This window comes from Nostoc sp., from assembly GCF_036917155.1.
GTDB lineage: Bacteria > Cyanobacteriota > Cyanobacteriia > Cyanobacteriales > Nostocaceae > Nostoc.
The window spans coordinates 1-43,739 of record NZ_JBALDZ010000248.1; the positions used below are offsets into that span (position 1 = coordinate 1).

The 43,739-nt window shown below is 42.9% G+C and carries 40 protein-coding genes and 1 pseudogene; 17 read left to right on the forward strand and 24 right to left on the reverse strand.

What is annotated here, in order from left to right; translation table 11 throughout:
- Positions 1–261: 261 nt before the first annotated feature.
- Positions 262–1,629, reverse strand: coding sequence for a hypothetical protein (locus V7K67_RS33505; protein WP_334732489.1), 1,368 nt, complete (start codon positions 1,627–1,629; stop codon positions 262–264).
- Between the two features lie 654 nt (positions 1,630–2,283).
- Here V7K67_RS33505 and V7K67_RS33510 point away from each other — a divergent pair.
- Both V7K67_RS33510 and V7K67_RS33515 read left to right on the forward strand, forming a co-directional pair.
- A complete protein-coding gene (locus V7K67_RS33510) occupies positions 2,284–2,583 on the forward strand; it encodes a hypothetical protein (protein ID WP_334709717.1) in 300 nt (99 codons plus the stop codon).
- A 218-nt stretch (positions 2,584–2,801) separates the two neighbouring features.
- Entirely contained in the window at positions 2,802–3,017 is a 216-nt protein-coding gene (locus V7K67_RS33515; RefSeq protein ID WP_335170259.1) for a DUF4351 domain-containing protein, read from the forward strand.
- A gap of 138 nt (positions 3,018–3,155) precedes the next feature.
- Here V7K67_RS33515 and V7K67_RS33520 read toward each other — a convergent pair whose 3' ends face one another.
- The 5 genes from V7K67_RS33520 to xylB all read right to left on the reverse strand — a co-directional run bounded on the left by V7K67_RS33520 (position 3,156) and on the right by xylB (position 8,132).
- Entirely contained in the window at positions 3,156–3,566 is a 411-nt protein-coding gene (locus V7K67_RS33520) for a hypothetical protein (RefSeq protein ID WP_334732487.1), read from the reverse strand.
- Positions 3,567–3,721: 155 nt separating this feature from the next.
- Positions 3,722–4,495 (reverse strand): AIM24 family protein, encoded by a 774-nt coding sequence (locus V7K67_RS33525; RefSeq protein WP_179065857.1) that lies wholly within the window; start codon positions 4,493–4,495, stop codon positions 3,722–3,724.
- 545 nt (positions 4,496–5,040) lie between these two features.
- Positions 5,041–5,451: a hypothetical protein gene (locus V7K67_RS33530; RefSeq protein ID WP_334707741.1), complete on the reverse strand. Its 411-nt coding sequence runs from the start codon at positions 5,449–5,451 to the stop codon at positions 5,041–5,043.
- Between the two features lie 340 nt (positions 5,452–5,791).
- A complete protein-coding gene (locus V7K67_RS33535; protein ID WP_334732486.1) occupies positions 5,792–6,442 on the reverse strand; it encodes a hypothetical protein in 651 nt (216 codons plus the stop codon).
- A 298-nt stretch (positions 6,443–6,740) separates the two neighbouring features.
- Positions 6,741–8,132, reverse strand: coding sequence for a xylulokinase (gene xylB, locus V7K67_RS33540; RefSeq protein WP_334732485.1), 1,392 nt, complete (start codon positions 8,130–8,132; stop codon positions 6,741–6,743).
- Between xylB and V7K67_RS33545 the strand changes: the two genes are divergently transcribed.
- The 4 genes from V7K67_RS33545 (at position 8,117) to V7K67_RS33560 (ending at position 10,933) form a co-directional block, all read left to right on the forward strand.
- Complete coding sequence (locus V7K67_RS33545) at positions 8,117–8,920, forward strand: SDR family NAD(P)-dependent oxidoreductase (protein WP_334732484.1); 804 nt, start codon at positions 8,117–8,119, stop codon at positions 8,918–8,920. The genes xylB and V7K67_RS33545 overlap by 16 nt on opposite strands.
- 283 nt (positions 8,921–9,203) lie before the next feature.
- The gene (locus V7K67_RS33550) at positions 9,204–9,479 is read left to right on the forward strand and encodes a helix-turn-helix domain-containing protein (RefSeq protein ID WP_335170262.1); all 276 of its coding nucleotides are present in this window, start codon (positions 9,204–9,206) and stop codon (positions 9,477–9,479) included.
- On the forward strand, positions 9,421–9,852 hold the full coding sequence (locus V7K67_RS33555) for a transposase (protein WP_334732482.1): 432 nt from the start codon (positions 9,421–9,423) through the stop codon (positions 9,850–9,852). The genes V7K67_RS33550 and V7K67_RS33555 overlap by 59 nt, the downstream gene beginning before the upstream one ends.
- Before the next feature lie 133 nt (positions 9,853–9,985).
- Entirely contained in the window at positions 9,986–10,933 is a 948-nt protein-coding gene (locus V7K67_RS33560; RefSeq protein ID WP_334732481.1) for a sugar-binding transcriptional regulator, read from the forward strand.
- An 11-nt stretch (positions 10,934–10,944) separates the two neighbouring features.
- Here V7K67_RS33560 and V7K67_RS33565 read toward each other — a convergent pair whose 3' ends face one another.
- Together V7K67_RS33565 and V7K67_RS33570 are read right to left on the reverse strand one after the other, a co-directional pair.
- On the reverse strand, positions 10,945–12,162 hold the full coding sequence (locus V7K67_RS33565; RefSeq protein ID WP_334707727.1) for an ABC transporter permease: 1,218 nt from the start codon (positions 12,160–12,162) through the stop codon (positions 10,945–10,947).
- Between the two features lie 69 nt (positions 12,163–12,231).
- Entirely contained in the window at positions 12,232–13,701 is a 1,470-nt protein-coding gene (locus V7K67_RS33570) for an efflux RND transporter periplasmic adaptor subunit (RefSeq protein ID WP_334732480.1), read from the reverse strand.
- Positions 13,702–14,168: 467 nt separating this feature from the next.
- Between V7K67_RS33570 and V7K67_RS33575 the strand changes: the two genes are divergently transcribed.
- A complete protein-coding gene (locus tag V7K67_RS33575; RefSeq protein WP_334707725.1) occupies positions 14,169–14,639 on the forward strand; it encodes an NADAR family protein in 471 nt (156 codons plus the stop codon).
- A 288-nt stretch (positions 14,640–14,927) separates the two neighbouring features.
- Positions 14,928–15,956: a tetratricopeptide repeat protein gene (locus tag V7K67_RS33580; protein ID WP_334707724.1), complete on the forward strand. Its 1,029-nt coding sequence runs from the start codon at positions 14,928–14,930 to the stop codon at positions 15,954–15,956.
- A 42-nt stretch (positions 15,957–15,998) separates the two neighbouring features.
- On the opposite strand, the gene V7K67_RS33585 is transcribed toward V7K67_RS33580, so the two are convergent.
- On the reverse strand, positions 15,999–16,685 hold the full coding sequence (locus V7K67_RS33585) for a phosphoribosyltransferase (protein ID WP_334732479.1): 687 nt from the start codon (positions 16,683–16,685) through the stop codon (positions 15,999–16,001).
- A gap of 192 nt (positions 16,686–16,877) precedes the next feature.
- Between V7K67_RS33585 and V7K67_RS33590 the strand changes: the two genes are divergently transcribed.
- Entirely contained in the window at positions 16,878–17,558 is a 681-nt protein-coding gene (locus V7K67_RS33590; protein WP_334732478.1) for a uracil-DNA glycosylase, read from the forward strand.
- A 346-nt stretch (positions 17,559–17,904) separates the two neighbouring features.
- Here the strand turns inward: V7K67_RS33590 and V7K67_RS33595 are convergent, their stop codons facing one another.
- Positions 17,905–20,220: a transglutaminase TgpA family protein gene (locus V7K67_RS33595; protein ID WP_334732477.1), complete on the reverse strand. Its 2,316-nt coding sequence runs from the start codon at positions 20,218–20,220 to the stop codon at positions 17,905–17,907.
- Positions 20,221–20,265: 45 nt separating this feature from the next.
- On the opposite strand from V7K67_RS33595, the gene V7K67_RS33600 reads away from it, so the two are divergent.
- A complete protein-coding gene (locus V7K67_RS33600; protein WP_334732476.1) occupies positions 20,266–20,391 on the forward strand; it encodes a hypothetical protein in 126 nt (41 codons plus the stop codon).
- 282 nt (positions 20,392–20,673) lie between these two features.
- Here the strand turns inward: V7K67_RS33600 and V7K67_RS33605 are convergent, their stop codons facing one another.
- Complete coding sequence (locus V7K67_RS33605; RefSeq protein ID WP_334732475.1) at positions 20,674–21,651, reverse strand: PatU; 978 nt, start codon at positions 21,649–21,651, stop codon at positions 20,674–20,676.
- Positions 21,644–22,849: a heterocyst differentiation protein HetZ gene (hetZ, locus tag V7K67_RS33610; RefSeq protein WP_179065873.1), complete on the reverse strand. Its 1,206-nt coding sequence runs from the start codon at positions 22,847–22,849 to the stop codon at positions 21,644–21,646. The genes V7K67_RS33605 and hetZ overlap by 8 nt, the downstream gene beginning before the upstream one ends.
- A gap of 205 nt (positions 22,850–23,054) precedes the next feature.
- Between hetZ and V7K67_RS33615 the strand changes: the two genes are divergently transcribed.
- Positions 23,055–23,528 (forward strand): hypothetical protein, encoded by a 474-nt coding sequence (locus V7K67_RS33615; protein ID WP_179065874.1) that lies wholly within the window; start codon positions 23,055–23,057, stop codon positions 23,526–23,528.
- Between the two features lie 379 nt (positions 23,529–23,907).
- Here V7K67_RS33615 and V7K67_RS33620 read toward each other — a convergent pair whose 3' ends face one another.
- The gene (locus V7K67_RS33620) at positions 23,908–24,135 is read right to left on the reverse strand and encodes a hypothetical protein (protein WP_334732474.1); all 228 of its coding nucleotides are present in this window, start codon (positions 24,133–24,135) and stop codon (positions 23,908–23,910) included.
- Between the two features lie 139 nt (positions 24,136–24,274).
- Positions 24,275–25,249: a solanesyl diphosphate synthase gene (gene sds / locus V7K67_RS33625; RefSeq protein ID WP_334707655.1), complete on the reverse strand. Its 975-nt coding sequence runs from the start codon at positions 25,247–25,249 to the stop codon at positions 24,275–24,277.
- Between the two features lie 970 nt (positions 25,250–26,219).
- Here sds and V7K67_RS33630 point away from each other — a divergent pair.
- Entirely contained in the window at positions 26,220–26,372 is a 153-nt protein-coding gene (locus tag V7K67_RS33630) for a hypothetical protein (RefSeq protein WP_334707660.1), read from the forward strand.
- Between the two features lie 264 nt (positions 26,373–26,636).
- Here the strand turns inward: V7K67_RS33630 and murI are convergent, their stop codons facing one another.
- The 7 genes and pseudogenes from murI to V7K67_RS33665 form a co-directional block, all read right to left on the reverse strand.
- Entirely contained in the window at positions 26,637–27,503 is an 867-nt protein-coding gene (gene murI, locus V7K67_RS33635; protein ID WP_334732473.1) for a glutamate racemase, read from the reverse strand.
- A 129-nt stretch (positions 27,504–27,632) separates the two neighbouring features.
- The gene (locus V7K67_RS33640; RefSeq protein WP_334732472.1) at positions 27,633–29,540 is read right to left on the reverse strand and encodes an N-acetylmuramoyl-L-alanine amidase; all 1,908 of its coding nucleotides are present in this window, start codon (positions 29,538–29,540) and stop codon (positions 27,633–27,635) included.
- 543 nt (positions 29,541–30,083) lie between these two features.
- On the reverse strand, positions 30,084–31,964 hold the full coding sequence (locus tag V7K67_RS33645; protein ID WP_334732471.1) for an N-acetylmuramoyl-L-alanine amidase: 1,881 nt from the start codon (positions 31,962–31,964) through the stop codon (positions 30,084–30,086).
- Between the two features lie 387 nt (positions 31,965–32,351).
- Positions 32,352–33,275 (reverse strand): annotated as a pseudogene (locus tag V7K67_RS33650) (RNA-guided endonuclease InsQ/TnpB family protein); the annotation flags it as partial.
- A 267-nt stretch (positions 33,276–33,542) separates the two neighbouring features.
- Entirely contained in the window at positions 33,543–33,707 is a 165-nt protein-coding gene (locus V7K67_RS33655) for a hypothetical protein (RefSeq protein ID WP_335170269.1), read from the reverse strand.
- A gap of 9 nt (positions 33,708–33,716) precedes the next feature.
- Positions 33,717–35,195, reverse strand: a complete 1,479-nt coding sequence (locus V7K67_RS33660; RefSeq protein WP_334707651.1) for a cation:proton antiporter — start codon at positions 35,193–35,195, stop codon at positions 33,717–33,719.
- 113 nt (positions 35,196–35,308) lie between these two features.
- Positions 35,309–35,494, reverse strand: coding sequence for a hypothetical protein (locus V7K67_RS33665; RefSeq protein ID WP_334732469.1), 186 nt, complete (start codon positions 35,492–35,494; stop codon positions 35,309–35,311).
- A gap of 62 nt (positions 35,495–35,556) precedes the next feature.
- Here V7K67_RS33665 and V7K67_RS33670 point away from each other — a divergent pair, with 62 nt between their 5' ends.
- Positions 35,557–36,297 (forward strand): SIMPL domain-containing protein, encoded by a 741-nt coding sequence (locus V7K67_RS33670; RefSeq protein WP_334707649.1) that lies wholly within the window; start codon positions 35,557–35,559, stop codon positions 36,295–36,297.
- A gap of 194 nt (positions 36,298–36,491) precedes the next feature.
- Here the strand turns inward: V7K67_RS33670 and V7K67_RS33675 are convergent, their stop codons facing one another.
- Positions 36,492–36,854 carry a single-stranded DNA-binding protein gene (locus V7K67_RS33675; RefSeq protein ID WP_179065879.1) on the reverse strand — a complete coding sequence of 121 codons (363 nt, stop codon included), beginning with the start codon at positions 36,852–36,854 and terminating at the stop codon, positions 36,492–36,494.
- A 374-nt stretch (positions 36,855–37,228) separates the two neighbouring features.
- Here V7K67_RS33675 and V7K67_RS33680 point away from each other — a divergent pair, with 374 nt between their 5' ends.
- The 4 genes from V7K67_RS33680 to V7K67_RS33695 all read left to right on the forward strand — a co-directional run bounded on the left by V7K67_RS33680 (position 37,229) and on the right by V7K67_RS33695 (position 39,908).
- On the forward strand, positions 37,229–38,236 hold the full coding sequence (locus tag V7K67_RS33680) for a rod shape-determining protein (RefSeq protein ID WP_179069148.1): 1,008 nt from the start codon (positions 37,229–37,231) through the stop codon (positions 38,234–38,236).
- 102 nt (positions 38,237–38,338) lie between these two features.
- Positions 38,339–39,133, forward strand: a complete 795-nt coding sequence (mreC, locus tag V7K67_RS33685; RefSeq protein WP_334707648.1) for a rod shape-determining protein MreC — start codon at positions 38,339–38,341, stop codon at positions 39,131–39,133.
- Positions 39,134–39,159: 26 nt separating this feature from the next.
- Positions 39,160–39,777, forward strand: coding sequence for a rod shape-determining protein MreD (gene mreD, locus V7K67_RS33690; protein WP_334707647.1), 618 nt, complete (start codon positions 39,160–39,162; stop codon positions 39,775–39,777).
- Positions 39,747–39,908: a hypothetical protein gene (locus tag V7K67_RS33695; protein ID WP_334707646.1), complete on the forward strand. Its 162-nt coding sequence runs from the start codon at positions 39,747–39,749 to the stop codon at positions 39,906–39,908. Before mreD ends, V7K67_RS33695 begins: the two co-directional genes overlap by 31 nt.
- Before the next feature lie 23 nt (positions 39,909–39,931).
- Here V7K67_RS33695 and V7K67_RS33700 read toward each other — a convergent pair whose 3' ends face one another.
- On the reverse strand, positions 39,932–42,286 hold the full coding sequence (locus tag V7K67_RS33700) for a ComEC/Rec2 family competence protein (RefSeq protein ID WP_334732468.1): 2,355 nt from the start codon (positions 42,284–42,286) through the stop codon (positions 39,932–39,934).
- A 346-nt stretch (positions 42,287–42,632) separates the two neighbouring features.
- Entirely contained in the window at positions 42,633–43,556 is a 924-nt protein-coding gene (glyQ, locus tag V7K67_RS33705) for a glycine--tRNA ligase subunit alpha (RefSeq protein WP_334707644.1), read from the reverse strand.
- Positions 43,557–43,739: the final 183 nt, after the last annotated feature.

The following is a 43,739-nucleotide window of genomic DNA, read 5'->3' on the forward strand; positions in this document are numbered from 1 at the left end:
TTTTTTGATCTTTTTCTTCTGGACTCATGCTTGAACACTACCATCTTTCTTCCCTCATGGGAATATTCCTGACATTCCTACCTGGGCAGTTACGAGATATCTAGAATTAGGGCGATCGCACCTTTGTCTAAACCATGTTGCAGGGCGATCGCACTTTGTTTGAGCTAATGAATGTTGGGTTGACGTAAGGAAACTCAACCTAGAGCTACTGATGAAGTACGAAAGCGAATTGTTTAGAGAATAGGTAATCGCGCTAATGCATTATCTTAAGCCATCTTTCCAGAGTTTATTCGCTAGATCCCTTCTACGTTTTTTACCTTCATCATTCTCCAAAGCATAATAAAAATGTCCCCAACTATTCTTCATATCTTTTACTAATTTGATGAGACCTATATGGTCTAACTCAGTGAATGACATTCCCGCATGAATTTCATCACTATACTGCGTGAGATCTACAATAATTATTCCTTCAATATTGGGATTGGATTTTAGTTCGTCTAGAAAGTTTTTTGCAATAGGAGAACCTATCAATACAAGCTTACCGACCTTCCTCCCATGTGTTGCGTAATAGATGGCACATTGCGCTGCAACAAGTGATCCATAGGAATAGCCAATAAAGTTAAGAGGGGTTTCCCCATTATCTTTGATGCCTAGTAAATCAAGTGTAAATGGCTGATTACTAGAATTCACGTAGTTATGTAAACGCTTTATATAAAGACTATCAATAGCATCTAAAGGCGCTCCCCATGTATATTTGCCTTCTACGACATTTTGAACACCTGCGTCTTTTAATGCCTCGATCTGATCAGGAATGTATGAACCATTCATTCCCGCCCCGCCAAGATATACAGTTATAGATACTTGAGTGAGTCTTTTCCAAGTGAAAGTTCCTTGGGCGGTAGCCGATCCCCTAGCAGTTTTACAATAGACTTGACCCGTAATACTATCACCTGTATCATTTACAATCCCTATAATTTTAGATATAAATGAAGGTGAATTGGCAAGGAATATGATGCGATTCCCGGAAATCTTGCCTTGATAATTCTGTCCATAACTACCCGATGAACTACCCGTATTATAACTAATTGTTTCATCAGGACGGCTCAATTGATTATGATTTTGGGTCAGGGTAAATTTATGTTTTGGCGGTTCTTTACCATCAACGGTTAGCGTACCTATAATGCCTGCTGTGCAACCTCGCTGGTCAATATGGAAACCCGCTCCTGAACTACGAATCCAGGTTCCCGTTAAATCGGGGATAGGCGGCTGCTGAGGGAAATTGTCAAAATCCTTTTGATATTCATCACTATATTGAGATGAAGCAGTTGGTCTCGGCTGGTTTCCTGTGGGAATCTTTGGAATGTTTATACAAATCCCCAGAAAACAGTCTGCAACTTTCTGTTTCTGCTCCTCTTCCTGCACAGTATGGACATTATCCAAGGCAGCAACCCTACTTGAAGGACTAGCAGCCTCTGCCTTGCCGTAATTGTGAAGTAAATAATAACTGCTGACCGGGTTAAAGCCCATCACTCCGCAGAGCAGGACAGATACAATCCTTCGCAGAAAAACAATATTTGTAACAAATAGAAAAGTAATGATACCAATAAAAATAAAACGGAGCGATCGCATCTTGAAGCTTTAATAGACTGAATAATATCCAAAGTGACAATACAATGCTCCTTTAGATTTAATCCAGTGATTTTACATATCTTATTAAGTGTGCTTTATTTACTTGATATTAACCGTATCATTGCTGAGTGCATAGTAGCTTTCGTAGGGTGCGTTAACGAAGTAACGAATCATCTAAAAACAAAATTGCTCCAATTTGAGTGGCGATCGCCACTTTCCTAGCTACTGTCTTGAAAGCGATCGCCGAAATAGTGCGATCGCACTCGGATGCTTCATTCTGACGGTAGAATGAGAAGACACTTTAAGTACTACTTGTAGAGGAAGCTTAACGTGTCTCGATATATTCTCGATACCGACCATGTTTCACTAATTCTTTGCAATCATCCCCAAGTTACCGCCAATGCTTCTCTACATCGCGTCTCTTTGTTCGTATTCTTAACATAACTGCCCGTATATTTTATCTAGTGCCGACATTTTTGAAAATCCCTCCAACAGTTCAAGTTAGAAGGGTTAATTTGTTGTAAACATTTTTATATTAGTAGTTGACTTGTATAAAATTATACTATAATATCAAAAGCATAAGAAAGGCGATCGCCCTCCAGGAAGAGTCCGCGATCGCCTTTCTTTAAACCCCTACTCTAGGAGTCAATTACAATAATGACACAAGTACAAAAGTTCGTAGAAAATCAAAAGTTCGCTGATGCACAGTTGCAACAGTATTTGAGTAGCGAAGGCTTCGATGCACTCATCTTCAAACAATCTGCTCAAATGCGATTGCCCAACAGAGAACCAATTAAACATTTATTGATTGGTTCTCCGAAAGCCGTCACCAGTACAATTCACTATTTGCAGGTTATTGGCTATGCAAGTGTTGGAGACTGGAGTCAATTACTACCAACTGCTAACCCTGGCGAAGTAATGAGTATTTTAAGCCGTCAGATTTTAGTTTCATAGAAAGCGGCGAAAAACTCCATTCCCCTATGGGTGGAGTTTTTCATTATTAGACATCTCCAGAAATTAAATATGCGTTATCCAGAGTCCTTGTAGAGACGTAGCACTGCTACGTCTCTACATTCTTTTTCACCAGATGTCTATTGCATACCCAAATATGCAATTAGACCACAACATATCAAAATATACGCCCTTGAGTTACGATAATACCTGCAAATACCTTGCCGAAAAATACCCTGGTGACTTTGCCAGATGGTTACTTGCATCTGACACGTCGGTTTAGTGCAATTGAGCCGGAGATAGAACAGCAGATTCGCACATTATCCATCGCTCAACTAGAAGACTTAGCTGAGGCGCTGTTAGATTTCTCCAGTCAAAGCGATCTAGTAAATTACTTAGGAAATATCTCTTTAGCTCAACCCAATCAGGAAGATTAAATAATTTGTAATACTCGCCATTGGCGTAGCGTCTTGTAGAGAAGGTGAGAAGCAAGCTACGTAATTCGTAATTATTTGATCGGATAGTTAAGCTACAGCGATCGCACTTTTTGGAAATACGTATAAGTTGTGCTTCTCTCAATTGCGATCGTTGTGGTTAGATGCCGACAGTGAAATAATCTCAGAGAAACGTGAATACTTAACCGCATCGGTAGTAGGATAATCCATCGACACTGCAAGTAACCCAACTTTTATATCCTCGAAATAAATCACACCCCCAATACGTCCTTCAACTTGGAAAGGGCCATGAAATAAACGATACTGTGCAATGTAGATCAGGAAAAAGCCAGTAATCTTTATTGCCCTGTCAAACATTTGCTGACAAGTTTTGTGGAGGACATTATCTAGGTATTCATTATAGGCAGGCTCACCCAGTTCAGTAAATTCTGAATGATCCGCAAAATGATCCATATAAAATAACCAGATATGGGACAAGTCTGCTTCATTCGTCAGTTTTTGCTTAAGTTCCTGCAATCGGTCGATATTCATAGTATGGATAGATATTGAGGAGATGGAGCGAGCAGATAGCACTGTTAAAAATCTACCACAGCGATCGCTCCAACACCTCACTTAGGAACATAGATTAAATAAGATGCAAAACTTCATCCTGTCTCTAGCTTCCCTCTCCTTTATAGAAGAAAGTTTTAACCGAGATTAGCACTACCACCGACTTGAACTGCACCCTCAGATACAGGAGGATGATAAGTCATAGACTGCAATCCTAGCCGACCAGGGCCAGTAAAACGGTTAAGAGTGAACGAAATGCCACCAAGCATCACCCCAATGGCTCCCAAGATGCCGCCACTAGATTGCAGCGCCGTTACTGTCTCCATCTTCACTGATGAGTCTTTCCACAACCATGCTCCAGGTTCTACATCTAACATCTCTCCAGGAGCGAGGTACTTTTCAAAAACATTGCCGTAACCGTGAATTAGAAGTAGCCCCCCTTCTTGCTGACCAATAAAGCGATCGATGAATAACCCGCCACTGCGGCTGAAAAAGAGGTTAGCCAGCCCTCGCTGGAAAAAGAAACTGTACTCAATATTACTAGTAGCTAGCAAAAACTGATGTTCGCGCACATCCACTGTCTGTCCACGCTTTAATTGCAGCACCACAATCTGTCCTGGAGCCTCACGAGAGAAAGCAATATTCCCTGGCCCATGTGCTTCACTGATAAAAATTTGCAGTCCGGCAAAGAAACGCTTGGCTGCCCCTTTTAAACCTTTGACACCAAGGCGAACATTGGGATGTTTCCACAGCAAAATATGATGTTCAAAGTAAATTGATTGCTGTTGTCCCAGATGGACATCTACTACAGGTACTACTTCTCCTTCGATTCTTAAATTTAAGTCACCCGAATGAAAAGTTTGTTGGGGATTTCTCTTTTCTGGTATCGGTTCACCGTTGAAGTCAGACATAGTATGGTCTCACGGATGGTTTAAAGAAAAATTACTTAGCTTAACTATAGGACTCGTATTTGATTTTTGAAAAAACTCAGTACACGTCTATTCCCTTCTTCCCTGTTCCCTCCCTACGCGGGTAAATTCATTAAGAAGTAAAAAGTAAAAAGATAATCCCCATAAATAAATTCAGAGGATTTGATAAGGAATTTTAATGTAGGGTGTGTTGTCGCTAAGCGCCGCACCGTCAACAATCTCAGGTGCGTTGCTATAAGGCATAACACACCCTACAGCTAATTTATATTTCTTCATATACATTGAATTTTTCTCACCGACTTACTTGTAGCGATCTGACTAACTGCAATTTTTGGGACAGACTCGTGAGAAGATTAATTAGTAAAAGGCAGGTAGACCCTGCCTTCATTCTGTAGATTACTAAACTCAATATTGCACCTCAAATTGACAAAACCATTGCAATGTTATGTCAAGTGTGTGTTTGTATTACTGACTTGGACAGAGAACAGCAGTAGAAGTCAAAGATTACTTGCCAAGTCTAGCAAGTATTAATTTTTGCCATTGGTGAGAAGATGAATAGCTGCTCCTGCAACTGCACCATCGACTGCATCCCCAAGAGTATCTTTGCCACCATGAGTCACTGCACCTGTAACTGTACTGGCTGCTGCGCCGACTCCAACATCTTGACCGAGATTTCGATGCTTTCTATGATACCTTGACCTGGTACCATTGACACCATTAACAGCCGCACCAGCCGCCGCTCCTTTGATCGCATTATTTAGCAACGAACCACGTCTTCTGACGACTGTCCCAGATAATACTCCAGCACCTGCTCCGATACCAATATCTCGCAGTATGTGTTCATCCGCAGATGCTTCTTGAGCCGGAACTAAGCTCACACTTGCTAAACTTACAGCCATCAGGCTGGAAATAAATACACCCTTCCAGGTTCGCTTCATCCTGCTACCTTTGCCTTTTTCAAACTGAAAACTAATCAAATTATTATACTCCACGCCACTTGCGGGATGGAGTTTTAGGGTATGGGGAATGGGGCATGGGGCATGGGTAAGATTTTCCAATGCCCAATGCCCCAATTCGGCGGGCGGCTATCCCTCTCCACGCCACTTGCGGGATGGAGTTTCCCGCCGACTTCCAATAAATGCAGGTTGGGTGGAACGAATGCGAACAGCGTCCCGTAGGGAAGTGAAACCCAAAAATACCAAACTCTTTGGATGTTGATGTTGGGTTTCGTGCCTCAAACGCCACTTGTGTCTCCTAAAGGGAGACACTGCGCGTGGTTTATTGAGTAGTACCAATAGCAGATTTTAGTTGAAGTTTAATATTTGTACCTTTTTTAAGGACAACTTCTCCACCAGGGCTAGACAAAACGAAAGCCGCCGCAGCTGCACCACCTGCTAGCCCACCATGCTTGAACTTGGCTTTATCACCAAGAAAACGACCTGCAATTGTACCACCTAAAATAATCCCTGCATTTTGAATGAACTTACCTTTGGTTTTTGTTTCTAACTTGGTGTTGACTAAAGTTGCATCAATGGGATAAGATGAGCTATTTTTAAGCGAAATATCATCAAAAACTAAATGTAAACTTGCTTTTTTTCCTTTAGCAGCTTTGACTACATCTTCTAGATGTCCCTGTATTTGACCATCTTGAAGAACTTTATTGACCCCGACTGAAGAATTCTTTATTTCTAAAACAAAACGGTCATTATTTTGGCTTTTAACTGTAGATATCTCTTGTTTAAGAACAGTCTCAAAACTTGCTCCAGCAGGTACGGATATTTGTTGATTATTTGGCTGAGTCGATGTTCTTTCTGCGCTCAGAGTTTTGTTGTTACTAGAAGTATTGTCGGTCTGGCTATTAGTTTTATTACAACCTGCTGTGCTACTTAATAAAATAGCACTCAATAATAATGGCAACAGATTTTTCATGGTGACGATGCTGATACAATAAATAATAAGAATACAATCTTTTCAGAAAGATAAAAACTACAGAGCGGAAACTTAACGTTCATATACAAATGCTGATTGAGCTAGAGCTAATGTTACACTTTCTCCATCCATAAGAGGTTAAGATAAAGGGCTACTTGGTTATTTTATGCTGTCTGAGTTGATTTAGTGATAAGTTCGATTTCATGCTCAGAATTTGTAAGTTCCTTCAAGACTTTGGCGATCGCCTCTTCAATTTGTCAGCCAGAAAAGTTCTTAACCTTTTGTCCAAAGTTCAATCTCAACGAACAGCTTTCAAAGTATCATAAAGTAGTTTGTAGCGCTTAAACCCTGCTTCATAAAAAAGATTTGCCTGGGGCTGCACTACATTACTATCCTGCGGTAAAATCTTGAGTGCAGTTTCTAAATTGGGGTAAACACCAATTCCCACCATTGCCAAAATAGCTGCTCCGTAAGCAGCTCCTTCTTCGGCTTTGGGAGCTATGAGTTTTGTTTGCAAAACATCTGCCAAAATTCGTAACCAGAGGTGAGAACGTGCGCCTCCACCGGTTGCTAAGAGTTGCTCAACAGGAGCGATCGCACTAATTACCTCCAACGCCTGCCGCAAGCTAAATGCAACACCCTCCAGCACAGCACGAGTTATATCTGCTTGGGTATGAGCTAATGACAAATTCACCAAAGCACCGCGAGTATCTGGATCGAGGTGGGGACTGCGTTCTCCTGCGAGGTGGGGTAGAAATAGAACACCACGCGCACCAGGTTGCGATCGCTCTGCCATATCCATCAAATCGGTGTAGGATATATGCGGTGCAAATGTATCTCGATACCAACGCAGAGAACCACCAGCCGCCAGCGTCACTCCCAGCAGATGATAGCCACCATCAACATGACAGAACAAATGCACCCGACCTTCGGGATCGGGAATTGGGCGAACGCACGGTGCAAAGATCACTCCCGATGTGCCAATACTCAAACTACCCCGATTCAGGTTGCTGGATGAGATACCCAAACCAATTGCTGCTGCGGCATTGTCACCTCCACCTGCGATTACAGGTAATCCCATAGGTAATCCCACACGGGCAGCTATTTCTGATTTTAAGCGTCCAGCGATCGCAGTAGATTCGATTACCGGAGGGAACAACGCTGGATTAATATCGAGAGCATGGAGAATATCTGTATCCCATTGCCGATTAACCAGATTCAGACAGCCGACACCAGAGGCATCAGATGGTTCTGTTACTGGTTCGCCAGTTAGCACATATCCCAGATAATCTTTGGGTAAAAGAATCTGCCACAACCGAGTGTATGCTTGTGGTTCTTCAGTCCGCAACCATAGAAGCTTCGGCAGTTGAAACCCTGTAATTGCTGGATTTCCAGTGCGCTGGATCAACTTCTGACTGGGAATAGCGGCTTCAATCTCAGCAACAGCTTTACCTGTGCGCTGATCGTTCCATAAAATCGCTGGTCTAATCGCTTTGCCCTGCGCGTCGAGAGGAACCATACCATGCATTTGTCCAGACAAACCGAGGGCGATTGCCCGATGTCCGTTTAGCTGTTGAGTAACATCGAAGAGAGCATCCAAACTGGCTTCGACCCAATCTGATGAGTTCTGTTCCGTCCAACCGGGTTGTGGAGTTAACAGGGGATAGCTTCTGGTTGACAGCGAAAGCAACTTATCAGTTTGCAGGTAAGACGATCCTAATTACTGGCGGTGCAGGAGATATTGGCAAGGCAACTGCACACCGTTTTGCTGCTAATGGGGCAGGAATAGCCCTGCTAGATTTGAATGAACCGAAGATGGCAGATGTGGCTGGGGAACTAAAAGGTTACAACGTTCCAGTTAGCACCTTTCGCTGTGATGTTACAGCTAGTGATGATGTTGCCAAAGCTTTTACTGGCGCTGTAAAGCAGTTTGGGCGGATCGACTATGTATTCAATAATGCGGGTTATCAAGGAGTGTTTGCTAAGACCGACGAATATCCTGAAGATGACTTTCAAAAGGTGATCAACATTAACGTTGTCGGCGTTTTCCACGTTCTCAAGGCGGCTGCACAGCAACTACGCGATGCAGGTGGAGGTGCGATCGTCAATATGGCGAGTTATGCAGGGGTAGTTGGGCCGCCAAATATGTTGGCTTATGCCGCTTCTAAGTTTGCTGTCATTGGAATTACTCAGACAGCAGCAAAAGACTTGGCTCCTTATGGCATTCGGGTAAATGCACTCTCCCCTGCGTTGATCGGCCCTGGTTTTATGTGGACGCGGCAAACAGAATTGCAGGCAGCAGTGGGGTCACAATACTTTGATGCCGATCCCAAGGTGGTTGAGCAACAGATGATTAATTCAGTGCCAATGCGGCGTTTGGGAAGCTTGGAAGAGGTGGCGAATGGAGTAGCTTTTCTAATGAGTGAAGAGGCAAGCTACATTACTGGGTTTAACTTAGAGGTTACTGGGGGAGAATAGAAATTTACAGCTATTTTCAGGTAAAGTAAACGTTTGCATGATTATTCGCGCGTTCCCAAAACAGGCAATGTCTACGACGAGGTATGCCTATGCAAACCTCAATAAACCGCAATTTTGATCTCACACAGAAGCACAGAAGAGAAAACAAAACTTGTTTTCCAAAAGTTTGATTTCTACAAGCCGCACACTCGTGACTTATAGTCATGAGTTAGGCGCTCCATATTGACCGTGACCTTGTGTTACAATACCAGTGTATTTAACACAATTTTTGAAGTTGCCCTCCGTGCAGAAAGCATTCAAGATTACACTAATTCCTACACACAATCAACAAGTCTTAATTAACAAGACTATTGGCTGTGCAAGGTTTGTGTACAACCGCTTTTTAGCACTGAGAAAAGAGTTATATAGTACTGAGAAAAAAGCGTTAAACTATAACGCTTGTAGTCGGCAGTTAACTTTACTTAAAAAAGAGATTGCATGGCTCAAAGAAGTAGATAAATTTGCTCTTGCATTACTCGCTCAAGAATCTAGAAACAGCGTACAAAAACTTCTTTTATGATTTAAAAAAAGCTAAAAGTAAAGGTGTAGGCTTCCCTAAATTCAAAAAGAAAAATGTCTCCAAGCAGTCCTACAAAACCAACCTGACCAACGGCAATATTCAGGTAATAGAGAATCATTTAAAGCTTCCAAAGCTAGGATGGGTGAAATTTTACAAGTCTCAGGAAATTACTGGTCATGTTGTAAACGTTACTGTAACTCGCACTTCATCAGGTAAATATATTGCTAGTATTTTATGCGAAACAGAGATAGAAAAACACCTCCAGGTCACTCAAAATATTGGGCTAGACTTAGGCATAAAATATTATCTCGTTACTAGCGATGGAGAAGTTGTAGATAATCCGAAATATTACAGAACTCAAACTCGTAAGTGAAAGTATTCAGGCACAGATCGTTGAAGCAGGAATCACGCCACTTTTAGTGGTATGAGGTTCAAAGATACATAGTTTTTGCAGGTAGTATATAGGACAACCTTTTTTGGAGGGGCGCGATGCCAGCAAAGCTGGCTTGCCCCTTCGATCTCGCAAATTAGACCTGGCTGCTCATGCTGCTTGGCTCTATTACATTGCTGGCAATACGCAAGAAGAAATTGCTGCCAAGCTCAATGTGTCCCGGCAAGCTGCACAACGCTTAGTGGCACTGGCGGTCAGTGAAAAATTGATTAAATTTCGACTCGATCATCCCTTGAGTGAATGCATTGCTCTAGCTGAGTCGTTACGCAATCAGTTTGCTCTGTCACTTTGTGAAGTAGTACCAACTGACGCAGGCAGTGACGATACATCATACGGAATTGGCGTATGTGCTGCCACCTACTTAGAGGCTTACCTGATGGCTAAAACCCCGACCATACTGGCGTTGTCATCAGATCGCACATTGCGAACAATGGTAGAGCAGATACCCTCAATGAACCAACCCCAGCATAAAATTGTTTCAATTATTGGCAACATGTCCCATTCTGGGCGTGCAGGTCGCCACGAAGTGGTCATGCATTTATCCGATCGCGTCGGTTCCCAAGCTTACCCAGTACCGACTCCCGTTGTCGCAACTAGCATTGAAGAACGAGAACTTTTGCAGACTCAGCGATCGTTTATTGCCGTCAAGACTCTTGCAGAGCAAGCCAAAGCAACCTTTGTTGGAATTAGTCATATTGCCTGGAATGCTCCGCTACATCAAGACGGCTTTATCAATGACGACGAGGTAGCTGAATTGATTGAACTGGGAGCAGTCGGAGAAATTGCAGGTTGGGCTTACAGCGATCGTGGAATATTATTGCAACAGGGGACAAACAGTCGAGTTGCCAGTGTCGCACTTGAACAACCGGCTCATCGACTAATTATTGGTGTGGCAGGCAGTGTGAGAAAGGCAGAGGCGATTTTAGCTGCTCTGCATGGCAAGTTAATTACAGGACTGATTACCGATGAAGTTGCTGCCCAAGCGATTCTTTCTAAGATTTAGCAAGAGGTCTATTAAGCACTTCTTAACGCCACAATGGGGTCGAGTTTAGCAGCGCGACGTGCAGGAACAACGCCAAAGAATAAACCAATACCCCCAGAGACACCAACTGCCATAGTAATCGCTACAGGAGAAAGACTTGCTTCTAAAGGAGTCAAAGCACTCACTAAGAGGATGCCACTAACACCAACCGCAGTCCCAACTAAACCACCGACGGCGGAAACTATCACTGCCTCAATGATGAACTGTAGTAAAATATCTTGCTCTGTTGCCCCGATCGCTTTTCGCAATCCGATTTCTTGAGTGCGTTCAGTGACGGAGACAAGCATAATATTCATAATGCCAATGCCGCCGACAAACAACGATATACCTGCGATCGCTGCTAGCATAATTGTCAATGCACCTGTAATTTGACCGACAGTTTGCAAGGCATCCTTTTGAGAGCGAAGAGTAAAGTCATCTTCACCATTAATTTTGTGCCGTAGACGCAGCAAATTAGTAATTTGAAACTCTGCTGCATCCACGCTATCTGAATCACGAGCGGCAGCAACGAGGTAATCTAAGGCGATACCATAGGGAGAATTCTTGCCCACAAGTCGGTTTGCTGAAGTGGTGATTGGGATTAAAGCGGCATTATCATAATCTGCTCCCACGCTGGAACCTTTGGCTATTAACGTCCCAATCACTTGAAAGCTGGTATTTCCAACTCGTAATTGCTGGCCGATGGCGTTACTATTACCAAATAGTTTTTCTGCCAAGTCTGCACCAAGTACTACCACTTGGTTGCTTCGCTTGATGTCTACCTCAGAGAAAAATCTGCCTTTAGCAGTTTCAAAATCCCGCACCGATAGAAAACTGGGAGTTGTGCCAATGATATTGACATCAGTGTTTCTGTTGCGGTATATAACCACCTGTCTTCTGTTTAACTCTGGCGCAACTCCTACTACTGTTGGTACTTGAGAAGCGATCGCTTCCGCATCTTGCAACACCAGAGTTTTTGGTACTTCAAAGGAGATCCGCTGAGTTTCTTGATTACCTGGCAGTACAAATAGCACATTTGGTCCTAATGACTCCAGCTGTTTATTAACGAATTTTTGCCCCCCTTCGCCAATACCAATCATGGCAATCACTGAGGCATTACCAATAACTATACCCAGCATGGTGAGGGCACTACGGAGTTTATTTGACAGCAGGGTTTTCCCTGCCATATTCATGCTTTCGAGGAGGTTCATGCCTATTTTGGATTTTGGATTTGAGATTTTGGATTAAAAGTCTGTATTAAAAGGCTGTTCGGTTTGGGTTTATTTATTCTGTTTTTCTTTGGCCTTTTCGATTTTGTAGTCTTTGGGTGGGTTCACAAATATGCGATCGCCTTCTTGAACTCCGTCTAAAATCTGAGTTTGGTCTTGGATTTGTGCCCCGACTGTAATTTCGCGGAACTGGGGTTTATTCTTGGCATCTGGGATGAGTACACCCGTTTTACCCTTTTCGGTGACGATTGACACCGTTGGTAATACCAAAGCATTATTAACGCGATCGCCTAAAAAAGTCAGATCCACATTTAAGCCAGAACGTAGTTTATCTGTGCCAGTATCAAGAGCAATCCGCACCTGGAAGGATGTTACACCTTGTTCCACCACTGCTTCTGGAGCAATCAGGCGGACATGACCTTTAAAAACTTGATCGGGATAAGCATCAGCGACAATTTCCACCTGCTGTCCCGCTTTAATTCTGCCAATATCAGCTTCGGGAACTTGAGCTAATATTTCTAAACCCCTAGCTACGGCAACAATTGAACTGGAAGTTGCCGATGCACTAGTAGAAGCAGAAGTTGTGGGAGTCACAAACGCGCCTGGATCTGCATACTTTTGAGTAACAATTCCTGACAGAGGAGCGCGAATAATAGTATCTTCCAACTGCACTTGTACACCCTTTAACTGAGCTTCAGCGGATGCAACGGCGGCTTGACGCTGGACAATTTCTTCAGAACGAGTGCCATCTTGCAACAGTACTAATGCGGCTCGTGCTTCGTTAACAGCAGCTTGGCGTTGGTCAACTTCCTCAGTCCGAGTGCCACTTTGGACTAAGGACAATCGTTTTTTAGCTTCTTCTAAATTGGCTCTAGCACTTTTGTCGTCACTGATGGCTTGATCGAGTAATTGTTTTTTCTCTGCTCCCTCTTGATATAGATATTGATAACGCTTTACCTGTTCATTGGTGTAATTCACCTTTGCCTGAGCCGCATCTACTTGGGATTGAGATTGAGCAATCTCTTGGGGACGATTACCAGCCTTAGCTGCGGCTAACTGGGCTTGAGCTTGTGCTAATCGCGCCTTTGATTGAGCGATTTCTTGAGGGCGACTACCAGTAAGGGCTTCGGCTAATTGAGCTTGACTTTGGGCTAAGTTAGCACGGTATTGACTCCTTTGGGCTTCAATGCTCGCACTATCCATACGGGCGAGAATTTGCCCTTGTTGAATGCGATCGCCTTGTTCTACGTATAATTGCGATAGCACTCCAGGGTTTTTCGGGCTAATATTTACACTCTTAACTGGCACAACTTTGCCACTAGCTGTAATCCGCAACGTTACGTTTTGTGCTGTAACTGGAACAGTTAGTTCAGCAATATCTTCCTTGCTTGCCCCTTGATTTATCAAGGTGTAAGTTGTTATTGTACCCACAACCAACACACTCCCTGCCATCAGCCCAATCAGCCAGCGTAACGGATACTTAACTTTGCCAATAACTGGAATTTCTATGTGAGTAGCCATATTAAAAAAGCCTGTAAATATTCCTGTATAGGAGTAGCCTTTGGTTTGAGGGTAAGTGTAGAATACGGAGTTGTTAAAGCTTTGGGATTAAATTTTTATGAGTTAATTAACAACTAGACGCATAATTAGCTTCATAGATGCTTAATCTTTCTTCATACTAGGCATTAGTCTTTCTGTATGTCTTCACCTGAATGGGTGACTTTAGCCACTAGTTATAGTGTGGCGGAAATTTAGTAATAACGGTATTAGAATCTGGTATATAGCAGTCCGATTTGATTTTTGAACTTATTTGCGTAGGCAGACTTTGATAAAAAACTTTATCTGACCTAAATTAAAGTAAAACAAAGCTGTCATTTACAAGCCGATATGAGGCTATTCAATTGACCCAAAATGAAAAGGATACAGAGCAACTAAATTTATTTATGGGGATCAATAATGCAAGAATTTTGAATTCGGAGCAAAGCGACGTGACAATCTACTTTTATAGTACTCGTGAAGAATATGGCTGTTTCTCCAATTTTTCCCCCCACGGCTTTGAATTAGATGGGTTGTATTGGTCAACTAGCGAACACTACTTTCAAGCGCAAAAGTTTGTGGGTACACCTCATGTAGAAAAAATCCGCCTAGTTAAAACACCCAAAGATGCGGCAAAAATGGGGCGTGAGAGAACCCGTCCTCTACGTCAAGATTGGGAACAAATTAAAGATGACATTATGCGGCAAGCTGTACTATGTAAATTTCAAACTCATACAGATATCAGAAATATTTTACTTTCCACAGGCAATGCAGAAATTGTTGAAAACTCCCCTATTGATTTTTACTGGGGTTGTGGAGCCGATGGTAGTGGGAAAAATATGCTAGGAAAAATTTTAATGGAGGTGCGAGAGATCCTGCACCATATATACAGTACAGATGTTGATAATAGAAATTTTAAATAATTTCGTCGCTACGAATGCTTGCCCCAGTGTAGTAAACCAGCCTGATGAAAGATGCATCCTGGTTTTGGGAACACTAGATTTAGCACCAGACTTGACAGGAAGCAGTTGATGCCTCAAAACGAAGGAATCATAGATCGAAAAATATCTAGAACTCGTATTTGATTTTTGAAAAAACCCAGTACATATCTATTCCCTTCTTTGCTGTTCCCTTGCTACGCAAGCAAGTTATCCGAATCAAATCCGATTGCTATATTTCTCCTGCAACTACCCATAACATACCTAAAACCAGTGAAGCGTAATACAATTACTCATGAATTTGACTCTGGTTCACAAGCAGAAATACTACCTCCACAGGAAAGTGATGACCATTCATCGGAAGGTTCCAAGCTATTACGGCAAGGAATTCAACAACAGCAAGCTGGTGAATTAATAACGGCCATGAAGTCTTTACAACAATCCTTGGCACTGTTTCAGGCAGCTGGGGATTTGCAAAAACAAGCACAGGCACTTTCTTTTTTAGGATTGGTAACTTACAGTGCTGGAGACTATAAAGGTGCTATCTCATACTCCCAACAGTGTTTGTCTTTGCTTAATAACACCTCAGATTTAACATTGCAAATGCAAGCACTTTCCCATTTAGGTAATGCCTACCGTCACCTGAACGATCATCAAAAGGCAATTGAGTTTCTAGAAAAGTGTTTGAAAATAACGCAACAACTGCAAGATAAACGCAGTCAAGTGGCAGCACTGAATAATTTGGGATTGGTTTATAAAGCTTTAAGTAATTTTACACAGGCCATTGATTATCAGCAGCAAAGCCTAGAGATTGTACGGGAACTCAAAGATAACTGGGGCGAGGAACAGGTACTCAAAAATTTGGGTAATGCTTGGTATGCTTTGAACAATTACCCAAAAGCGATCGCCTATTATGAGCAGTGTGTAGTACTATCACGCTCCTTAAAAAATGTTCGCAGTGCTTCTCAGGTGCTAAAAAATCTGGGTAATGCTTGTTATGCTTTAGGTGATTATCCCAAAGCCATTAAATATTATGAAGATCGGTTGCAATTAGCCAAAGAAATTCAAGATAAGCGTAGCGAGGAACAATCTTTAAGTAGTTTAGGAGTTGCTTGTGAAGCTTTGGGTGACTATAACAAAGCAATTACATACTATGAAGAACGTTTGCTATTAGCTAGAAATATCAAAGACCGCCGCAGCGAAGAACAAGCTCTTGCTAGTCTGAAAGTCGCTTGCTACGCCTTAGGTGATTATGCCAAAGCTATGCAATATCAGCAGGGAACATCTTCAAATAATTTGTAATTCGTAATTTTTAATGGGGATTTAGAAAGAGTCACAAAACGATCAATTCTCTCTCATTGTCTTTTGTTGCTGGAGATATGCGAGAACTTCTAATGTATCCACTTGGGGAAATTCCACATAAAAATTACTCACACTCCAAAAGGGTTCCGGTGTTTCCAAGATGATTATGCGATCGCCCCACTGTTCTAACCAGGGTAGCAATTTTTGTGGCGCTACTGGAGTACACAGCCAAACTGCTGCTGGAGAAAGCGCTTTCAGGGCAGTTGCCGCTACCGCAATTGTCATACCTGTAGCAATGCCATCATCAACTAAGATCAATGTGGCATCCTGTGCATTGAACTGCGGACAAGCAGGAATTAATTGAGCTTCAAGAGACTTAGCTTGGTTTATCGCTTTATTTAAACCCACTTCCCGCCATCGCCCATCATGTTTAAGGCGAAGTAGCTTTTGATCAGCCCAAAGAACATTTCCCGAAGTCGTGACTGCACCAATTGCTAACTCTGGGTTTTCTGGATGGCTAATCTTTTTTGCCACAACAATCGTCAATGGACAATCTAAAAGACGTGCTATTGGTGCTGCTACTGGTATACCCCCTCTTGGCAAAGCATAAACAATTGGTACGGGCTTTACCCCAGAATCAATAGTTTGCTGAGTCAAAACATCATGAATCACTTGCGCCAATAGCTCACCCGCATGGGTGCGATCGGCGAAAAGTGGGGTATGTGACATAGTTTCCCCCAGCATCTTAGGACGGCACTGCTTTTATCATGACTGAATTTTGTCTGAAATTAACTGATACAATAAGATTTATATAAATAACTAAGTATTCAGCAAAAATCTATTTATTTTGATAAATTTCCAGCCAAAACGGTATTTAACTCAGACATAACAACTGGCGCTGATGCCAAAATCCTGATTTTCATGAGCAGCGAAACCCAACTCAGTCTTTTTGACGACTCAACCTTTAACCAACGAGAACTGATTCCTACAGACGCGAAAATTCCCATCACTCCCGGAACTTATGCCAGCATCACAGAGTTGACACAGCATTGCGATCGCTGTCACCGTTGTCCATTAGGAGACACTCGAATTCATACTGTTGTCGGACGTGGCAATCTCAAAGCCCCAATTATGGTTATCGGGGAAGCGCCAGGTCAAAATGAAGATGAAACCGGCTTACCATTTGTGGGCAGATCGGGACAGTTGTTAGAGAAAATTCTCGCATCTGTGAATCTGACTACTGAGGATGATGTATACATTGCCAATATCAACAAATGTCGCCCACCAGATAATAGAGTTCCCACTCCTGTAGAAGTGGCGGCTTGTCTACCCTACTTACTAGAACAAATTCGCTTAGTTGACCCCAAAATAATCTTGTTAACAGGTGCAACTGCTGTCAAAGGAATCACTGGCGATAAGCGGGGGATTACAAAAATTCGCGGACAATGGCTGGAATGGGAAGGGCGTTTATGTATGCCAATTTTTCATCCTTCCTACTTGTTGCGTAATCCTTCTAAAGAAAGAGGTGCGCCAAAATGGTTGATGTGGCAGGATATTCAGGCAGTACGTGCCAAGTTGGACGAAATTAAAAATAACAGCTAATGTGGTGAACTTGCTCAAAATATCTAGCGCTCTTCTATGACTCTGGAGAGAGAATAATCCAAGCGATTAGAAATCGCGGCTACACAAACTCTCGTCCGCCTGCGCGGACTAACGCCAAAATAGGGTTTCAAATTTAATCTGACAAGAGTAATAAAAGCTGGTCACGGACGCAATGGAAGTCCGTAATGGATGGAAGAAACCAAAAATCTGTACACAAAAAAATTACACTTGTACTGTGCTTTGACAGCCGTATTCGCAGCAATTCTTCTCACTGGTATCCTAATTTTACCTCAACTCAGTCAGGGAAATTAGCCTCTCGCTTGTTGGCTAAACAACAATCTTAAGCTTATATTTTAGCAGTCTTAGCAGTCTTTTTGATACCTTGCCATCTTTCTCGCAATTGCTGCAAGTTAGGAGTTTGACCACCATAACGCCAACTAACATAGGCTTGACAAATTTCATCTATCACCTCAGCGGTTGCTAAAGCATGATGCTGGTATGAGACTCTGGCATACTCTAAAGGTGTTTGTGCTGGATGTTTGCCTAAACCTTTTTGGGTTGTCCATTGCAGCATTTGTTGATAAAGGCTTTCCATTGCTGGCAATTTCTTTAACCATCGACGGTTGCGCCACTCTTGCCATTGTCCCCAACCCAGCCAAGCAAAGAAAGCTGCTGTAGTTGCCAAGATTAAGCCAGTCAATACACCAAACCAACCTTGAGAGAATAAAGCTAAAAACCAAGCGATCGCTCTAATCACCCAACTCAATATTGTCCCAAATACATTATTCAACAAACCTGTCACCGGAGAAGGCAACCAGCCAGCAACCCAGTTCCACAACTGACGCAACACACTAAAATTCTGAGTGTCTTCAATTGAAGGTGGTATCAGAGGATGATTGGGAATAGGGTCAAAGGCAAACCAACCATATTTCGGAAAATACACTTCCGTCATCGCATAAGCGTCAGTATTACGGACAACATACAGCCCTGTAAATGGATTAAATTCTCCCGCACTAAACCCTGCTACTAACCGTGCTGGGATGCCAATGGAACGTAGCATTACCGTCAGAACTGTTGAAAAGTGGTCTGGATAGCCCCCCTTTTGCTTAAACAAAAAAGTTTCTACCAAGTCTTCTTTTTCACTTAAATAAGGCAATTCTAAGGGATTTTGGGGAACAGAGTAGCGTTGCTTTAAATATTGAGCTAAGTACAGAGCCTTTTCATAAGGTGAATCGAGTCTTTTCGCAGACTTTGTGACTCCTTCCTGATTGTAGTTAGCAAGAATTTCTTCGGTGCGTTGTCGGACTTTTTCGGCAATTTCGGGAGGAATTTGCAGATAATGCTTTTTAATCTGTTGCGGATATTTAGTAGAAGCTTCACCTAACAAAGTGCGATCGCGGTAGGGTACTTCAGAAACTACTGTGTAGGTGAGTCCTTCTGATAATTCTACAGGCGATCGCAATCCGTCTTCCTTATCAACAGCGATCAGTGGTGTGGGAAAGTAAATTTCCTTGGCATAAGCCATCGCTGGAATCAGGTTAGGCAAATCCGACACCACTGTATAAGTTTGTACTACCTCTTGGGTTTTAACAGTAATCACAGGTGGGTAAAGAAAAATTTGGTAAGACCAAGGCGATCGCCTAACAGTCATGACATCTTCATTACGGGAAACTTCCCATCCCTTACCTGTATAGCGGTCAAATCCTAATACTCGCCAAAAACCCTCAGCTTGCGATCGCACCCGCATTACTACCTTGGGTTTCATCTCACCCCGCAGGTTTTGGTTTATTTGGCTATTAAAACCGTAATAAAAGTTATTATCTACTTTACCTGGTTGACCGGTTTGATTTTGTCCCGTACCACCACTACCACTGCCTTGATTATCACCTTTACCTTGGTGGACATAACCGGGATTAATGATACTACGTCCTGTGAAATTACCTTTTACTTGAATAGCAGAACTGACAGGAAAATTCCGTAATTGATAGCCAGGAAATCTGGGTAAAACAGCAAAAATTGCCAGTCCCAGACCGACAATTAGCAAAAAATTCAGAATTAAAAATTTAAAATTAATAGTTGAAGAATTCTTCTGATTTAATTTTTCATTTTTTATTTTTAATGGCTGCAAACCTAAGCGTGAGCGATAATCTAATACTAAAGTTGGCAGAGCGATCGCTAAAAATAACAGCAGCACAGGTGCAAATGCTAAAGTCTGACTTAGGGTTGCTGCCACACCCAATAAAATCAGTCCGATAACAATCGAATAGCCCAAATTTTTCCGGCGGGGTGTATCAAAGCTGTGTAACACCTGGAGTTGAATTAATAACTCTGCCAAACCCAACCGCGTATCATTCAACTCTCCCACTAATTGCCCAAAGAAAGCACCCAATGCTACTAACATCCCGATGGCGATGCCGAATTGAACTGCAACATTGCGATCGCGGCGACGATAGTAACTCCAAATCGCACCCACTACACTCAGGGGTAACGCCCAAAAACTGAATGAAGTTTCAGCGGCAATATCCGTCGCCACAATTCCCAAAATAACCAACGCTAGCACCAGCACCCGCAAAGAAATTGAATCTTCCACTTCTATCAAAGGCGACCCCTGCGGATTTTGCCGCCAGAAATTACCTACAGGGATACGCCAAAACCGATTCATCCTGGATAAGTTAAACATTTGAGTCTAGTAGAAGCAATGGTGTAGATGCAAAAAACACAATGTGGGGGACGTAATTGCCTACCCTACTCCCGCCCCGAAGGGGTAGTCAAAAAATTTTGGATTTTGGATTGCCGACTTTGGATTGACCCCGATTTGCCTCAAGGATTTTAAATCTAAAATCTAAAATCGGCACGGTTAAAAAAATGATAGATAGGGGGTAGAGATGGAGAGAAACGAGAAATGGGTGACGCGGTGAATTGAGAAATAATCACATACTTTCTCAATATTCCCATGTCCCCAGATCCCCGTGTCCCTGTGTCTTCGTAATAACTGCTTCTCGTAGACACCCTAATGACCGTTTGTTGAAAAATAGGATGAGCTTCAAAACCAGGAAAATCCTCTTAATATATATCGGCGTTGATTGACGTAGTGTGCTAGCGGTGGAAATTTCAACTAAATCGTGGGATTAATCACAAACAACAAAGACTGTTCATCTATTTCTGGAAACTCAACTTCCAGAGTATAAATTGGGTTAAGTTGCTCGCAGCCTAACTCTACATTTAAGTATCCCGAAGTCGAAGATGTTGTCATTGCTAAAGTGCCACTTCCCCGCAGCGTTAAAGTTCCTTTAACAGGTAACTCAGCTTGCACAAGTAACCTCGTAAGTTTACTTAGAGACTGGTACTCTACTCTGATATTCAAAGCACCAACACTGGTTAGCCATTGTCTTTCTACCACTGGACTAGTTGCTGAAAGTGGTAGAGTCAGATTTTCCAGCAGTTGTTTAGCTGCTAGCAACGACAAAGCCATTTGTTGACGCGGTTGTAAATCTGAGTAATTGCTCTGAATAGCAGGCATTGTCTCCAGAGTATTTACAGACCGATAGGTGCTTCTTAGCACCAGTCCAGCTATGTCATTTAATGCTTGAGACTCATTGGGAAAAAAGTTCTCCACCACTTTAACTAATTTTGCTCCCAACGGCACTGAAGATGTCACCAATGCCTGACACTGTTCTAGCAATTGCTGGAAAACTCTTTCTGGTAAGCGAGTTGGTAAGGTCAACTTAGACTGTTGTACCATCCATCCCCAGCGAGGAACGAGTGTCATTGACGGCTCATCAACAAAATCAGGATAGTCGATTAATTGTGTTTCCCAGGGAAACAACGGTGGGTGGTCTTGGGCTTGGATTTGTAACCGACGCTTAAGGACAGCTTGAAAACGATCTTGCACAGTAGGAATTTCTCCCAATTGAAAGGTCTGGGGTGTTCCTCCCAATTTTGGCTCACTGTTTTTTGAAGCAGTGGCTTCCTTGAGGAGGTTTTTTACCCCGTCATTTTCCTCACATTCTACCCATCGCTCGTTATTTTTGACATTATCTGTCAATAACCAATCGAGATACTGGTGTTGTAAGGATTCTGAGTCACTATTCATGAGTAGATGCACCTGATCCGGAAACTAATGAGTTACGAATTTCCCAAGCTTGCTCAAGCAGCTTAAACCATCTTTTTTGCAGTTGTGCCATTGACAGCCCTAAAGTTTTTGCTATTTTTTCATCAGCTTGTCCTTGTTGCTTCAACTCTAATAAAGACCGTTGCTTATTGTCCAGCTGTGCTGTGTATACTTGCCATTGCTGGGGAGTTAAGCCCAAATTTGTATGCAGAGAAGCTTCCAGCCATTCGTGAACTAATTCCCAACGGTGCAACAGGGCAAACCGAATCAAATGATACTTAAAGCGCTGTTGCAAATAATCTCTCTGACGAGGGGTTAAACCTAAAACTGACTCAATTTCCTGTGCTGATAAATCCTGGAGGCGGAGAGAAAAGTAATCAGCGCAGTCAGATTGTTGTCGTTGTTCGAGATAATTCATTAATTCCGTAACCACAACGGAGCGCAAGGTGTCTTCTTCAGGTTCGGGTTCGGCTTGTGTTGCCATTGTGGAGCGTAATTGATGTACTGCTGGTTCTTCCCAAGAACCATCACCTTCATTATTGCTACCCTCTGAGGCTTGTTCTATATCTACGCTGGTTTCTGGGGGCTGCTGTTGAGAAAAAGTTTGTGCTCGCAGGATAATTAGCTGCTGCTGACGGCCTGGTAAGGGAATGCGTCGCTTGCCGTAGCGCTCGGTAAATGCCATATACTCGGACAATTCTAAGAGCGTCTGAGGGCGATAAGTAGCACCGAGTTGATTTTCTCGCCGGAAAGCGTTCAACGCCTCCAAATAAAAACTCTGGAGGAAATCTTCAATTATTGTCAGCCGCCCTTGATAGCTCAATTGCCTCTGAGGTGGATTAATATATCGATAAACAATTGCACTCAGAGTACTGTGTAATTCGACCCTGCCCCGATTTGAACCCAACTGATAGTACCTGAGACACTGTTGCAGCCGATGCCGAGCCAAGGTCAGCGCCGAACTTTCTACAGTTCCAGAAGCTTGAATACGTTTGCTTTCATGACAAATCCGGTAGACTTCGGTGGTAATACGTCTTGCTACGTCGTGGCAATTCTGTTCCGAAGCTTTGGTTGACTGCTGAAACTCCTTGGACAGGAGTTGAAAGATCACCTCCACACCTGTAGAATTTTCTCCCAGAATAGTTGCAGATGGAATAGTTGCGGTTGCGGCTGAATTCATAGTCTCGGTTTTCAAAAGACCCTAACTTACTTAAATACAACCTGTACGACTGTGGGTATTGGCTTTTTTGGTTTTACGTATAAGCTAAACGCAGACCAATCCTACTATTGAGGATGTGGCTGATTTTATTATTCCCAATTCTGATGGGATTGTTCGCACTTGATAGATGTTATTGCCGTTACCCAGGAGCCGTATACAAGTCATTATGGATTTAGAAGCACAAATTCAATTGCTGATTGACAATGCACCCGACGATGGTGTGACACCACATCTTGTTGCAGCAATTGCTCCTGCCCTTAGAGCGATCGCTCAAAAATTACGCTACTCCCAGTATTATGTTCTCCAAAATTCGGAGTCAAGCTGGGTTGTAACTACGTTGAGCAATCGTGCTAATCCAGGATTGGAAAAGCGCGTTCTTTACGCTTTCCCTACCATACAGGATGTCTCTCTAATTTCCCCTGCTGGGCTTGACCCTCAAATGCTAGCTAAAATTACTCCTGTCACCCATATTTTGTTCCAAATGGTGGCATTAGAACCCGTAGATAGTATCGTTTTTTTGGAGACGCCGGGTAAGACCACTCATACCGTTGAAGTTCGGCGAACTGAACTAGAAAAACTCATGCAGCAACACTTACGACAACTGCGATCGCCAAAACAGATACCCCCTGATATTGCATAGAAAAAATTTGGATGTGGAGTTTTTTAGATACAACCCCACATCCAAAATTTTAAATCTCAAATTCTTTGAAAAAAGTTTTCTAAATCAGTGAAAAAAGAAATTTTTTCTTTCCCTTAGACCATGCGACCGGTTCAACTTTCGGTGGAACCTAAAATTTGTGAAAAAACAGTTATCAGTGAACATTTTTTAGTTTTAATTTCGCAGTGAACCAGAGTTTTACACTTCAGAATTTCCAAATAAATAAAATATCCCAACACATCATTTCAGGTTTTCGGAGCATTACAAAAGCCGTAAGACATCCTACACCTACAACTAAATCCCTATTTTTAAAGGGATTACCAAGAAATAAATTACTACTACTTATGGGGCGGACAAGATGTCAACTTAAGCTAAAAGCCTCTTCAAATCTCGTTTTCAGCCAGAGTCGGGAAATGCGGCTCCTAGCGGCTCTGCCGCCAGTAAGGGAGGCGGCAGCCCCAACGACGGGCATTTCCAGTCGGAGACTGGAAACAAGGCAATCTAAAAGCCAATACAGTTCAGAATGAGCAACAAAACACTTGTAGATACGGCGATTTATCGCGTCTCGAAGACCCAAAATTGTTGCCACGTAGCCCTTAACCCAAGCGCATTGATCTAAAAGCTAGTTCTCAACTTGCTTTCACGTTAAGTTGACACCAGTGACAAGATGTCCACCCCACAAGAAAAGTTGGATGTTTTTTTTTGACAATTCCTAACTGAGAACTAATTTAATAGAGGCGACTCAGTGTGTACTCAGCTATGTTAATCAATGCCTGGTGAGATTCTGAGGGTGGGAGAACTGCAAGATGTTCAATTGCCAACTTAGCATGGTGAGCAGCTAACTCTCGCGCCTGCCGTATACCTTGACTATCTTGAATCAGTGCGAGTGCTTGCTCTAAATCTCCTTCTTGAGCAAACTCTCGTTTAATCAGCACTTCCAAAGATGGTTTTTGGGCTAAAGCAAATAAAACGGGTGCGGTCAGATTACCACTTTTGAGATCCGACCCTACTGGTTTACCCAAGGTATCTGTTGTACTGGTGAAATCTAGAATGTCATCAACAATTTGAAATGCTATACCAAAATGACGACCATAGCTATACAGATGCTCAACAGTTTCTCGTGAGACTTCACTGAGTAACCCAGCAGCTTTAGAACTGTTGGCGATTAACGAAGCTGTTTTGTAATAACTCTTCTCAATGTAAGTTTCAATAGAGATATCAGCATCAAAACGATTTAGTCCCTGCTGAATCTCCCCAGTAGCTAGATCCATAATGACTTCTGAGAGCAGTTTCACCACCTCCAAATTGTCCAAGTTTGCTAAATACCAGGACGATTGGGCAAAGAGAAAATCTCCTGCTAAGATGGCAATGCGGTTACTGTTAAAGAAACTATGAACAGTGGGAACGCCTCGCCGCACATCTGATTCATCTACCACATCGTCATGTACCAAGCTTGCTGTGTGAATCATTTCTGTAATCTCAGCAAGGCGGCGATGACGCGGTGTCATGTCTTGTTCTAACATTGTTGCCCGCGATATTAGTAGGACAATTGCTGGTCTGATACGCTTTCCCCCAGCTCCGAATAAATATTCGGCTGCTGCAAATAGAATGGGGTGGCGATTTCCAACTAGCTGTTTTAGGTTATCTGCTAGTAGTCGCAGGTCTGCTTCCACAGGGGTAAACAGGGAGGTGGCTGGGGTCATGGATGGGCGGACTCTGACTTAGGTTACGAAAGTTTACATATCCTATACTCATTTTAAGATAAGCCTGTGCCAGCGCAAAGTTTTCATCAGGTAATCCCATTTTTATCAGTCTATGGGTGATAATTAAGGTTACTAATGCTTTTGTCAATAAGTAATTATGCTTATTTTTATGAAAACTCAGACTTTAAACTAGCTTAAAACATGAATCCTCAGTAAATGGGGATAAATATAAGATTAAATTGTGTTAAGTAATTTCTCGTCTCACTTTTCCCGCCACAGTTAAAAGCATAATTTAAGCAATATTACTTATTGACAAAAGGAATATGACTTAAATTTGTCGCCAATGATTCAGGCTAAATTTCTCCAGATTGATGGTGTAGCTCTTCAAAAAATTTGAAATTTAGCAGCCGAATCGGCTCAAAATTCAGGGTCTTTGTGTTACGCTAAAGTATAGGAATTTTAAATTTTGTAAGATATTCACACGCAAAAAGTGAGTCAGCGAGTAGTTGATTCTACTGACTTAGCGTTGTGAGTCTAAAATAAATATTCGTCGGTGAGATTAAGGGAATAAATTCTTTAATTTTTCCTACGATACGCAAAACTCCTGGTTTGGAGCTATGTGATATCCCTATGGGAAGCCGCTACACGTCTTCAGCGCACGTTGAGCGCAAGCATTGCTCTTTTCACAGAAGTTTGAGCAAAAATAAAGCAGATCAAGTAGACCGCTGAGAATCGTAGTTTTAGATTGCTAAATGGCAAGCTAACTGCTGTGGGATCTATGGTCTGCAAGAAGTCGCATTAGATCATAAATTCTTTGTCCGTAGAGGATTTGATCTCTATAGGTAATTTTACTATATGAAACTACAGCCATCAAGAATGCACTTGGTTGGTTGAGGTTCTACTAATTTTATGGAATTTTATATTCGTTTAGAAGGGTGCTAGTAGAACAATGATTTACGGAAGTATGCCTATGATGATTTTTATTTTAGCGTCTGGATATTTGTTCACAGTCTACCTGTTATTAGCACTGGCGAAGCGAACGGGTACAAAGACTGTTCCGACAAGTTTTCCTTCATCTGCCGAAGGAAAACACAAGCAGGAGATATCAGTTAATAGTCATTAGCTCATTGGTCATTAGTCCTTGGTCATTTGTTTTGATTAAATGACTAAGGACTAATTAGTTTTATTGGGAAAGGCAGAGGGCAGGAGGGAATTCTGACTCGTGTCAAGAAGCTCGTGACCGTTCGCGCAGCGTCTCGAAGAGAAGGGAACAAGGGTTTAAGACCCCCACCAAATTTTCTTGTTTTGTGGCCTCAATTTAGGAGGGGTTTGAATCCCCTTCTAAATTGAACCTTCTGCCCTCAGCAAGACAGCATAGCTGCCTTCTTCAATGGAGTTGGGAAATAGCGATATCAGTGAAGGAAACCTCTTCAACCATTGGGGTGTAGCCTAGCCACTGGACTCCTGACTGAGAAAACTGTTGCGGACAACCGCTGACGGCGAAGCGAGTTGGTAATGGTAGATGAGTATTTCTTAAGCCTAACAGGTCTAGCTCTTGGGCACAAGCTGCCACAACATGAACAGCTGGATCAATTAATTGGACTTGAGAGGGGAGGAGCGATCGCAGTATTGGTGTCAGGTGGGGATAATGGGTACAGCCGTGAACTAAGGTATCAATTTCCTGCTCTAATAAAGGCTCCAGGTAAGCTCGTGCTACTTCGGCAGTGTAAGGGTCATGAATGCGGTTTTGCTCAATTAGTGGTACAAACTCTGGGCATCCAACTTGCCAGACTTGGACATCAGGAGCAATTTCAAGTATGGCGTGCTTATAAGCATTACTCTTGGCTGTAGCTGGAGTGGCAATTACACCAATACGCTTTCCTTGCTGCACCGCAGCTTTTGCACCTGGTAGAATCACTCCCAAAATGGGTATGCTGAATTCTTGGCGCACGGTTTCTAGGGCGAGGGCGGAACTGGTGTTGCAAGCCATAATTACCATTTTTACCTGCTGCTGTTGTAGCCAGGTAATAATTTCACGGGTAAATCGTAGAATTTCTGCTTGTGAACGAATTCCGTAAGGAAGTCTAGCTGTATCCCCAAAATAAATAATTGATTCATTGGGGAGTTGCCGATAGAGTTGTCGCAATACCGTCAGCCCACCAACACCACTGTCAAAGATGCCAATTGAGGCACGTTGGGGTTCTTGATCGGAAAAATCGTCAAGATTCCCTTCAAAAATGGAAGATGAATACACAGGCAGATATTAATTTAGGTTTTGGGATTTAAAATACAGAATTTAGCAGACAATCTCCAAATTGACCACTAAATTCTGCACGTCAAAGAAGTTCACATACCACCTCTTTAATTAGTAATCTGTAGTATATTACCTCTGCTGTAAGTATTTTAGAATGCCACGAGCGATCGCTTCTGCCATCCGATTTTGATATTCTGGTGTTCCCAATCTGGGATTATCCTCATAACCAGTCATATAGCCTGTTTCCACGAGAATAGCAGGTATGGAGTTTTTTCTGAGGACGTAGAATCTGGCTTTGCGGGTTCCCCGATCTTTGATAGTACCGATCTCCTGGAGGATGGTTTTACGAACTACTTCAGCCAGACCATAACCGCTATCGTAATAATATACTTCTAACCCATTGACATCAGGGCGATTATCAACGGAATTAGCGTGAATGCTGACAAACAAAGTCGCATTAGCTCGCTTGGTAATGTCTACCCGTCCCTGAAGTTCTACGAAAAAGTCAGCATCCCGCGTTAGCACCGCTTGTACACCATTTTGCTCTAAAATTGCTCCTACCCTTTTACCAATAGGCAGAATTACATTCTTTTCTAAAAGTCCACCCAAACCAGGGGCACCTGAGTCTTTTCCACCATGTCCTGGGTCAATAACTACTACCAATTTCCCTCTAGGAACGGAGGGGCGTGGCCGTGACTGGGAGATGGGACGAGGATTATCTGTGGGGTTTGGCAATTGACCTTGGTCTAGCGATGGCAGGGGAGGTAAACTAATGGACGGTGTGATACTGCTGCTACCAGAGCGTCGTAATTCTAAAGCTAAAAGCTCGTCGCCAATCTGGTTGAGTTCCCCAATTTGCACTCCGGCTGCTGGTTGAACCAAAACGCTGACAGTGTTGGATTCTTGTGGTTGTAGGCGTACTCGCAGGATAGGGCTATTAGGATTAAAAGTAGGGCCTGTTACCTTGGGAGCTAACTTAGCATTATTGATAGTGATGCGGAACAGACCAGATGATCTATCCCAGCCTCCTGTAGCAGATAAAGCTTGGTCGGCTCTAATCAGCAGTTGTGTGCCATTATTAGCCAGTTGCACAGACTGAATGGTAGCAGTTGAGTTGTTCCTAGATGATATGGGACGTTGATTGTTACTTCCAGGGAACTGGGCAACGCCACGACTGGGTAGAATCACAAAACCACCAACACTGCTAGTGGTTGCTCGCCAATTTTGACTATTTTCATCTACCTGTAAAGTCAGGCGAACAACAGATGGACTGGTTTGCAGTTGGGTAAACTGGATACGGCTGACACCATAGCGATTAATCGACAAATCCCGCTGCTCTAGATTTGGTGATAAAGTTGCGCCAGTAATGTCGATGTTGATTGCTTTTTGATCGTTGCTACGATTTACCTGAATCTGAGGATTGCCACCACTTGTAGCAATGAAAAAACCATCGCCTGTGACTTGTAATTTCTCAATTTGAGTAACCCTGGCAAGAAGGGGTCTGTTGTGAGGTGGATTAACAGAGTCAGTTCTCACCACGTTGTAAATATCCCTTTGGGGGAATCCTGGTGTAGATATTCTGGGTGAAGTTGCTGTGGCTATAGCTTGTTCTTGCTGCCCCTCAGTGTTTCTTGAGGGTGCATTTTCGGCTTCTGGCGTAGGTAATTGCACTGTCCAGCGATCGCCAGTTGTGGCGACAAATTGCACTCCCTTGGGGTCTAAAGTATAACCAGGAGTCAATTCTACGACTATGCGCGTTGTTTGTTCATCAAACTGCCCAACACGGATCGAACGAATTGCACCGCCCACCTGTTGGGTTAACTGCGGACGCCCAAATGTGGTTCCTGGCAAATCAATTACCAAACGAGTGGGGTTAAAAATTAATTGTGCCTGGGGTTGAACATTTCCTGAAGTATTAATTTCCAGCCTGTTTTGATTGGCATCAAAACGCCAAAATTCTAGTCTCGCGGCCATTGCGGGCGACGATAGCATGAAGATGGTTCCAATAGTACTGGATAGTAACCAGCGTAATTTCACAGTCTTTTCTCCTGATTCACATTTATGGGAGCCGTCAACATCTCAACATATTGGCAAATCCTCACACCGTCACCGCGCCCACTTGAGTTTTGCGCTGTTATTAAGACACAGCTAATGGCGTAAAATATAGCACGCTCCTCTGATTTTGCCATGCCATTAGCCTAGTACCGCAAGGCGGAAGTCAAAAGTCAAAAGTCAAAAGTCAAAAGAATTGTATTCCAAGGTCTTGCGCTATTTGAAATGGTATGTTTATTTCCGCCGTGCTGTACTAGATAAATTTGACTGCCAATTTGAGATTTTAGATTCCCGATTTTAGTTTTTTGCCAGACTAGCGCCCTGCTACACTCGCACCTGTTGTAGGTGATACCAATCCCAAATCTAAAATCCAAAATCTGTTGACATGCATTGCATCAGATGACAATAACAAAGAAGCTACTCCTATCCCGCCGCAAGAATACTTAAATTGTTTTACTACTAAATTGGATAAAAATGGTAAAGATGAGATTTACTTACTCAATAATTTAGAAATTTAGACTAAATCACTTATCTTCTCTTTAGATACTGAAGAACGCCACGAGCGATCGCTTCTGCCATCTGATTTTGGTAAGCTGAAGTTCTCAGCCTAGCCATATCCTCTCGACCAGTCATGTAACCCGTTTCCACGAGAATGGAGGGCATAGAACTTTTTCTGAGGACATAAAATCTGGCTCGCCGTACTCCCCTGTCTTTGAGAGTACCAATGCTTTGCAGAATACTACTACGGACAACGCGAGCTAGCTCCAATCCGCTGTCGTAATAATAGACTTCCAAGCCATTAACATCGGGACGACTCGCACCTGCTGAATTGGCATGTATGCTAACAAACACATCAGCATTCGCTCGCTCTGCTAATTGCACCCGTCCCGGAAGGGTAACAAAATAGTCAGAATCCCGCGTCATAATTACTTGTATGCCATGTTGCTGCAAAATCTCAGCAAGTCTTTTACCAATAGGCAAGATCACATCCTTTTCGCGTGCCCCCCCAATGCCAAGCGCTCCAGAGTCTTTACCACCATGTCCGGGGTCAATAATGACTACCACTCGCCCATTGGGAATGCGGCGCTGTGGTTGTGTTATGGGCTGGGGATTGGGATGATTTGGATCTGGGAATGGCCCCCGGTTTGGCGGCGGTAGCCCAGGTAAAGCAAAAGGTGGTCTTCCGGGAAGGGCAACAACTCGCCGAGAACCTTGGATTGGTAGAGCCAAAAGCTGATCGTCGATTTGCCTGGGTTGCCCAAGTTGCACTCCACTTGCTGGTTGAACTAAGACAACAACAGTGTTGGGTGCTTGGGGTTGCAGACGTACCCGAATAATCGGGCTATTAGCAGCAAAAGTAGGGCCTGTGACTCTGGGAGCTAACTTGGCATTGGTAATCGTAACGCGGAACAGACCAGAGGATCTATCCCAGGTTCCTGTTGCCGATAAAGGTTGGTTGCCTCTAATTAGCAGTTGTGTGCCATTATCAGCCAGTTGCACAGATTCAATTGTTGCAGGCGAGTTATTGGCAGACGATCTACTAGGAAAAGAAACGGCTTCTGACTGATTGTCGGAATTATTACTTCCAGATAATCTGACAACGCGATTAGGCAAAACTATCAAACCACCGCCGTTACTATTAGTTGCTCGCCAGTCTGGGCTATTTTTATCTACCCGCAAAGTCAGGCGGACACCAGGAGGTTGGGTTTGTAATGAGGTGAATTCGACACGGCTAATACCATGTTTGTTAACAGGTATATTATTCTGTTGCGCCAGATGTGGTGATAAAGATGCGCCAGAGATATCCACGAAAATAGTAGCGCGATCGCGGCTGCGAATTACTTGAATTCCAGGATTACCACCACTGGTACGAATGAACAAACCATCACCTGTTACTTGTAAATGCTCAATTTGAGTTGCCCCTCGTGTAGTAGTAGCAACCCTTGAAATACTGGGTTGAGGTTCAGAGTCTGGGGTAACTACACTGTAAGCACTTCTGGGAGATGAAGCGACTCTATCGACTTCTGGTCTAGGTAATTGCACCGTCCAGCGATCGCCAGTTGTACCAACAAATTGTACTCGTTTGGGGTCTAAAGTGTAACCAGGAGACAGTTCGATAACTATGCGTGTTGTATCTATATCAAACTGCCCAACACGGATCGAGCGAATTCCACCACCCACCTGTTGGGTTAGCTGCGGACGACCAAATGTAGTGCCTGGCAAATCAATTACCAGCCGAGTCGGGTTGAAAACTAGCTGTGCCTTGGGTTGAACTGTTCCTACAGTATTAATTTCTAGCCTGTTTTGATTAGCATCAAAGCGCCAAGATTCAAGTCTCGCGGCCATTGCTGGCGACGATAGCATGAAGATAGTTCCAATAGTGCTGGGTAGTAACCAGTGTAATTTCACAGTCCTTTCTCCTAATTCACGTTCATGGGAGTCGTCAATATCTCAACTCATTGGTAAATCATCACACCGTCACCACCTAAACTTGACCTCTGATGCCTTTTTTGATTTTTAAGCTGGTATTACAGCATTTTTCAACTAATTTAACGACACCACTTACTATGTCTCAGTCGTGATCTAAATACCTAAAAACTGTCCGAAGACACACTTAAATCAGTTATCAGGTTTCATATTGGGTATAAATCCCCATTATGAAACCTTCCACCTGTAGAGGTGGGGAAATCTGACCGAACAAGGCAAAAGTAAAAAGTTAAAAGGCACTCATAAAGAAAAATCAAAATGGTAACAAGCAACTAAATTTATTTATGGAACGAAATAAAAACATTTATTTCGACCGAAATACTCAACCCATTCTCGGAACTGAGTCCATGCTGCCTCATGTATCGACTTGGCGAGGTGTCTATTCCTCAGCATATTCCGCACCTTCAAATCCTCATACGCCACCAAATCGTTAAATTTGACTACGCACCTTGCCGTTTTAACAGCAAAGTCTTTACGTTGGCGACTTACTTTGAGGTGTTTACGCGCAAGTTTATTTCTAAACTTAGCTCTGTTTTTAGAACCAATATTTGTCTTAGACAACGCCCGTGAGAGCCGTTTCAAAGACTTCTCAGACTTACCCAGGTGTCGCGGATTGGCTTTCCTTTTACCTTCGCTATCGGTATAGAAATGGTTCAGTCCAACATCAATGCCAACCGTTTTACCTGTTGGATCACGTCTCTCAATCCGTTCTTGGTCAATGCAAAATTGGGCGTAATAGCCATCAGCACGACGCACAACCCGCACTCTTTTAAACTGCTTAAGTTGGTAGAAATGCAGGTCACGAGTTCCCCAGAGCTTGAAAGTTCCTGCTTTAAACCCATCCGAGAAAGTGATATACCTGCGGTCGTCAGAAAGTCGCCACCCACAAGTTTTGTACTCAACAGAACTGTGTGTTTGTTCTTTCTTGAACTTTGGGAAACCCTTCTTCCCAGGTTTGCTTTTCTTGCAGTTATCAAAAAATCGAGCGATTGCAGACCACGCTCTTTCAGCACTAGCTTGCCTTGCCATCGAGTTCAACTTAGATACCCAAGGAAACTCTGTATTAGCAGCAAGCACAGCACAGAATTTACTGAGGTAGTATCGCCCAACGCCGTTGTTATCCATCCAGTATCTAAGGCTTGCATTGCGAACAAAACGAGCAGTTCTAATTACTTCATCAAGCGCTCGATACTGCCCATTTTCCCCTTCTAATTTGGCCTCAAATACCAGCATATTTACGTCATGCACACTAGCATAAATTATAGGATAGAATTTGCGAAAAACTCAACTATTCCCTCTCCCTCACTGACTTTCAGTCAGTTATGGTAGGTGTTTGTCTCGTTTTTCGCCCTCGATTCATGAGGCAGCGCGTTGGGCGGCTCCGCTGACTTGAAGCGACTGCCGTCTCACCGCCAAATCACAGATTATGGCGGGAGCCTTCTCTCCGATTTAGGCGAATAAGTAACATTTTGAATGCTGGTAGAAATTATAATCAAACGATTATTCTACAATCACACGGGACGGAGATTTGGGGATAGAAGTTTCCATTGCACAATTGGGGGATGAGGGGGATGAGGGGGATGAGGGAGCAGGGAAATAATCAATGCCCAATTCCCAATGAATGCCCAATGCCCTATTCCCTATTCCCCATTCCCTATTCCCCATTCCCAATAATTAACGATCGCTAGATTCTGGGGTTACTTCCAAACTGCCGCTGTCATTTGATGCTGGCACCCTTGACTGAAGTGGTTCAATTACCAACGAAGTCCCAGAAGAACCGTCTAAAATTAGTTGCTCTGAGCCTGCCTCCACGGTTTTTGGATCTGGAAATACAAATCGTAACAAGGGAGGAGCTAAAAAGGTTGTCAAGATAACCATCATGATAATTGCTGCCCCTAATGGTTTCGAGAGAGCGCCACTGGCAGCACCAACACCAGCAAACACTAACCCAACCTCGCCTCTGGGAATCATCCCCACACCGATCGCTAAACGGTTGATTCCCGGTTGACCAAACACGCTTAAACCTGTGATCACTTTACCGAGAATGGCTACTGTAATCAGGAAAGTTGCCATAATTAGACCTTCCCGATTGTCGGGAATTGCTGGGTTTAACACTCCCAAATCGGTTTTTGCGCCAACAGTCACAAAGAAAATTGGCACCAATATATCGGCAATGGGAGAGACTTGTGTTTGCAATTCTTTCCGCTTATCTGTCTCTTCTAGGACTAAACCAGCTGCAAAAGCTCCCAGAATTGCTTCTAAGTGGATGACAGCAGCAAGATATGCCATCGCAAAAGCGAAGACCAATGCTGGTATTACAAGTCCACCGCGTGTTTTGAGTTGATCGGCGATCGCTACAAAGGATTTATTGAAAACGTTGCCTAGTAGGATTGCTCCCAAAATAAAACCAGTGGCGCTGATAATCAAATAAATCACTTTGCTGACATCCACCACACCATCTTTAGCTAAACTGGCAACTACCGCTAAAACGATGATTCCCAGTACGTCGTCAATTACGGCAGCACCCAAAATAATCTGCCCTTCTTTAGAATTGAGTCGCCCCAGTTCTGACAGCACTTTGGAAGTAATACCAATACTAGTGGCAGTCAAAGCCGCTCCGGCAAAAATTGCGGGTACAGCATCGATACCAAACAAAGTCATCAGTCCCACAGTACCAGCAGCAAAAGGTACTACTACCCCCACTACTGCTACGACACTAGCTTGGATACCAACTGCCATTAAGTCTTTTAAGTTCGACTCCAAGCCGATTTCAAACAGCAGAATGATCACACCCAATTCTGCCAAAACGGAAACGACCTCGGACTGGGCTGCATACACGGCTGGAGTGGCTTCAGGCGTTAAACCAGCAGTGGTTTGAAGGAAGGACATAATCAAAGAGCTAGAACTGCCTGTACCGCCTTCTGGAAACACCAAAAGGTGGAAAACAGAGATGCCAACTACCACACCACCGAGAAGTTCGCCTAAAACAGGTGGCAAACCCACTTGGTTTGATAACTCTCCACCAACTTTGCTGGCGAGGTAAACGACTACTAAGCTTAGTAGCACTGCTTCGACTACCATTGAACTGTCTGCGGCTTGTGTTGCGGTAGCCAGCAGAGGAAAAGAGAAGCTGATTGGATCTAACAAATGCATGGGTTCTGTGAAAATCCTTCTCTTTGATTCTGACGCGTTTCTGAAAAACATCCTATGAAGACGCAATCTGAATTCAAAATTAAAAATTCAAAAAGGTATACAACCTAAACATTTCATTGATTTGGAATAAGTAGTTGATTTACACCGTGTTGCACTAGTGTAATTTTTTTAGTTTCAAAAAATGTAACCATTTCAGCTTTTGACGATCGCAGTGTCAAAGTAAGAACATACAAATCGTATCTAGCGATCGCACTTGAGTTGTGAAAAACTTGTGGTGGCTGTTGGCTCTCAACAACCATCCGAAGATTGCTACATACATTTATTCAAAACATCTGTGGATACTTTGAGGAGTGCAAATATTATGACTAGAGCCACTTTACCCGGTTCTCAGTTTCCATCTGGAAACTTGTGGAAAATACTGCCTTTAGCAATGCTAGTATGTGCAACTTTTGTCCTACCTGCATTCGCACAAGAAAAAGATAAATTGTGGCGAACCCTTAGTGTCAGTGGTCGTGGAGTAGAAACAATTCCTACAACCTTGGCACAAGTCAGTTTAGGAGTAGAGATTCAGGGAAAAACAGCACAGGAGGTACAGCAAGAAGCCGCCCGGAGGTCATCTGCTGTAGTTGCGTTCTTAAAAAGCAAAAATGTTGAAAAATTACAAACTACTGGTATCCGGCTCAACCCAGTTTACAGCTATACCAATAATGTGCAGCAGATTACAGGCTATGCTGCCAATAACACCGTGAGTTTTAGAATTCCTACCGAACAAGCTGGGACATTATTGGATGATGCAGTGAAAGCTGGTGCAACACAAATTAACGGTATTAGTTTTGTTGCGAATGATGAAGCGATCGCAGCAGCTCAAAAGCAAGCCTTAAAAGAAGCTACTCAAGATGCCCGACAGCAAGCTGATGCCGTTTTCAGTGCCTTGGGTTTTAAATCCAAAGAAATCCTAAGCATTCAAGTTAATAATGCTAGTGCGCCACCACCACCCATGTTTTTACGTGCTGAGGCTGCCAAGTCAGCTGATGCTTCCACCCCTGTAATTGGTGGTGAACAGCAAGTAGAAGCATCGGTGACGCTGCAAATTAGTTATTAGTCATTAGTCATTGGTCATTTGTCCTTTGTCATTTGTAAAGGCAAAGGACTAATAATCAATGCCCAATTAAAAATGCCCAATGCCCAATAGACATCTCCAAAAATTAAAGATGCGTTACCCAGAACCCTTGTAGAGACGTAGCAGTGCTACGTCTCTACATTCTTTTTCGGAGATGTCTAATGCCCAATGTCCAATTAAAAATGTTCTGGAGACATATCTCCCGTTCCTCCGTCTCCATCTTGCCTAGAACCCAATAAGTCCACCTGATCTACTAGAATAACTGGTTTAGAGCGGCTAATTCCTGTTTGGCGATCGCTCCAAGCGTCAAACTTCAAGGAACCTTTAACGGCAATTTGTTTACCTTTTTGTACATAATTCTTGGCAAACTCTGCTGTCTTTCCCCATAGTTCCAACTCGAACCAGTCAGGTTGATCGCTGTTACGCGATCGCCTTTTTACTGCTAGTGTCAATCTACACTTCACACTACCAGACTCAAAATACTTAATCTCTGGGTCGCCGCCTACACGACCAATGAGGTTGACAACATTGATACTCATCACGTTACCTTTTAGTACAAACGTACTTAGCAAATTCTGACTTTCATCATAGCGAATTGTGAAAGACTTGAAAATAATGTGTTAAACAGTTAACAATATAATTGACTTGAAAAATTATACACACTATTTGGAGAAACACATAAAAATATACGGATATACTAATCTAACCAGATAATATCAAAAAATACGGGGCTTGAGACATAGTAAATATTCCTGGGAATCATATAAAAATATAGTCTAGTTGACTCAACTCAGGATACGAACTTTATCGAATCCGGCACAATTAACTCTTAACCGTTGTAGTCAAAAAGTATCGCACATAGGGGGCTTACAGACGCGTGGGTATTTTTAGGAACTTTCGCACATCATGGGATATGGGTATCGACCTCGGTACTGCAAACACTCTAGTTTATGTATCTGGTAAAGGTATTGTACTACAAGAACCTTCTGTAGTTGCGATCGATGTCAATGAAAAGGTAGCACTAGCAGTAGGAGAAGAAGCCAAAAAAATGCTCGGCCGCACACCTGGAAATGTGATTGCCCTCCGCCCTTTGCGGGATGGTGTAATCGCTGACTTTGATATAGCCGAGTTGATGCTCAAAAGCTTTATTCAGCGTGTAAATGAAGGTAAATCTTTAATTTTACCCCGAATTGTCATTGGTATTCCCAGTGGCGTCACAGGAGTAGAAAGGCGAGCTGTGATGGATGCAGCTCACCAAGCAGGAGCAAGAAAAGTGTATTTAATCGATGAACCTGTAGCCGCAGCTATTGGCGCAGGATTACCTGTTGCCGAACCCACTGGCAACATGATCATCGATATTGGTGGTGGTACAACAGAAGTTGCGGTACTGAGTCTTCAAGGTACAGTCATCAGCGAATCAGTTCGCATTGCTGGAGATGAATTAACTGATTCAATCATTCAGTATATTAAGAAAGTTCATAACTTAGTCATTGGTGAACGTACTGCCGAGGAAATCAAGATTCGCCTTGGTTCTGCCTATCCTACGAATGATGATAATGACGCAATGATGGAAGTCCGAGGTTTACACCTACTTTCTGGTCTACCGCGCACTGTAACAATCAAAGCCCCAGAAATCCGTGAAAGCATGTTAGAACCGCTATCAGTAATTATAGAAGCTGTGAAGCGGACACTGGAACGCACACCTCCAGAATTGGCAGCAGACATTATTGACAGAGGTATTATGTTAGCTGGCGGCGGTGCTTTGCTCAAAGGCATAGATACCCTAATTAGCCATGAAACAGGGATTATTACCCACATTGCTGCTGATCCTTTGAGCTGTGTTGTGCTGGGAACAGGTCGTGTGTTAGAAAACTTTAAACAGTTGGAACGAGTTGTTACCGAAAGCTCTCGCAATATGTAGCAAAAAAAAATATCAGACTTGAGTTCTATTTGAGTTCTATTTGGGTTCTATATAAATAGAATCCAAGTAGAACTTAATTTGTATAAGTATACAAAGGTATATATGGTGACAATACGGCGTTGGTGGGATCGTAAAGGGTTACAAATCGGCTTATTAGCTCTAGTGGTTGGTAGTGCTTGGATATTGCGACAGACTCAAGGTGAGTTGGTGCTTGAGACATACCAGGCAATTACCCGGCCGTTAGAGATGTTGCAGTCAGGGCCAACTCCAGAAGAACGTATCAGAGACGCCCGGATACTAGAATTGCAAACCCGTATAGTAGATTTGGAAAGTCAAAAGACAAAGCTACAAGATTTATTAGGCTATGTAGAAAAAGAGCCACTGGCATCACGGCCAATTCCAGCACGGGTGGTAGGACGTAGTGCCGACCAGTGGTGGCAACAAGTTACCCTGAATCGCGGTGCGAATGTAGGGATTCAGGAAGGCTTCATAGTCAAAGCAGAAGGCGGATTAGTGGGTTTGGTGGAGAGTGTAACTCCTAATACTAGCCGCGTGTTATTAATCAGTGACCTCAAGAGTCAAGTGGGTGTGTCAGTTAGCCGCACAGCAGCTAAAGGCGTTTTGCGAGGAGATTCTTCTGCCGAAGCAGTGCTGGAGTTTTATGAAAAAGTTCCAAACGTCAAGGTAGGAGATTTAGTTTCCACGTCTACCTATAGTCAGAAATTTCCCTCTGGTTTGGCGGTAGGACGAATCAAGTCGCTGGATTTAAAGAAACTTCCGGCATCAGTGGCGAAAATTGAGCTTTTTCCGCCAATCCGCTCTCTTGATTGGGTAGCTGTTTATCCCAAGCCAGAAAACCAAGAGTCGGCAAATCAAGTGCCGCAAAAGTCTAAGTAAATTCTTCCTTAAAAATCCATAGAAAAATGAAGATTCCTGCATTTGGTGGTAGCAGGCAGAAAAAGCCAAAATCGTCAAAGCGAAAATCGAAATTCCGAATCCAGCCGCTTGCTCGTTGGCATCCTGGTATACGCCAGTTGTTGGGTTGGATAGTGACGGTTGGATCTGTACTGTTATGTTTACTATTATTACCAACCCGATTCCCAGGTATGGAATTATTGGGAATTGGCCCTAACTGGCTATTAATTTGGGTGGTAGCTTGGAGTGTGAAGCGCACGGTGTTTGCCGGAGCATTGGCAGGTATAGTTCTAGGGTTGCTTCAAGATTCAATGACATCACCTAACCCTACTCATGCCCTCAGTTTAGGGATAGTGGGAGTTTTGACTGGTCTGCTCCAGAAACAGCGTTTTATCGAAGAAGATTTTATTTCGATTGCTGTAATTGTTTTTGTGATGGCAGTTTTAGCAGAAACTATCTTTGGGTTGCAATTAACTTTACTTGGCAATGAACGTAAGGTGACAGATATTTGGACATATTACCAGCGTGTCGCCCTTGCCTCTGCCATTCTGAGTAGTTTATGGGCACCGGTGGTTTATTATCCCCTGAATCTTTGGTGGCAGCGAATAAAATTGTTGGAGCAGTAGTAACCCAAGTTGCGGGTTATCAACTGGTGTGTGCTTGTAACTCCTCAATTTCTGCGATGCCTGCGGTGGACTACGCCTACGCCTATAATAAAGTTGTGCTGGCGTATAGCGTCACCGCACCTGAAAGTTGATTGAGGATTCATTTTTTATTTTTTCATAACAGAGAAGACTTGTTTTCTGTTGCTTCAATAAATGCCTCAAACTGATCATTAGGCGTCCATTGAATAGCCCCATCTCGTCCTGTAAAAAAAAATTTGGTTTGGCTTTGATTCAATTCAGATAAAGTTTTTAGATCAAAGTTAGCAGAAGAAGCGATCGCTACTTGTGGTTGCAGGGCAATAACTAAATCTTTCAAGGACTCAGGCGGACACCAAAGCACTTGTGGGTGAGGTAAACTTCCATTTTTAACTAGTTGTTGTACCTCTTTAGATTTAACATTACCTACTAATAACCAATTCTGATCTAAAATTTGCAATTGTAAGATAGGTAATTGGTCGTTGATTAATTTTGCTACTGTCGAACCAGCTTTCACAGATTGACCAACTGCCAAAGATTGATAAATTCCTTGATGTTTTTGTAGTTCCTGTTGAATTGCCTGAGTTGTAATTGAATCATCTGTTTTGGGAGAATATTCATAAAAATTATTGATTGGTAAACGTTGCATTAATTCAAACCAGGCATTACTTTCATTGCCTTGGAAATCAGTTGCAATCGCCCAATTGATTTGATTTACACCCTGTTGTTGTAAAAACGGTAGGATTGTGAAGCGTCCTGTACCTTCATCACCACTATTAATTACAGTTACAGTACCTCTATCTTGAACAACTACAATTGGTTCCGTACCAGATTCTAATACTGTTATCCTAAACAATGTATTTGTAGAATGCCAAAGAGGAATGAATACTAAACCAATCGCAATCACATTAGCAAACCACCACCGCCGCTGCCACCAAGGCACTAGCCAAACCAATATAATCAGTACATAAATTGCCAAAAGTTGCCAACTAGATATACTGCCCACAGCAACAGAATTTCCTGGCAACTTGCTAAAAAACTCCACTAGTTTAATTAGCCAATCAGTAGGGTAATGTAACACACCAGCCAGAAAGCTTCCGGCTTCAGTCCAAACTAAACCTACCAACGCACTGATGATTCCACCTATACTAATAATCGAAATTAATGGAGTACTAACCACATTCAGGAAAAAACTATAAGATGGTACAACTCCAAAGACAAAAAGTTGCACAGGTAAAGTCCAAATAGTGGCAGATAGAGGAACGGCAATTAAAGAAGCGATCGCAGGTGGTAGCCATGCTAGGCTATTGACTAATGGGGATACTGTAACAACTAATCCCAATGTTGCTAAAAAACTTAATTGAAAACCTAAATCCCAAATCCATAGAGGATTAAATACTAATAGCAGAGTTGCCGCTAATAGTAATGATCCAAACTGTTTTACCTTCCTTTTTAATAGCAAACCAACTAATGCCGCAAAACCCATAATTACGGCTCTGAGAACCGCAGGTTGAAAACCTGTTAAACTTAGAAAAATGATTAAAGCCAAAAAGCCAAGGGTAAATTGCGTTCCTTTTTTTGCCCGCCTCGTTAACTGCAAGATCACACTCAAAATCAAAGAAGTTTGGAACCCGGAAGCTGCCAAAGCATGAGCTAATCCGGCTTGCACAAACAAATCGCGGATATCGTAGGGTAAATCAACAGCTTTGCTACCTAAAACCATTGCACTGACAAGAGGCCCTTCTGGGACACCCAACCAACGAACTTGCGATCGCACAATTCGCTCCCGAATTTGCCACCACCCCCATTTCCGTTCCTGATCCAAAACATTTATTTGTCGCCCAATCAAACCAGCAAACGTTCCTTCTTGCTTGAGAAACTTCTGAAAATCAAAACCACCAGGATTGGAAGCCGCCTTTGGTTTGTACAAAATCCCAGTCACAGCAATTTCTTGACTAGGGTATAATCCAGTAGCCTGAAGTATAGGCACTGTCACATACAATTTGCCTGTAACCCCTTTTGGAACACCTGCTGAACCTTTATCATTTTTGACCTCATCTAGCTGAGTCGCTTCTAACCAAAATTGTCCCCGTTGACTGCGAGTCAAGCGGGGATTACTCGCCACTTTGCCGCGAACAATCACAAGTTGTTCTTGATTATTGCTATTTCCAGTCGGAACGAATTGACTAATATCTTTTGCACCTGGTTGCGGTACTCGCCATTGAAAATATAGAGTTGCCAATAATCCCACCAAGCCAGCAGCTAGCCATATTCGAGGATGGGGAGTAGTTTGCCAAGTGTTAGGCACTGTCTTATTTTTGCTTCCAGTATTTTCTGGTTTCTGAGCAAATTGCCGTAGCGTTGAGCGTCTTCTAAAAATAATTGCTCCCACTATCCCCACAACCAAAATCCACACACCACCCCAAGGAACTGCTGTAAACAGCAACCCAAAAATATAGCCAAGACAAATAATTACACCACTGGTTTGAATCATAAGATTTTTGTAAAAGCACCTGGCAACCGTAATTTGCAGCTGACTTAAATATAGATAGGGTAGCAATGTGGTGAAATATAGTCCATCAAGTTTATACAAACAAAGCCCGCACAGGCGGGCCTTATCCTTGTAGCTTTAATATTCTAGACTCAAGATTTAACGGGATTTCTGACCTTTAGCAACAGCCACATCTTAACAATTCAAAATTCAAAATTCAAAATTAAAGACATTTCAGACGGGGATTTAAACCCCGACTGAAATGGGTGCTACATGTAGATTGCAGGTTCTTAAACCCTTTAATTTACGATAAAAATATACCTAGTTTAAAGAATGCAAAATCAGAGGTTTAACCTGCGGAGGCAGGTTTTGTCTGTGTAGCCGCGACTTCTAGTCGCCCAGGCATGACTTCGAGCAACGGAAAACCCAACTTCTCCCTCTGCTCAACATATAAATGAGCCACCTTCCTAGCCAAATGCCGAATCCTGGCAATATAGCGAGTTCTCTCCGTCACTGAAATCACACCTCTAGCATCCAGCAGATTGAACGTGTGCGAACACTTCATTACATAATCTAAGCTAGGCAAGACCAATCCTCGCTCCGTCAATTGGGTAGCTTCCTGCTCATACAAATTAAATAGTGTCAGCAGCAACTCAGGATTGGACGCTTCAAAGTTGTATGTACACTGCTCAATCTCTCCCTGGAGGTAAACATCACCATAGGTAATGTTGTCCGTCCAATGAATCTTAGTAATTGCCTCTACTTGCTGGAGATACATTGTCAGCCGCTCTAAACCATAAGTAATCTCAATGGACACAGGACGGCAATCAATTCCTCCACACTGTTGAAAGTAGGTAAATTGAGTAATTTCCATCCCATCTAACCATACTTCCCATCCAGTGCCCCAAGCTCCCACCGTTGCATCTTCCCAGTTATCCTCTACAAACCGAATATCGTGGTCTTCAGGACGAATACCTAAAGCTCTTAACGAATCAAGATAAATCTCCTGGATATTATCTGGTGACGGCTTAATCAAAACTTGGTACTGATAATAGTGTTGGAAGCGGTTGGGGTTTTCGCCGTAGCGCCCATCCGTTGGGCGACGACACGGTTCAACATAGGCCACAGCCCAGGGTTCCGGCCCCAATGCCCTTAAAAAAGTCTGAGGATTCTTAGTACCAGCCCCCTTCTCAATATCGTAGGGCTGGGCAATAAGACAACCGCGATCGCCCCAAAACTGATGCAATAAGCCTATTACTGACTGAAAATTCACGCTTCCCCCTTCCCTACTTAACACAGTGCATAAACCATTGTTGCTTACAACCCAACACTGTAGCTAGTTTCAGGAAACATAAAAGCGTTCCCAAAATAATTTGGAAAAAGTAGTTGACACAATGAATTGTGTTCGCTATATTGAATAAGTGCCTGAAGCGAAGCGAACGAAAGCGACGCTAAA

What these genes read in the sequence shown, in the direction of transcription:
- V7K67_RS33505 (WP_334732489.1), bottom strand. Translation starts at nt 1,629, where the DNA reads ATGCGATCGCTCCGTTTTATTTTTATTGGTATCATTACTTTTCTATTT.
- V7K67_RS33520 (WP_334732487.1), bottom strand. Translation starts at nt 3,566, where the DNA reads ATGAATATCGACCGATTGCAGGAACTTAAGCAAAAACTGACGAATGAA.
- V7K67_RS33525 (WP_179065857.1), bottom strand. Translation starts at nt 4,495, where the DNA reads ATGTCTGACTTCAACGGTGAACCGATACCAGAAAAGAGAAATCCCCAA.
- V7K67_RS33530 (WP_334707741.1), bottom strand. Translation starts at nt 5,451, where the DNA reads ATGAAGCGAACCTGGAAGGGTGTATTTATTTCCAGCCTGATGGCTGTA.
- V7K67_RS33535 (WP_334732486.1), bottom strand. Translation starts at nt 6,442, where the DNA reads ATGAAAAATCTGTTGCCATTATTATTGAGTGCTATTTTATTAAGTAGC.
- V7K67_RS33565 (WP_334707727.1), bottom strand. Translation starts at nt 12,162, where the DNA reads ATGAACCTCCTCGAAAGCATGAATATGGCAGGGAAAACCCTGCTGTCA.
- V7K67_RS33570 (WP_334732480.1), bottom strand. Translation starts at nt 13,701, where the DNA reads ATGGCTACTCACATAGAAATTCCAGTTATTGGCAAAGTTAAGTATCCG.
- V7K67_RS33585 (WP_334732479.1), bottom strand. Translation starts at nt 16,685, where the DNA reads ATGTCACATACCCCACTTTTCGCCGATCGCACCCATGCGGGTGAGCTA.
- V7K67_RS33590 (WP_334732478.1), top strand. Translation starts at nt 16,878, where the DNA reads ATGAGCAGCGAAACCCAACTCAGTCTTTTTGACGACTCAACCTTTAAC.
- V7K67_RS33595 (WP_334732477.1), bottom strand. Translation starts at nt 20,220, where the DNA reads ATGAATCGGTTTTGGCGTATCCCTGTAGGTAATTTCTGGCGGCAAAAT.
- V7K67_RS33600 (WP_334732476.1), top strand. Translation starts at nt 20,266, where the DNA reads ATGCAAAAAACACAATGTGGGGGACGTAATTGCCTACCCTACTCCCGC.
- V7K67_RS33605 (WP_334732475.1), bottom strand. Translation starts at nt 21,651, where the DNA reads ATGAATAGTGACTCAGAATCCTTACAACACCAGTATCTCGATTGGTTA.
- hetZ (WP_179065873.1), bottom strand. Translation starts at nt 22,849, where the DNA reads ATGAATTCAGCCGCAACCGCAACTATTCCATCTGCAACTATTCTGGGA.
- V7K67_RS33615 (WP_179065874.1), top strand. Translation starts at nt 23,055, where the DNA reads ATGGATTTAGAAGCACAAATTCAATTGCTGATTGACAATGCACCCGAC.
- sds (WP_334707655.1), bottom strand. Translation starts at nt 25,249, where the DNA reads ATGACCCCAGCCACCTCCCTGTTTACCCCTGTGGAAGCAGACCTGCGA.
- V7K67_RS33630 (WP_334707660.1), top strand. Translation starts at nt 26,220, where the DNA reads ATGATGATTTTTATTTTAGCGTCTGGATATTTGTTCACAGTCTACCTG.
- V7K67_RS33655 (WP_335170269.1), bottom strand. Translation starts at nt 33,707, where the DNA reads ATGGGGAATAGGGAATGGGGAATAGGGAATAGGGCATTGGGCATTCAT.
- V7K67_RS33660 (WP_334707651.1), bottom strand. Translation starts at nt 35,195, where the DNA reads ATGCATTTGTTAGATCCAATCAGCTTCTCTTTTCCTCTGCTGGCTACC.
- V7K67_RS33665 (WP_334732469.1), bottom strand. Translation starts at nt 35,494, where the DNA reads ATGGTTGTTGAGAGCCAACAGCCACCACAAGTTTTTCACAACTCAAGT.
- V7K67_RS33670 (WP_334707649.1), top strand. Translation starts at nt 35,557, where the DNA reads ATGACTAGAGCCACTTTACCCGGTTCTCAGTTTCCATCTGGAAACTTG.
- V7K67_RS33675 (WP_179065879.1), bottom strand. Translation starts at nt 36,854, where the DNA reads ATGAGTATCAATGTTGTCAACCTCATTGGTCGTGTAGGCGGCGACCCA.
- V7K67_RS33680 (WP_179069148.1), top strand. Translation starts at nt 37,229, where the DNA reads ATGGGTATCGACCTCGGTACTGCAAACACTCTAGTTTATGTATCTGGT.
- mreC (WP_334707648.1), top strand. Translation starts at nt 38,339, where the DNA reads ATGGTGACAATACGGCGTTGGTGGGATCGTAAAGGGTTACAAATCGGC.
- mreD (WP_334707647.1), top strand. Translation starts at nt 39,160, where the DNA reads ATGAAGATTCCTGCATTTGGTGGTAGCAGGCAGAAAAAGCCAAAATCG.
- V7K67_RS33700 (WP_334732468.1), bottom strand. Translation starts at nt 42,286, where the DNA reads ATGATTCAAACCAGTGGTGTAATTATTTGTCTTGGCTATATTTTTGGG.